The sequence below is a fragment of the Agrobacterium sp. 16-172Ci genome (assembly GCF_053522725.1).
In genome coordinates this window covers 1-57,671 of sequence record NZ_JBNWBW010000031.1, presented here as the reverse complement: position 1 = coordinate 57,671, position 57,671 = coordinate 1, and the positions used below count along the sequence as shown (strand labels likewise).

The 57,671-nt window shown below is 60.3% G+C and carries 48 protein-coding genes (1 of these 48 running past the window's edge); 29 read left to right on the top strand and 19 right to left on the bottom strand.

The window, feature by feature from the left end; genetic code table 11:
• The 7 genes from ACQZ40_RS22475 to ACQZ40_RS22445 all read left to right on the top strand — a co-directional run.
• Nucleotides 1–222 carry the final stretch of a branched-chain amino acid ABC transporter permease gene (locus tag ACQZ40_RS22475; protein ID WP_065657338.1) on the top strand. The gene continues 786 nt to the left of window position 1, outside the view, so 222 of the gene's 1,008 nt are visible here — the last part of the coding sequence; the start codon falls outside the window, past its left edge; the stop codon is at nucleotides 220–222.
• Between the two features lie 74 nt (nucleotides 223–296).
• On the top strand, nucleotides 297–1,892 hold the full coding sequence (locus tag ACQZ40_RS22470; protein WP_448748674.1) for a GMC family oxidoreductase: 1,596 nt from the start codon (nucleotides 297–299) through the stop codon (nucleotides 1,890–1,892).
• A 13-nt stretch (nucleotides 1,893–1,905) separates the two neighbouring features.
• Nucleotides 1,906–2,790: a 3-hydroxyisobutyrate dehydrogenase gene (gene mmsB / locus ACQZ40_RS22465; protein WP_448748673.1), complete on the top strand. Its 885-nt coding sequence runs from the start codon at nucleotides 1,906–1,908 to the stop codon at nucleotides 2,788–2,790.
• Complete coding sequence (locus ACQZ40_RS22460) at nucleotides 2,787–4,742, top strand: acetoacetate--CoA ligase (RefSeq protein WP_448748672.1); 1,956 nt, start codon at nucleotides 2,787–2,789, stop codon at nucleotides 4,740–4,742. Before mmsB ends, ACQZ40_RS22460 begins: the two co-directional genes overlap by 4 nt.
• Before the next feature lie 4 nt (nucleotides 4,743–4,746).
• On the top strand, nucleotides 4,747–5,532 hold the full coding sequence (locus tag ACQZ40_RS22455) for a 3-hydroxybutyrate dehydrogenase (protein ID WP_149743923.1): 786 nt from the start codon (nucleotides 4,747–4,749) through the stop codon (nucleotides 5,530–5,532).
• A 137-nt stretch (nucleotides 5,533–5,669) separates the two neighbouring features.
• On the top strand, nucleotides 5,670–6,011 hold the full coding sequence (locus ACQZ40_RS22450) for a hypothetical protein (RefSeq protein ID WP_448748671.1): 342 nt from the start codon (nucleotides 5,670–5,672) through the stop codon (nucleotides 6,009–6,011).
• Nucleotides 6,012–6,114: 103 nt separating this feature from the next.
• On the top strand, nucleotides 6,115–8,451 hold the full coding sequence (locus ACQZ40_RS22445; protein ID WP_338808527.1) for a glucose/quinate/shikimate family membrane-bound PQQ-dependent dehydrogenase: 2,337 nt from the start codon (nucleotides 6,115–6,117) through the stop codon (nucleotides 8,449–8,451).
• Nucleotides 8,452–8,522: 71 nt separating this feature from the next.
• On the opposite strand, the gene ACQZ40_RS22440 is transcribed toward ACQZ40_RS22445, so the two are convergent.
• Nucleotides 8,523–9,023 (bottom strand): YciE/YciF ferroxidase family protein, encoded by a 501-nt coding sequence (locus tag ACQZ40_RS22440; RefSeq protein ID WP_065657331.1) that lies wholly within the window; start codon nucleotides 9,021–9,023, stop codon nucleotides 8,523–8,525.
• 172 nt (nucleotides 9,024–9,195) lie between these two features.
• Here ACQZ40_RS22440 and ACQZ40_RS22435 point away from each other — a divergent pair, with 172 nt between their 5' ends.
• Complete coding sequence (locus ACQZ40_RS22435) at nucleotides 9,196–9,681, top strand: MgtC/SapB family protein (protein ID WP_065657330.1); 486 nt, start codon at nucleotides 9,196–9,198, stop codon at nucleotides 9,679–9,681.
• A gap of 6 nt (nucleotides 9,682–9,687) precedes the next feature.
• Here ACQZ40_RS22435 and ACQZ40_RS22430 read toward each other — a convergent pair whose 3' ends face one another.
• Genes ACQZ40_RS22430 through ACQZ40_RS22405 form a run of 6 tightly spaced genes read right to left on the bottom strand, consistent with a single transcriptional unit; the run spans nucleotide 9,688 to nucleotide 13,565 of the window.
• Nucleotides 9,688–10,914 (bottom strand): NAD(P)/FAD-dependent oxidoreductase, encoded by a 1,227-nt coding sequence (locus ACQZ40_RS22430; RefSeq protein ID WP_448748670.1) that lies wholly within the window; start codon nucleotides 10,912–10,914, stop codon nucleotides 9,688–9,690.
• A gap of 18 nt (nucleotides 10,915–10,932) precedes the next feature.
• Nucleotides 10,933–11,343: a TIGR02588 family protein gene (locus ACQZ40_RS22425; protein ID WP_125146711.1), complete on the bottom strand. Its 411-nt coding sequence runs from the start codon at nucleotides 11,341–11,343 to the stop codon at nucleotides 10,933–10,935.
• Nucleotides 11,344–11,350: 7 nt separating this feature from the next.
• The gene (locus tag ACQZ40_RS22420; protein ID WP_125146712.1) at nucleotides 11,351–12,211 is read right to left on the bottom strand and encodes a TIGR02587 family membrane protein; all 861 of its coding nucleotides are present in this window, start codon (nucleotides 12,209–12,211) and stop codon (nucleotides 11,351–11,353) included.
• Between the two features lie 53 nt (nucleotides 12,212–12,264).
• Complete coding sequence (locus ACQZ40_RS22415; RefSeq protein ID WP_174046064.1) at nucleotides 12,265–12,705, bottom strand: PPC domain-containing DNA-binding protein; 441 nt, start codon at nucleotides 12,703–12,705, stop codon at nucleotides 12,265–12,267.
• 59 nt (nucleotides 12,706–12,764) lie between these two features.
• Nucleotides 12,765–13,325 carry a type 1 glutamine amidotransferase domain-containing protein gene (locus ACQZ40_RS22410; protein WP_142781042.1) on the bottom strand — a complete coding sequence of 187 codons (561 nt, stop codon included), beginning with the start codon at nucleotides 13,323–13,325 and terminating at the stop codon, nucleotides 12,765–12,767.
• Nucleotides 13,326–13,343: 18 nt separating this feature from the next.
• The gene (locus ACQZ40_RS22405; protein ID WP_065657507.1) at nucleotides 13,344–13,565 is read right to left on the bottom strand and encodes a hypothetical protein; all 222 of its coding nucleotides are present in this window, start codon (nucleotides 13,563–13,565) and stop codon (nucleotides 13,344–13,346) included.
• Between the two features lie 292 nt (nucleotides 13,566–13,857).
• On the opposite strand from ACQZ40_RS22405, the gene ACQZ40_RS22400 reads away from it, so the two are divergent.
• From ACQZ40_RS22400 to ACQZ40_RS22390, 3 genes are read left to right on the top strand one after another with little or no spacing between them, the layout of a single operon-like run.
• On the top strand, nucleotides 13,858–14,688 hold the full coding sequence (locus ACQZ40_RS22400; protein WP_448748669.1) for an N-formylglutamate amidohydrolase: 831 nt from the start codon (nucleotides 13,858–13,860) through the stop codon (nucleotides 14,686–14,688).
• Nucleotides 14,685–16,562, top strand: a complete 1,878-nt coding sequence (locus tag ACQZ40_RS22395) for a flavohemoglobin expression-modulating QEGLA motif protein (RefSeq protein ID WP_448748668.1) — start codon at nucleotides 14,685–14,687, stop codon at nucleotides 16,560–16,562. Before ACQZ40_RS22400 ends, ACQZ40_RS22395 begins: the two co-directional genes overlap by 4 nt.
• A 10-nt stretch (nucleotides 16,563–16,572) precedes the next feature.
• Nucleotides 16,573–17,619, top strand: a complete 1,047-nt coding sequence (locus ACQZ40_RS22390) for a glutathione synthase (protein WP_080857707.1) — start codon at nucleotides 16,573–16,575, stop codon at nucleotides 17,617–17,619.
• A 3-nt stretch (nucleotides 17,620–17,622) separates the two neighbouring features.
• On the opposite strand, the gene ACQZ40_RS22385 is transcribed toward ACQZ40_RS22390, so the two are convergent.
• Nucleotides 17,623–18,645 carry an NAD-dependent epimerase gene (locus ACQZ40_RS22385; protein WP_338808535.1) on the bottom strand — a complete coding sequence of 341 codons (1,023 nt, stop codon included), beginning with the start codon at nucleotides 18,643–18,645 and terminating at the stop codon, nucleotides 17,623–17,625.
• A gap of 86 nt (nucleotides 18,646–18,731) precedes the next feature.
• Nucleotides 18,732–20,063, bottom strand: coding sequence for a UDP-glucose dehydrogenase family protein (locus ACQZ40_RS22380; protein ID WP_078052652.1), 1,332 nt, complete (start codon nucleotides 20,061–20,063; stop codon nucleotides 18,732–18,734).
• Between the two features lie 384 nt (nucleotides 20,064–20,447).
• On the opposite strand from ACQZ40_RS22380, the gene ACQZ40_RS22375 reads away from it, so the two are divergent.
• Nucleotides 20,448–21,335, top strand: a complete 888-nt coding sequence (locus ACQZ40_RS22375; protein ID WP_174037347.1) for a DMT family transporter — start codon at nucleotides 20,448–20,450, stop codon at nucleotides 21,333–21,335.
• A 104-nt stretch (nucleotides 21,336–21,439) separates the two neighbouring features.
• Entirely contained in the window at nucleotides 21,440–22,420 is a 981-nt protein-coding gene (locus ACQZ40_RS22370) for a glutathione S-transferase family protein (protein WP_174037349.1), read from the top strand.
• Between the two features lie 12 nt (nucleotides 22,421–22,432).
• Here ACQZ40_RS22370 and ACQZ40_RS22365 read toward each other — a convergent pair whose 3' ends face one another.
• On the bottom strand, nucleotides 22,433–23,335 hold the full coding sequence (locus ACQZ40_RS22365) for a LysR family transcriptional regulator (protein WP_080857710.1): 903 nt from the start codon (nucleotides 23,333–23,335) through the stop codon (nucleotides 22,433–22,435).
• A gap of 202 nt (nucleotides 23,336–23,537) precedes the next feature.
• On the opposite strand from ACQZ40_RS22365, the gene amaB reads away from it, so the two are divergent.
• The 4 genes from amaB (at nucleotide 23,538) to ACQZ40_RS22345 (ending at nucleotide 27,894) form a co-directional block, all read left to right on the top strand.
• A complete protein-coding gene (gene amaB, locus ACQZ40_RS22360) occupies nucleotides 23,538–25,067 on the top strand; it encodes an L-piperidine-6-carboxylate dehydrogenase (RefSeq protein ID WP_448748667.1) in 1,530 nt (509 codons plus the stop codon).
• 242 nt (nucleotides 25,068–25,309) lie between these two features.
• Nucleotides 25,310–26,263 (top strand): aliphatic sulfonate ABC transporter substrate-binding protein, encoded by a 954-nt coding sequence (locus ACQZ40_RS22355; RefSeq protein ID WP_448748666.1) that lies wholly within the window; start codon nucleotides 25,310–25,312, stop codon nucleotides 26,261–26,263.
• 21 nt (nucleotides 26,264–26,284) lie between these two features.
• Complete coding sequence (locus ACQZ40_RS22350; protein WP_137453335.1) at nucleotides 26,285–27,064, top strand: ABC transporter permease subunit; 780 nt, start codon at nucleotides 26,285–26,287, stop codon at nucleotides 27,062–27,064.
• An 8-nt stretch (nucleotides 27,065–27,072) separates the two neighbouring features.
• Nucleotides 27,073–27,894, top strand: coding sequence for an ABC transporter ATP-binding protein (locus ACQZ40_RS22345; RefSeq protein WP_104679834.1), 822 nt, complete (start codon nucleotides 27,073–27,075; stop codon nucleotides 27,892–27,894).
• Nucleotides 27,895–27,935: 41 nt separating this feature from the next.
• Here the strand turns inward: ACQZ40_RS22345 and putA are convergent, their stop codons facing one another.
• A complete protein-coding gene (gene putA / locus ACQZ40_RS22340; RefSeq protein WP_448748665.1) occupies nucleotides 27,936–31,610 on the bottom strand; it encodes a trifunctional transcriptional regulator/proline dehydrogenase/L-glutamate gamma-semialdehyde dehydrogenase in 3,675 nt (1,224 codons plus the stop codon).
• A 177-nt stretch (nucleotides 31,611–31,787) separates the two neighbouring features.
• Here putA and ACQZ40_RS22335 point away from each other — a divergent pair, with 177 nt between their 5' ends.
• Nucleotides 31,788–32,258 (top strand): Lrp/AsnC ligand binding domain-containing protein, encoded by a 471-nt coding sequence (locus tag ACQZ40_RS22335; RefSeq protein WP_003522526.1) that lies wholly within the window; start codon nucleotides 31,788–31,790, stop codon nucleotides 32,256–32,258.
• Nucleotides 32,259–32,317: 59 nt separating this feature from the next.
• Here ACQZ40_RS22335 and ACQZ40_RS22330 read toward each other — a convergent pair whose 3' ends face one another.
• A complete protein-coding gene (locus ACQZ40_RS22330) occupies nucleotides 32,318–32,884 on the bottom strand; it encodes a sigma-70 family RNA polymerase sigma factor (RefSeq protein WP_065657313.1) in 567 nt (188 codons plus the stop codon).
• A complete protein-coding gene (locus ACQZ40_RS22325) occupies nucleotides 32,884–33,090 on the bottom strand; it encodes a NepR family anti-sigma factor (protein WP_003522527.1) in 207 nt (68 codons plus the stop codon). The genes ACQZ40_RS22330 and ACQZ40_RS22325 overlap by 1 nt, the downstream gene beginning before the upstream one ends.
• 138 nt (nucleotides 33,091–33,228) lie before the next feature.
• Between ACQZ40_RS22325 and ACQZ40_RS22320 the strand changes: the two genes are divergently transcribed.
• Nucleotides 33,229–34,023, top strand: a complete 795-nt coding sequence (locus ACQZ40_RS22320) for a response regulator (protein ID WP_003522529.1) — start codon at nucleotides 33,229–33,231, stop codon at nucleotides 34,021–34,023.
• A 101-nt stretch (nucleotides 34,024–34,124) separates the two neighbouring features.
• Complete coding sequence (locus ACQZ40_RS22315; RefSeq protein ID WP_142845681.1) at nucleotides 34,125–35,108, top strand: sensor histidine kinase; 984 nt, start codon at nucleotides 34,125–34,127, stop codon at nucleotides 35,106–35,108.
• Nucleotides 35,109–35,401: 293 nt separating this feature from the next.
• Here the strand turns inward: ACQZ40_RS22315 and ACQZ40_RS22310 are convergent, their stop codons facing one another.
• The gene (locus ACQZ40_RS22310) at nucleotides 35,402–37,126 is read right to left on the bottom strand and encodes a sensor histidine kinase (protein ID WP_448748664.1); all 1,725 of its coding nucleotides are present in this window, start codon (nucleotides 37,124–37,126) and stop codon (nucleotides 35,402–35,404) included.
• A gap of 235 nt (nucleotides 37,127–37,361) precedes the next feature.
• On the opposite strand from ACQZ40_RS22310, the gene ACQZ40_RS22305 reads away from it, so the two are divergent.
• Nucleotides 37,362–37,937, top strand: coding sequence for a PRC-barrel domain-containing protein (locus ACQZ40_RS22305; protein WP_080858189.1), 576 nt, complete (start codon nucleotides 37,362–37,364; stop codon nucleotides 37,935–37,937).
• Between the two features lie 105 nt (nucleotides 37,938–38,042).
• Here the strand turns inward: ACQZ40_RS22305 and galE are convergent, their stop codons facing one another.
• From galE to ACQZ40_RS22290, 3 genes are all read right to left on the bottom strand, one after another.
• Complete coding sequence (gene galE / locus ACQZ40_RS22300; protein WP_104679835.1) at nucleotides 38,043–39,026, bottom strand: UDP-glucose 4-epimerase GalE; 984 nt, start codon at nucleotides 39,024–39,026, stop codon at nucleotides 38,043–38,045.
• A 181-nt stretch (nucleotides 39,027–39,207) separates the two neighbouring features.
• On the bottom strand, nucleotides 39,208–39,645 hold the full coding sequence (locus ACQZ40_RS22295) for a hypothetical protein (protein ID WP_174037362.1): 438 nt from the start codon (nucleotides 39,643–39,645) through the stop codon (nucleotides 39,208–39,210).
• Nucleotides 39,646–39,655: 10 nt separating this feature from the next.
• On the bottom strand, nucleotides 39,656–40,000 hold the full coding sequence (locus tag ACQZ40_RS22290; protein WP_003522534.1) for a DUF883 family protein: 345 nt from the start codon (nucleotides 39,998–40,000) through the stop codon (nucleotides 39,656–39,658).
• A 273-nt stretch (nucleotides 40,001–40,273) separates the two neighbouring features.
• Between ACQZ40_RS22290 and nspC the strand changes: the two genes are divergently transcribed.
• Entirely contained in the window at nucleotides 40,274–41,371 is a 1,098-nt protein-coding gene (nspC, locus tag ACQZ40_RS22285) for a carboxynorspermidine decarboxylase (RefSeq protein WP_065657307.1), read from the top strand.
• Between the two features lie 60 nt (nucleotides 41,372–41,431).
• Nucleotides 41,432–42,670: a saccharopine dehydrogenase family protein gene (locus tag ACQZ40_RS22280; protein ID WP_448748663.1), complete on the top strand. Its 1,239-nt coding sequence runs from the start codon at nucleotides 41,432–41,434 to the stop codon at nucleotides 42,668–42,670.
• 298 nt (nucleotides 42,671–42,968) lie between these two features.
• Here the strand turns inward: ACQZ40_RS22280 and ACQZ40_RS22275 are convergent, their stop codons facing one another.
• Nucleotides 42,969–44,816 carry a DEAD/DEAH box helicase gene (locus tag ACQZ40_RS22275; RefSeq protein WP_065657305.1) on the bottom strand — a complete coding sequence of 616 codons (1,848 nt, stop codon included), beginning with the start codon at nucleotides 44,814–44,816 and terminating at the stop codon, nucleotides 42,969–42,971.
• A gap of 390 nt (nucleotides 44,817–45,206) precedes the next feature.
• Between ACQZ40_RS22275 and ACQZ40_RS22270 the strand changes: the two genes are divergently transcribed.
• The 6 genes from ACQZ40_RS22270 to clpB all read left to right on the top strand — a co-directional run bounded on the left by ACQZ40_RS22270 (nucleotide 45,207) and on the right by clpB (nucleotide 55,149).
• Entirely contained in the window at nucleotides 45,207–46,484 is a 1,278-nt protein-coding gene (locus ACQZ40_RS22270) for an aspartate kinase (RefSeq protein ID WP_003522538.1), read from the top strand.
• Nucleotides 46,485–46,658: 174 nt separating this feature from the next.
• Nucleotides 46,659–48,926, top strand: a complete 2,268-nt coding sequence (ptsP, locus tag ACQZ40_RS22265) for a phosphoenolpyruvate--protein phosphotransferase (protein WP_065657304.1) — start codon at nucleotides 46,659–46,661, stop codon at nucleotides 48,924–48,926.
• Between the two features lie 130 nt (nucleotides 48,927–49,056).
• Nucleotides 49,057–50,136 (top strand): peptide chain release factor 1, encoded by a 1,080-nt coding sequence (gene prfA, locus ACQZ40_RS22260; protein WP_065657303.1) that lies wholly within the window; start codon nucleotides 49,057–49,059, stop codon nucleotides 50,134–50,136.
• Nucleotides 50,133–51,002 carry a peptide chain release factor N(5)-glutamine methyltransferase gene (gene prmC, locus ACQZ40_RS22255; RefSeq protein WP_220318966.1) on the top strand — a complete coding sequence of 290 codons (870 nt, stop codon included), beginning with the start codon at nucleotides 50,133–50,135 and terminating at the stop codon, nucleotides 51,000–51,002. Before prfA ends, prmC begins: the two co-directional genes overlap by 4 nt.
• Nucleotides 51,003–51,398: 396 nt before the next feature.
• The gene (locus tag ACQZ40_RS22250) at nucleotides 51,399–52,157 is read left to right on the top strand and encodes a DUF4167 domain-containing protein (protein WP_448748662.1); all 759 of its coding nucleotides are present in this window, start codon (nucleotides 51,399–51,401) and stop codon (nucleotides 52,155–52,157) included.
• A 367-nt stretch (nucleotides 52,158–52,524) separates the two neighbouring features.
• Nucleotides 52,525–55,149, top strand: coding sequence for an ATP-dependent chaperone ClpB (clpB, locus tag ACQZ40_RS22245; RefSeq protein WP_448748661.1), 2,625 nt, complete (start codon nucleotides 52,525–52,527; stop codon nucleotides 55,147–55,149).
• A 106-nt stretch (nucleotides 55,150–55,255) separates the two neighbouring features.
• Here clpB and ACQZ40_RS22240 read toward each other — a convergent pair whose 3' ends face one another.
• Nucleotides 55,256–57,202 (bottom strand): M23 family metallopeptidase, encoded by a 1,947-nt coding sequence (locus ACQZ40_RS22240; protein WP_020811299.1) that lies wholly within the window; start codon nucleotides 57,200–57,202, stop codon nucleotides 55,256–55,258.
• Nucleotides 57,203–57,671 lie beyond the last annotated feature (469 nt).

The following is a 57,671-nucleotide window of genomic DNA, read 5'->3' as shown; positions in this document are numbered from 1 at the left end:
CTGATGACGCTGCTCGGCGGTATCGGCACCATGATTGGGCCGATCTTCGGTGCGGGTCTCGTCGTCACCCTGCAGAACTATCTCGCGACGTCCGATTTCCCGGTCACCATCATCACCGGCCTCGTCTTCATGGCCTGCGTTCTGGTGTTCCGGCGCGGTTTGATCGGCGAATTTTACGCGTCGCGGCTCGGGAGAAAACTCGGCTTTCAGCACCGCAGCTAGGCGTTTTTGAGAACACAGGAAAGGCCTCCTCCGCGTCCGGGACGACGCGGCAAGGGCGGCGCGTGGAGAAGAGCATGGGCGAATATGACTATATCGTCATCGGAGCGGGGAGTGCCGGATGCGTTCTCGCCAACCGCCTTTCGAAAGATCCGAACAACCGCGTGCTGCTGCTGGAAGCGGGCGGCAACGACAATTACCACTGGATCCATATTCCAGTCGGTTATCTCTATTGCATCAACAATCCGCGCACCGACTGGTGTTTCAAGACGGCGGAAGAGCCGGGGCTGAACGGCCGCTCGCTGATCTATCCGCGCGGAAAGGTGCTTGGCGGCTGCTCCTCCATCAACGGCATGATCTATATGCGCGGCCAGGCGCGGGACTACGACGTCTGGCGTCAACTCGGCTGCGAGGGCTGGGGGTGGAACGACATCCTGCCCTATTTCCTGAAATCGGAAGACTTTTATCGGGGAAAAAGCGATCTGCACTCCGCCGGCGGCGAGTGGCGCGTGGAAAAGGCGCGCGTGCGCTGGGATGTGCTGGATGCTTTCCAGAAGGCGGCGGGCGAAGCGGGCATTCCCGCAACCGACGATTTCAACCGGGGCGACAATGAGGGGGCCGGTTATTTCGATGTGAACCAGCGCTCCGGCTGGCGCTGGAATACGGCCAAGGCATTTCTGAAGCGGGCGCTTGGTCGCAAGAACCTGACGGTTCTGACCAAGGCCCATGTCAAGCGTCTCATCATCGAAGAAGGCCATGTTACGGGGGTGGAGTTCCACCATGACGGCGTCCTGAAAAAGATGCGGGCGCGGCGTGAGACGGTGCTGTCCGCCGGTGCCATCGGCTCGCCGCATATTCTGGAGCTTTCCGGTGTCGGCCGTGGCGATGTGTTGCAGGCGGCCGGTATCGACACGGTGGCCGAGGTTCAGGGTGTGGGCGAGAACCTGCAGGATCATCTGCAATTGCGCATGGTCTACAAGGTCTCTGGCGTCCTGACGCTGAATGAAAGGGCCTCCACCCTGTTCGGCAAGGCGCGGATCGGCCTCGAATATGCGCTGACGCGCTCCGGGCCGATGTCCATGGCGCCGAGCCAGCTCGGTGTCTTCACCCGTTCCTCGCCGGAAAAGGAAACCGCCGATCTGGAATATCATGTCCAGCCGGTTTCGCTCGACAAGTTCGGCGATCCGGTTCACACTTTTCCGGCCATTACCGCAAGTGTCTGCAATCTGCGGCCGGAAAGCCGGGGCACAGTGCATGTGAAAGGACCGGATTTCGCCATGCAGCCGGAAATCCGCCCGAACTATCTTTCCACCGAAGGCGACCGCCAGGTGGCCATCGACGCCATGCGGCTCACGCGCCGCATCGTCGCCCAACCGGCCTTCGCGCGCTTCAAGCCGCAGGAATACAAGCCGGGTCCCTCCTTCGAAAACGATAATGATCTTGCCAAGGCGGCGGGCGATATCGGCACCACCATCTTCCACCCTGTCGGCACGCTGCGCATGGGGTCGGATAGGGAAAGCGTGGTCGATGCGCGGCTGAAATTCCGCCGGCTCGCCGGGCTGCGCGTCGCCGATGCGTCGGTGATGCCGCGCATCACATCCGGAAATACCAATTCCCCGACGATCATGATTGCCGAAAAGGCCGCCGACATGATCCTTGCGGACAATCGCTGAAAGGAGCGCTCCGATGAAGACCGTCGCTTTTATCGGGCTGGGACATATGGGCCTGCCCATGGCCGCCAATCTCGTCAAGGCCGGATATGCCGTCAGGGGTCACGATCTTTCCGAAGCCTGCCGCGCGGCGGCGAGAGAGGCCGGTGTTCCCGTTGCTGCGGGTTCTGCCGAGGCTATCGAAGCCGCTGACGTCATCATCACCATGCTGCCGAAGGGCGAACATGTCGTTTCGGTCTATGGCGATCTGGTTCGGAAAATCCCTGCCGGAACGCTTCTCATCGACTGCTCGACGGTGGATATGGAAAGCGCACTTAAGGCGCATGATCTGGCCGCTTCCGCCGGTTGCCCCTCGGTCGATGCGCCCGTATCGGGCGGAACGGGCGGGGCTGCCGCCGGCACCCTGACCTTCATGTGCGGCGGCGAGGCTGCGGCCTTCTCTGCGGCAAAGCCGGTGCTGGAGGCGATGGGCAAGAAGATCGTGCATTGCGGCAAGGGCGGTAACGGCCAGGCGGCCAAAATCTGCAACAACATGATCCTCGGCATTTCCATGATCGCCGTTTCGGAAGCTTTTGTTCTGGGCGAAAAACTCGGCCTCTCGCATCAGGCGCTGTTCGACGTCGCCTCCACCTCTTCCGGGCAATGCTGGTCGCTCACCACCTATTGCCCGGTGCCGGGACCGGTGCCGACATCGCCCGCCAACAAGGATTACCAGCCCGGATTTGCGGCGGCCCTGATGCTGAAGGATCTGAAGCTTTCGCAGGAGGCCGCCAATGGAGCCGGGGCTTCCACCCCGCTCGGTGCGGCGGCGGCGGCGCTTTACGAGAACTTCGTCGATGAGGGGAGCGGCGGACGTGATTTCTCCGCCATTGTCGAAATGCTGCGCGGGAGCGAAGCATGACGGACGCCGCGCCTTCCGATATTTTGTGGGTGCCGCCGAGGGAAAGGCTGGCGCGCTCGGCGCTTTTTTCCTTCGCAGAGAAAACTGCAAAACTGCACGGGGTGGCCGCCGATGATTATGCCGGCCTGTTGCGCTGGTCCATCGATGCGCCGGACGCCTTTTACGATGCTCTGTGGGATGAGCTCGGCATTATCGGCACACGTGGAGAAACGGCATTCAAAGCCGGTGCGACGATCCGAGATGTTGAGTTTTATCCCGGTGCCCGGCTCAACTATGCTGAAAACCTGCTGCGCGATGCCGACGCGCGGCTGGCCATCATCGCCCATCGCGACGATGGCACACGGCGTGGAATTAGCCGCAGAGAGCTTTACGACGAGGTGTCCCGCATGGTGCAGGCGCTTGCTGATGCCGGTGTGAGCGAAGGCGACCGCGTCGGGGCCATCGTCACCCATGATATTGAGGCGATTGTCTGCTATCTGGCCGCGAGCGCCATCGGCGCGATCTGGTCTTCCTGCTCGCCGGATTTCGGGCCGGCGGGCGCCTCCGACCGCCTGTCGCAGATAGGTCCGAAAATCCTCATCGCCGTGCCGGAATATGGTTATGCCGGCAAACGCATCGATGTCGGCCCGACCATCCGCGCCGTGGCGGAAAGTGCGACGCCTGAGAAGATCGTGCTGATCGGCGACGCCGTGCCCGAAAACCTTGCCGATCTCGGCTGCGTGACGCTTACGGATTTCGTCGCGCCTTATACGGCGGGCGAGATTGCGTTCAACCGTATGCCCGTCAAGGCGCCGCTGGCGATCCTTTATTCGTCCGGCACCACCGGCAAGCCGAAATGCATCACCCATTCCGGCGGCGGTCTGCTTCTTCAGCACATGAAGGAGCTGAAGCTGCAATGCGATATTCAGGAAGGGGAACGCTTCTTCTATTTCACCACCTGCGGCTGGATGATGTGGAACTGGCAGGTCTCCGGTCTGGCGCTCGGCGCTACTCTGGTAACCTATGACGGCAATCCCGGTTATCCCAACCCTGCGCGGCTAATCGACCTCATCGACGCCGAACGGATCGCCACTTTCGGCACGTCGGCGAAGTTTATCGACGCCTGCCTGAAGGCCGGGCTGAAGCCGCGTGAAAGCCACGATCTTTCATCGCTGCGGACAATTCTTTCCACCGGCTCGCCGCTCATCCCGCAATCCTTCGATTATATCTATCGCGACTGGAAGGCCGATGTGCACCTCGCCTCCATTTCCGGCGGCACGGATATCTGCGCCTGTTTCCTTGGCGGCAACCCTTTGCAGCCGGTGCATCGCGGTGAATTGCAGGGTGCGATGCTGGGCATGGATATCGACACGCTGGACGATGAGGGCCGTTCCGTTCGCGGCGTCGCCGGCGAACTCGTCTGCCGCAATGCGCATCTGTCCATGCCGGTGAAGTTCTGGGGCGATGAGGACGGTTCGCGCTATCAGGCCGCCTATTTCGACCGGTTCCCCGGCATCTGGGCGCATGGCGATTTCGCCGAAATGCGCCCCTCCGGCGGCTATGTCATCCATGGGCGTTCGGATACGACGCTCAATCCCGGCGGGGTGCGCATCGGGACTGCGGAAATCTACCGCCAGGTGGAAACCGTGCCCGAAGTCGAAGAGGCCATTGCCGTCGGGCAGGATATCGACGGCGACCAGCGGGTCATCCTCTTCCTGCGCATGAAGGGCGGCGCAGCGCTGACGGAAGAGCTGGAAAAGACCATCCGCAGCCGCATCCGTTCAGGCGCCACGCCGCGGCATGTGCCGGCAAGGATCATTGCCGTCAGCGCCATTCCCCGCACCCGTTCCGGCAAGATTTCCGAAATCGCGGTGCGCGACACCATTCATGGCCGGCCGGTGAAGAATGCCGATGCGCTCGCCAATCCCGAAGCGCTTGAACTTTTCCGCAACCTGCCGCAGCTGAAGGACTAGGCCGATGGAGGATCAACCGAAAACCGTGCTCGTCACGGGTTCCACCAGCGGCATCGGGCTTGCCATCGCCAAGCGATTCGCCGAGGCGGGGTATCTGGTCGGGGTGCATGGCATAGAGACGGCGGAGGAGGCGACGCAGGCGCTGGAGGCGGTCGCGAAGGTGGCGCGGCACAGGCCGGTCTATTTTGCCGCCAATCTCGCCAATTATGATGAAAGCGCGCATCTGCCGGAGACCGTCATCGCCGAATTCGGTCATATCGACGTGCTCGTCAACAATGCCGGCATCCAGAAGGTCGCGCCGATCGACGAGTTCGATTTCGCCGATTTCTCCCGCATCGTCGCCATCTCGCTCGACAGCGCGTTTCACACCATCCATGCGGCCCTGCCGGGCATGAAGGAAAGGGGCTGGGGCCGCATCGTCAACATCGCTTCCGCGCATGGCCTGCGCGCCTCGCCCTTCAAGGGGCCTTATGTCGCGACCAAACATGCGGTGGTGGGGTTGACGAAAAGCGTGGCGCTGGAAGTGGCCGAACTTGGCATCACCTGCAACGCCATCTGCCCCGGTTATGTCTGGACGCCGCTCGTCGCCGCCCAGGTGGCCGATCAGGCGCGCGTGCATGGCATGAGCGAGGAGGATGTGGTGAAGAAGGTGATGCTTGCGCCGCAGCCGACAAGGCGGTTCGTGCAACCGGAAGAAGTGGCGGAAATGGCGCTTTATCTCGCGGGCGATATGGCCCGCTCCATCACCGGCACCACCATCTCGATCGATGGCGGCTGGACCGCGAAATAATCTTCGCATATCCGACGCTGCGCTGGCGCTTCGATACGCAGGCCGCTGGAATGGGCTTGAACCTAATCCTTTTCCGCGTCTGGAACAAAACCCGGACCCCAATGATTAGATCAACAGGGTTACAGGGAGTGAAAGACATGGCCAGAGAAAATACCAGCTATCTCCACGGTCGGGACGCGCCGAAAAGCGAAACGGCAACGCGCGCGCGGCAGGGATCGCGCGGACGTCCCGTGCTTGTCATTCTGATCGTCAGCGTCCTTCTTGCATTGGTGGTTTGGGCCGTTGTCGAATATTCGGTTTTCGAACCCGACGAGAACCTGCCGCAGAACCCGCAGACCGAGACTGCGCCCGTGCCGCAGCAGCCGTCGGGATCCGGAAGCTTCGACAACAATCCGGCGAATGGCCGCCCCCAGCCGCCGTCATCGACAGAGAGAAATCCCACGCCGCAGGATTCGACCGGCGCGCCCCAAAACCCGTGACCACCATGGCGTGAAGTTTTTTCGCGATGATGATGATTTTCATGGAACCAGATCGCGCCCGATTTCATTTCACGCAAAGTGACAGGAATCGGGGGTTTCATTCATGGCAGTCACCGTCACTGCAGTTGTTCTCACACTGATCGGTCTTGCGCTGTTCGGTTTCGGCTCTCAGCTCGTCATGCTGGGCGGGAGCTTCTATTACGTGCTTTCCGGACTGGCGTTTCTGTTGACGGCCGTTCTGCTGTTCAAGCGCAATCGTGCAGCCCTTCACGTCTATGCCGTCTTCATTGTCGCGACGCTCGCCTGGGCCATATGGGAAGTCGGCTTCGACTGGTGGCAGCTTGGCCCGCGCGGCGGCGTCATCATTCTCATCGGCCTCTGGCTTCTGGTTCCCTGGGTAAGAAAGCCGCTCGGTTTTTCGAGTCCGACCGGGCTTAGCTACGGGCCGAATGCCTGGCCGCTCGCGCTGTCCGTCCTCGCCTCCATCGTCGTGGCCGGATATTCCATGGCGCAGGATCCGCACGATACGGCAGGTTCCCTGCCTCAGGAAACGGCCTCGGCCACGCCCGCCTATGGCGGCAATGTACCTGACGGTGACTGGCATCAATATGGCCGCACGCCCTATGGCCAGCGTTATTCGCCGCTCACCCAGGTCAATGTCGACAATGTCTCGCAGCTCAAGGAAGCCTGGCGTTACCAGACGGGCGATGTGAAGCTGCCCGATGATGTGGGGGAAACCACCTATCAGGTGACGCCGCTGAAGATCGGGAACACGCTTTATATCTGCACGCCGCATAATTGGGCGATCGCCATCGATGCCGCCACCGGCAAGGAAAAGTGGAAATACGACCCCAATGTCGGTCTCAATCCGGATCGCCAGCACCAGACATGCCGCGGCGTTTCCTATTATGCCGAGCCGAATGCCACGCAGGGCACGGCCTGCGCCGAGCGCGTCTACCTGCCGACCTCGGATGCGCGGCTGATCGCGCTTGACGCCGCCACCGGTCAGGTCTGCACGTCCTTTGCCGATCAAGGTGTGCTGCATCTTGAGCAGGGCATGAAATACAATCCCGCCGGTTATTATTATTCGACCTCGCCGCCCGTCATCGTGGCGGGCAAGATCATCATCGGCGGCGCGGTGAACGACAACTATTCCACGCAGGAACAGTCCGGCGTCATCCGCGCTTTCGATGTGAACAGCGGCGCGCTCGTCTGGAACTGGGATTCCGGCAACCCGGCGAAAACCGAACCGATTGCGGCGGGTGAAACCTACACCACCAATTCGCCCAACAGCTGGTCGGTCTTCAGTTACGATGAAGGCCTCGGCCTCGTTTATATCCCGCTCGGTAATCAGGTGCCGGATCAGCTCGGCATGGGCCGCAGCGAGAATGTGGAGAAATATTCCTCCTCCATCGTTGCGCTGGATGTAAACACCGGCAAGGATCGCTGGGTGCGCCAGACGGTTCATCACGATCTCTGGGACATGGACGTGCCGGCCCAGCCGGTGCTGCTTGACATCACCAAGGACGGCCAGACCGTGCCGGCTCTCGTCGGCCCCACCAAGCAGGGCGATATCTACGTTCTCGACCGGCGCACCGGCGAGCCGCTTCTGCCGATCACCGAAGAACCTGCACCGGGCGGCGCCATACCGGAGGACTTCACCTCCCCGACGCAGCCGACGACGGCCCTGTCCTTCAAGCCGGAGCCATTGCAGGAAAAGGACATGTGGGGCGTCTCCATGTTCGATCAGCTCGCCTGCCGCATCCGCTTCCATCAGCTGAACTACAAGGGTCGCTACACGCCGCCTTCGCTGACCGGATCGATCATCTATCCCGGCAATTTCGGCACCTTCAATTGGGGCAGCGTGGCGGTCGATCCCGAGCGTCAGGTAATGTTCGGCATGCCGACCTATCTCGCCTTCACCTCGCAGCTCGTACCGCGCGCCGACATTCCGCCGAAGGGTCAGGACGAAAAGGGTAGCGAACAGGGCCTCAACCGCAATGACGGCGCACCCTATGGCGTGTTCATGGGTCCGTTCCTCGGTCCGTTGCAGATTCCCTGCCAGGCCCCGCCATGGGGTTATGTCGCGGGTGCTGATCTGCGCACCGGCGATATCGCTTACAAGCACAAGAACGGCACGGTCCATGACATGACGCCGCTGCCGCTGCCCTTCAAGGTGGGTGTGCCGGGCATTGGCGGGCCGATGATCACCAAGGGCGGCGTCGCTTTCCTCGGTGCTGCCGTTGACAACTATCTTCGCGCCTATGATCTGACCACCGGCAGGCAGCTTTGGGAAGCGCGCCTGCCGGCCGGCGGTCAGGCCACGCCGATGACCTATGCGCTGGATGGCGGCAAGCAATATGTGGTGATGGTTGCGGGTGGCCACGGCTCCGTCGGAACCAAACCGGGCGACTATGTGATCGCCTATACCCTGCCGTAATCTCTGCAGGTTTCAAGATACAAAAAAACCGGAATGGGCGACCATTCCGGTTTTTGTTGCCAAGAGGGGTATCAAGCCGCTTTTTTCTCCGCGGCGGCGTTAACCGACGTTTTGGCAAGCGCGGTCAGCGCATCATCGGTTTTCGCTTCTTCCTTGAGCGTGGCATCCAGCAGTGAAACTGCTTTCGTGTGGCCCAGCTTTTCCGCCCATGCCTTCAGCGTGCCGTAACGGGCGATCTCATAGTGCTCGACCGCCTGCGCCGAGGAAACCAGGCCGGCGTCGAGGGCGGGCGTGCCCTTGAAGTCCTCCATGATTTCCTCGCCCTCGGCGATGATGCCCTGAATGGCTTCGCAGGTCTTGCCCTGCGCCCGCTTACCGATGATCTCGAACACCTCCTGCAGGCGCTCGACGTGCCCCTGGGTTTCTTCCTTATGTTTTTCAAAAGCCTGTTTCAGCTTCGGATCGGTCGCCGCCCGCGCCATTTTCGGCAGGGCTTTCAGGATCTGCCTTTCGGCGTAGTAGATATCCTTCAGCGTATCGTAAAACAGGTCGTCGAGTTTCTTCTCGGCCATTGTTCCTTCTCCCATGTGTGAAAATGCATGACGTGCGCCCATGCGCACGGGAGACAAACCCTTTGCGGCGCCCATGGTTCCGGCTCGGTTGCGCGCAACGTTTATATTGCCGCGCGGAACCAACACGCCTTTGCGAACTTAGTGTGAAGAAATTTCGGGAGGAGACGCGACAGTGCCCCAGAGCCTTGCAGAAGAATTTTCCATGAATATTTCCATCCCCTTCGAGGTGCTGCTGGTGCGTGTGTTCGGCGCAGTCATCCTGTGCGGCCTGATCGGTCTGGAACGTGAGTTTCACAAGAACACCGCCGGCCTGCGCACCAACATGCTGATCGGCCTTGCCGCCGTCACCTTCTGCGTTATCACCATTCACATGATGGAGACGATGGCGGAAGGCCATGAGGCCGCGCGGCTCGATCCTATCCGGCTGGTGGAGGCCGTGACGGCGGGCATCGCCTTTCTCGCCGCGGGTGTGGTCGTTTATACCAGAGGCGATGTCAAAGGCCTGACGACGGGCGCCAGCATGTGGCTTTCGGCGGCAATCGGCCTCTCGGCCGGCCTTGGCATGTGGCCGCTTGCTCTTCTTGCTTCGGGAATGGGCATTGTCGTCCTGTGGACGCTGCGCCGCTTACAGGTGGCGGCGGGCATCAAGGAGGAATGAACGACATCAGCCGAAGCGGAAAAGATCGGCGTCGGGGTCCTTGCCGCCATTGATGGCGGCGGCCACGATTTCAGCGGCGATCTGGCTGAAGGTGATGCCGTTGCCGCTGAAACCCATCACGGCATAGACGTTGTTCATGCCGGGCAACGCGCCAATCAGCGGCAGGCCGGTGGTGGTCGTGCCGAAGGCCGCCGCCCAGCGATATTCCGGCTTTCCCATGTCGATGCCGAGAAGCTTTTCGATCTTGCGGCAGATCGTCTCCGCCTTGGCGGCGAGCTTGCGCTCCGACTGGTATGCGGTGGGGTTTTCCTCGTCCTCGCCTCCGGCGATCATCCGCCCCTCCCGGTCGGTGCGCAGGTAGAGATAGGGATCGGAGGCCTCCCAGACGATATGGTTCTCCAGCCAGTCGGGTAGGTCGAGCCCCTTTCGGCTCGCCAGCGCCCAGGTGGAAATGATCTGGTGTTTCGGGCTCTCCAGCACTTTCAGGAATTCATAGCCGGTGCAGAAAACGACATTGCGCGCTGAAAGGATTTTGCCGTCGGCGGTGGCAAGGACAACCTCGTCGCCGAGGTTCCTGAGATCGGTGATCTCAAGCTGGGAAACAATTTCGGCGCCGGCGCCCGCCGTGTGGCGCAGCAGGCCGGCCGTCAGCTGTGCGGGATTGGCGGAGGCCGAAATATCGCTGAGGATGGCCCCGGTCCGGTGCAAGCCGTATTGCTCTCTCAGTTCCGCGGCGTTGAGGAGGCGGGCCTCGATGCCCGCTTCTTTGCGGGCTTCTGCTTCGGCCTTCAATGCGCGCGATCCCATTTCGTCTCCAGCCAGATAAAGGGCCTGTTTGCGCCTCATGCTGCAGGAAATGCCGAGCGAAGAAACGATTTCCTCCAGCCGCAGGACGGCGCGGGCGGAACGCTGCCATGCCCTGTCAGCCGCGTGCCTGCCGATCATCTTTCGAAGCTGCGTCAGCGGCGTGTCGATTTCGTGCTGGATCATCGCGGTGCTGGCGACGCTGCTGCCCATGACCGGTTCGCGCCGGTCGACGATCAACATGGATTGACCTGTCCGTTGCAGGGCGTGGGACACCAGCGCGCCACTGATACCGGCGCCGACGACGATCGTGTCGTAATGGTCCGCCTCCGGCGTGTGGCTGCTGCGGACGCCAATGCGCGGTGTATCCGCCCACACAGGCTTTGAATCCCTGAGGTCGCGTTCTTTCGTCAGTTCCGATGTCGGCATGAAATCATCCTGAAAGTGTCACGGCTCGGTATAGCCGGCGACATTGATGGTGAGCGTTGCGCTGCGGGGATCGTTGCGGAAGAAAAGCGTGCCGGTATCGCGAGACTCCGAGGCGACGTAATCGAACGTCACATCGGCGCTCTCCAGCGTTGCGCCGTTTTGCTGCAGGTCGCCGCGCACCTGCACCTGCGCCGCCGTCGTCATGGACAGGTTGCGGATGTCGAACCGCACCCGGTATTGCCCGGCCTGCGCCTCCACGCCGGTAACGGCGATTTCGAAGCGGGCATCCTCCGGCCTGTAGCGATAGATGTCATAGCCGATCCACCCCAGCATGGCGGCGACAAGGAGCGTGCAGATGGCGCCCGTCAGCCATTCCACCCAATGGGGCTCGAGGCTTTCCGTGTGTTTGCGGCCCTTGGATATCGTCATCTTGTCCTCACAGGATCAGTCGGGCAGAGGCCGCGCCGATCGAGGCGGGAACGCCGAGAATGACGGCGGCATTCATGATCTGCGACAGCGATGTGTGGTCGAGGCGCTCGAAGGTCCAGAGCGTATAGATGCTGATGGCGATGGCGATGACATATCCGGGCAGGGTGAAGCGGATGAAGGATTGCCACCACTTCTGCCCTTCGTGCAGCTGGTGCGAGCCCTTGAAGTGAAGCGCGTAGACAAAGCCATGCATGATGGCGACCGACAGCAGGCAAAGCGCCAGAATGTGATAGGGCGTCACCTTATAGGCGATCAGGATCATTTCTTCCGTCGGCGCAACATTGAGGCTGAGGAAAAGCGCGCCGACCACCATCATGAACAGTTCGTGCAGATAACCCGTCTCGCCGGAATATTCGCCCTCCTCTTCATCCTCCGCGTCGGAATGCTGACCGAGCTGGCTGCGCCCAAGCAGTGCGCCGATGCTGGCTGGAACGGATTGCAGCGCAATCTTGGCGACGATGTTGGAGGCGGTGATCTGGTCGTTCAGAATGCCGAACAGCAGCAGCACGGCGGCGCTGACAGCAATGCCCAGCCCATAGGCCGTTATCGCATCGCGCAGCGCCTGGTTCCAGGAGTGAATATTCTCGAAGCCGATGCGGCGGGCGAGAAGAAGCAGCAGCGGCAGGTTAAGAATGCAGAGCAGAAGAAGCCGCCAGGAATTGACGTAAAGACCGAGAAACCACATTTCCATGGTCATCAGCATGGGCAGGGCAAACAGCAATGCACCCGCCGTGCCGCGCGCGAGGCCGATCAGAAATTGCCCGACCTCGTCATCGTCCGCGTCTCTTCGATTGATCGCCGTCACCATGCCGCCCCCTGTCCACAGCGATAACGCAATGGCGTTTTTCCGGTTCCGTGAGTTTATTTCGCGGGATCGATGAGAGCGATGCCGAATTCCGGGCGATAGCTGCGCCGCAATTCCGCCGGTGTTTCGCGAATGACGACTTCCAGCGTAGGCCGCACCACCCCTTTTAGAAAATGGCCGCCCCTGGTGGAGCTATCGGCAAAGCCCAGAACCACATGCAGGTGCGGATTGGGCGTGTCATTCTCGTCAAGGGTGATATCGCCAAGCAGGCTTAGGACCTCGCTCTGGTCGGTGACCGGTATTTCCTTATAGTCCTGTGTCGAAAGATCGAAAAAGGCGAGTGTTGCCGTGGCGAAGGCGCCGATCGCGGTAACCGAGGCGGCGTTGATATTCTCGGCCCTGGCAAAGCGCCTGATGGCCTCGAAGGCTTCTTCCTCGGGATCGATGACGAGGATGAAGGTACGCTCCGCGCCGCTTGCCAGCAATCTGCTTTTCATGTCTTCCTCCCAAATAGAAGTGCCGCCGGAAAACCGGCGGCACGGGAATAGGGTGTGTCTTAAGCGGCGCGGCGTTCGTGGCGGCCTTCCTCGACCTCTTCCACGATCTTGGCGACGAAGGCGTCAAGATCGTCAGGGCTGCGGGAGGTAATGATCCCCTTGTCGGTCACCACCTTTTCATCCTTCCAGTTTGCGCCGGCGTTCTTGAGGTCGGTCTTGATCGACCAATAGGAGGTGGCGTCGCGGCCACGCAGGGCGTCGGCTTCTACAAGCAGCCAGGGTGCGTGGCAGATGGCGGCCACCACCTTGCCGGATTTGATGAAATCACGCACCACCCGCATCGCATCCTCGTCATGGCGCAGAACGTCCGGATTGATCTGGCCGCCGGGTAGAACCAGCGCGTCAAAATCTTCGGTTTTTACGGCCTTGGCGGATAGATCGACGGCGATGCTGTCACCCCAGTCTTTCTTGTCCCAGCTCTTGATCTCGCCCTCCTTGATGGAGGCGACCTTCACGTCTGCACCTTTGGCCTTCAGCTGGTCATAGGGCACGCGCAATTCGGAACGCTCATAGCCGTCCGTTGCGAGAATGAGGATTTTTGCAGCGTTGATGGCAGTCATGTCTGTCTCCTTTCGGGTTCAGTCTTCCTTGTCGGAATTGATGGAGGGCAGGAAAAATTCCACGTCCTTGAGCCGCTCCGCGTCGAGATTTTCGATATGCGTTTGCCAGAACCGTTCGGCTTCCGCTGGTTCGTGCTGCCATTGGCGCACGAAGGTCTTGTTGTCGTCGATCATCACCTGACGCGTGCCGCCGAGACGCAAATATTCTTCCGCAAGTCTGCGTGTTTCGGTCTTTTCCATGTCGCGGCTCCTTGTGCGTGGAAAGCGGGAACGGAGGGGTGCCGGATGGGTAAGAAGCTCGGCTGCCATTTCGTTGGCCACCGGGAGAAAACGGAAAAATCCCGATGTTCTTCAGCGCCATCGCGTCCGTTTGACACGGCGGCCCCTCCTGCTGGAACAACGTGAGCTTTCCGGTAAGGTTCCGCAGTTTTTTCGGCGGCCTCGTTGCCGGTGCCGAATGTATCGCGCGCAATTTTTTACCGGAACAAACGGGCATGTCCCGCTGTTTTATCCCCGATGCAGGGGAGGCAGCATGGCAGCCAGACAGAGCGACGGCGAACACCACGGTGACAACGACAACAAGGGTTTCTGGTCGATCGATTTCGGCAACTCACCGGTTATCGGCACGGCCATTCACGACGGTCATCGCATTAGACCGGACGTATCCGGGCTCATCGCCCTTTCCCCGGAACAGCGGCTGCGGGAGGAAGACCCTTTCACCGGTGAAATGATCGCCGGATTGACGAACCGTCTCGTCGTTCACCATTCGCGTTTCGAAATCGATCTCAACCGTGCGGCCGATCAGGCGATCTATCTGAAGCCGGAACAATCCTGGGGGCTTGAGGTCTGGAAAGAGGAGCCGGCGCAGGAGGCTATCCGGCAATCGCTCGATTTTCATGCCGACTATTATGCGATGCTGGAGACCGTGCTCTCTGCAATCGAAAGGCGGCACGGCGCCTTCGTCGTGCTGGATGTACACAGCTATAACCATCGTCGGCAGGGCGCCGCTGCGCCGCCGACGGCGCAGGCGGAGGCGCCCGATATCAATATCGGCACCTTTTCCATGGATCGCAGCCGCTGGGGCGATATCGTGAGCGCGGTCGGGCACCATTTCGCGTCAGCGACCATCGGCGGACGCCGCCTCGATGTTCGCGAGAACGTGGCGTTTCAGGGCAAAGGGGAGCAGACCCGTTTCATCCACGAAAGGTTCGCCGAAAATGGCTGCGCCATCGCGGTCGAGTTCAAGAAATTCTTCATGGACGAGTGGACGGGAAAGCCGGATGCGCGTGTGGTGGCGGATATTCGCCAAGCGATAACAGCACTTCAGCCAGTAATCGAAGAGTGCCTGAGGTCGCGGCGATGAATCTCTCTCCCGCCCGCAGCGCACCGTCGCCCATCGCCGATCTGGTCGATGATGTCGTGTCCTGCCTCGAGGCCGGCAAGGCCATCCGCCGCGATGTCGGCAAAGACGGTCGTCTGCATATCGACCGGCCGCTGCCGTTCCTCTGCCTGCATCTGACGGGCGGCACGAAAAATCTCGCCGCCCGCGATATCGCCGCCGCCCATGCCTCCTATCTGATCGCGTCGACCATTCAGGAGGCAGCGCCGCTGATCGAGGCCGTTGGCACGGTCATGCGGCAGCGCTTCGGCGCCTTCATCGTCCTCGATATCGGCGAGCTGGAGCATGACATCCTGCTGGCCGACGATTCGCCTTTCCTGCCGCATTATGAGGTTTCCGTCTCGGCGACGGCTGAACCCGAAACGCAGAATGCCCGCCGGGTCTTCATCAAGGCGGTTTGCGATGCCGAAGTGCGTTTTCGCACGCCGCGCATCACCCGGCCGGAACCGGATGCCGATCCCGTTCTGCGCTTCAAAAAAGCCGGCCTCGATTTTCCCTGTATCAGCGTGCGTTTTGCGCCGATCTACCGCCAGCCGGAATCCGGTGCGGATTATCCGGGCCTGCGGGTGACGATGATCGCCGATCTTTTCGATGCCGGCCTGCAGGCTTTTTCATCCTTCGCTTCGGGCAAGGACGCGCTCAAGGTTACCAGCCATCGGGCGCTGGGGCGCAAGGCTTTCGTCGATGCCGTCAGGCGTGCCGACCGGTCCATTGACGATATTGTTTCATCCTTCGATTTTCTGCTTTCCGTCACGCCCATCAATGCCCGCCGGGCCTTCGAGGAGTTTCGCGATGGCGGCTTTCAGTTCGCGCCGCGCCTGCTCTACCGGCCGCTCGGCGTCGATGTCGAGGAGCAGAAACGCAAGCTTTATTCCGTCGCGTTCGATCATTTGGAAGACCCGGTGCTTTATAATCTCTACCGGGAGAAACAGCAGGAGATCGATCTGCAGCTGACGATGCTCGCCAATCTGCACCATCGCACCTTCACCGATTTTTCGCGCGCCCTTTATGGCGCTGTGGAACCGACTCTCCTTCAGCTGGCGCTGCGCGTGCTTGCGGATTGCCCGCGCAGGGAGGAGACCAGTGAAATCGCCATGGTCGATTGTTACGCGGTCGCCAAGAAGTCGCGGGAGATGGTCGAGACCTATCTTGCGGAAGCCCCGGAATTCAAGGCGCGCGTTGAAATCCGCGACGACCTGCCGCCGGGCCTGATGGTGACGGGTGAGAAGCTTTTGATTTCCCGCCACACTGTCATGGAACAGCGCCGTGTCGAGGCACTGCTGTCGCATGAGATCGGCGTGCATCTTCTGACCTATTTCAACGGCTCGTTTCAGGGGCTGCGTCTCTTCCGCACCGGCCTTTCCGGTTATGAGGGCGTGCAGGAAGGGCTGGCGGTGCTGGCGGAACATCTGGCCGGCGGCATGACGCGTGAGCGCCTGCGGCTGATCGCCGGCCGCGTTATCGGCTGCGCCGCCATGCTGGATGGGGCGAGCTTCGTGGAGACCTTCCGCACCATGACCCGCGATCACGGTTTCGATGAGGCCGGGGCCTTCAACATGGTGCTGCGCATCTATCGCGGCGGCGGTCTTTCCAAGGATGCGATCTATCTGCGCGGGCTTGCTGAAGTGCTGGACCATCTGCGCAGGGGCGGGGCGCTCGATCCGTTCTGGATGGGCAAGATCGCTGCCGCCCATTTTCCGGTGATGCAGGAGCTTGCCCTGCGCGGCCTGTTGCGGCCGCCGGGCGTCAGGCCCGCATTTCTGCTGCCCGCCAAGGCCAATGAACGGCTGGAAAAAATACGGGCGGGATTATCCATTGCCGAACTGGCGACATTATAGGAGGGGCTTCATGCGTATCGCATTTTTCGTCAATTCCATCGAAACAGAGGGACCGAACTACGCGACCGGGCTGCTTGCCATGGCGGCGCTCAATCGCGGCCACGAGGTGGTCTATCTGACGCCCGGCGATTTCACATTACGCTCGGACGACAGCCTGACCATTCACGCCACCGTGCTGCCGAAGGGCAAAATCAAGAAAGGCGAGACGTTCCATTCCACGCTTCAGGACAAGGCGCTGGAGCGGCGAACCATGGATGTGGAGGAAATCGATGCGCTGATGCTGCGCAACGATCCCTCGCTCGACCAGACGACGCGGCCATGGGCGGTGCATGCCGGTATCCTGTTCGGGCGGCTTGCCGAACAGCGGGGCGTCGTCGTGCTGAACGATCCCGAAGGTCTGGCGCTCGCGCAGAACAAGCTCTATTTCCAGAGTTTTCCCGAAATCGTCCGCCCGACCACGATCATTTCGCGCAATGTCGAGGAAATTCGCGCCTTTGCCGACGCGCACCCCAAGGGCGTCATCGTCAAGCCGCTGCAGGGCTCCGGCGGCAAGAACGTCTTCAAGATCGGCTCCAGCAAAGAGACCAATCTCAACCAGATTTTCGAGGCGGTGAGCCTTGAGGGATATCTGATCGCGCAGGCCTATCTGCCGGCCGCCAAGGATGGCGACATCCGCTTCTTCATGATGAATGGCCGTCCGCTGATGCGGGACGGTAAATATGCCGCCCTTCGCCGTGTGCCCGCCAAGGGCGACCTGCGCTCCAATATCCATGCCCATGGCACGGCGGAAGCCGTGAAGGTGACGGATGAGATCGTGGCGCTTGCCGAAATGGTGCGGCCGAAGCTGGTGGAGGACGGCATGTTCCTCGTCGGGCTCGATATCGTTGGCGACAAGATACTGGAAGTGAACGTGTTTTCGCCGGGTGGCCTTTCCAATATCCGCGATCTCACGGAGATGGATTTCAGCGACACGATCATCGAGGCCGTGGAAACCAAGATCACCATGCAGAGCGCTTCCGGCGGCACCATCTCCAATCGCCTGCTGGCGACGCTGTGAGGTTTATTCCCGTAATTCGGCCGGGTGCATCGCGCGATACCAGGCGACGAGGGCCTTGATGCCCTCTTCGACCGGGGTTTGCGGCACGTAACCGGTCAATGCCCTCAGAAGATCGGGAGAGGCGAAGGTGCGGGGAACATCGCCCTGCTGCATCGGCAGCATATTGCGGATCGCGGGTTTCCCGACCGCCTTTTCGACCGTTTCAACGAAATGCATCAGCTCCACCGGCTGGCCGCCGCCGATATTGACCACGCGGAAGGGTGCGTGGTGCGACAGCGTGTCGGTGACGCCTTCCTGCGTAACACGGTTTTCCTCGGACGGGATGACCGTGCTCAGCCGGACGATGCCCTCCACCAGATCGTCGATATAGGTGAAATCGCGGCTCATATTGCCTTGCCCGTAAATATCGATCGGCCGACCGTTGGAAACGGCGTCGACGAATTTGATCGGCGCCATGTCCGGCCGCCCCCACGGGCCGTAGACCGTGAAGAAACGGAAGGCGGTGGTAGGCAGCTTGTGCAGATGGGCATAGCTGTGCGCCATCAGCTCCATCGATTTTTTGGTGGCGGCGTAGAGCGTCATCGGCTCGTCGGCCTTGTCGCTTTCCGCGAAGGGGATTTTTTCGTTGGCGCCGTAGATGGAGGAGGTCGATGCCAGCATCAGGTGCTTGACCTCAAGGCTTCTGGCGAGCTCCAGCATGTTGAACGAGCCGATGAGGTTGGAATCGATATAGGCGCGCGGATTTTCAAGGCTGTAACGAACGCCTGCCTGTGCCGCGAGGTGGATGATGATCTCAGGCTCGGCGGCCTCTGCCGCGCGCTTCAGCGCATCCGTATCTTCCAGCATGCCGATTTCGGCACGGAAGCCGTTGGAGCGGGAAAGAATGGCGTGGCGTTTTTCCTTGAGGCTGACATCGTAATATTTCGTCATGCCGTCGAAACCGGTCACGAAGTGGCCGGCGTCCAACAGCCGCTTGGCAACATAAAAGCCGATGAAGCCAGCCGTGCCGGTAACCAGATAACGCATGATGATTATATCCCGAATTCGTTGGTGCGTTTGCGGTCTGACCGAAGCGCAGAAAACCTTTTAATGAAATGGCGAAAACGAAACCTCTATGCGCCCTTGTCGGAACCGCCTTCATGCGGACGGCCGACGGCGGCATAGATGAAACCATGCGCGGCGACCTCATCCGTGCGGTAGATATTGCGCAGATCCACCAGCACCGGATGTTTCATGATCGCCTTCAGGCGCGGAAGGTCGAGCGCGCGGAACTGGTTCCATTCCGTCACGATCACCACGGCGTCGGCATCTTCCGCCGCCTCGTAGGGGCCGGCCGCGTATTCGATGTCTTCCATCAGATGGCGGGCATTCGCCATGCCTTCCGGGTCGTAACCGACCACTTTCGCACCGCCATCCTGCAGGGTCTGGATGATGGCGATTGCCGGGCTGTCGCGCATGTCGTCGGTATTCGGCTTGAAGGTAAGGCCAAGCACGGCGATCTTCTTGCCGCGCACATCGCCGCCCACCGCATTGATGACCTTGCGGCCCATGGCGCGTTTGCGGTTGTCGTTGATGGCGATGGTGGTCTCGATCAACCGCACCGGCGCATCATAATCCTGCGCGGTCTTGGCAAGCGCCAGCGTGTCCTTCGGGAAACAGGAACCGCCATAACCGGGGCCGGCATGCAGGAATTTCGGGCCGATACGGCCATCGAGACCGATGCCGCGCGAGACATCCTGCACATTGGCGCCGACCTTTTCGCAGAGATCAGCCATCTCGTTGATGAAGGTGATCTTCATCGCCAGAAAGGCGTTGGCGGCATATTTAATCAGTTCGGAAGCGCGCCTTGTGGTGAAGAGCAGCGGCGACTGATTGAGGTAAAGCGGGCGATAAACCTCGGTCATGACGGGGCGGGCGCGCTCATCCGAAAGGCCGACGACGATGCGGTCCGGCCGCTTGAAATCTTCGATGGCCGCACCTTCGCGCAGGAATTCCGGGTTGGAGACCACGGCGAAATCGGCCGAGGGGTTTTCTTCGTGGATGATACGCTCCACCTCGTCGCCGGTGCCGACTGGAACGGTGGACTTGGTGACGATGACCGTGAAACCGTCCAGCGCATGGGCGATCTCTTTCGCCGCCGCATAGACATAACCGAGATCGGCATGGCCATCGCCGCGCCGCGAGGGCGTGCCGACCGCAATGAAGACGACATCGGCATTGGCGACGGCTGCGGAAAGATCGGTCGTGAAGCTCAACCGCCCGGCCTTTGCATTGTTGGCGACAATGGTCTCCAGACCCGGTTCGAAGATCGGAATATGGCCGTTTTTCAGGGCCTCGATCTTCTCCGGCATCTTGTCGACGCAGACCACGTCATGGCCGAAATCTGCAAAACACGCGCCGGACACGAGGCCGACATAACCCGAACCGATCATCACAATCCGCATTCTTTTTCCTTTCGGTTAGCGAGGCCATGGTAACGCAGCAATATCAGCCGGGGAAATCGGCGGATGAAAATCGCATGATAATATTTAGCCGCCTTCATGCCCGCCGCCAAGCGCCACGATGAACACCGGCTAACCTCTTTCCATGACGGGGATGTGATGGCCATGGCGGGACAAATTTGCCGCACCTTGCAGCCATTTGCACCGGTCGTGTTCAATCGGGTCATTTTGCGGTTTTTCCGGCTTGCACTCATAGGTAGCCGGGTCTAGCCATAGGGCTGAGGATCAAATCTGCCAGACTGTCTGTCCCTTGAAAGGGGCGTCCGGGTCGCGTTCCACGCGGCCGGGGGATGCTTTGCATTGCGGTCGGTGTTTGGGGACGTTCAAATGCAAAAGGGTTTTCTGCTCGGTCTGTTCGCTTATGCGACCTTTTCCATGGGCGATGCCACCATCAAGTCGCTTGGATCGCAGATCAGCGTTTTCGAAATCGGCTTCTTCAGCATTCTGTTTTCCGGCATCTTCATTTTCTTCAGCAAGCCGCGCGAGGAAAGGTGGCGTGAATTCTGGCGCATGAGCCGGCCCTTCGCCGTGCACGGACGCGCCATCTCCGGCCTTTTCGCCGGTATTTTCGGCATCTATGCCTTCACCACCATTCCGCTGGCGGAAGCCTATGCGCTGATCTTCCTGTCGCCGCTCTTCGTCACCGTGCTTTCCGCCGTCGTGCTGAAGGAGAATATCGGTCCATGGCGCTGGGCGGCGGTTCTGGCGGGTATCGTCGGCGTGATCCTCGTCGTGCGGCCGGGCTTCAAGACACTCGAACTCGGGCATTTCGCCGCCATCGGCGTCGCTTTTCTGGCGGCGATGACCATCGTTTTGCTGCGCTCGCTTGCGGGCAAGGAAAAGCGCACTTCGATCATGGGCGTGCTGCTGATTTACGGCCTGACCTTCAACGGCATTGCCTCCATCCCCGAATTCGTCATGCCCACCCTGCACCAGCTATTGGCCTTCGCCTTCATCGGCCTTTGCACGGCAACGGGGCAGATCACCCTTCTGGTCGCAACCCGCATCGCGCCAGCGAGCCAGATCGCGCCATCGCATTATTCGCAAATCCTCTGGGCGGTGGCGATCGGCATGGCTTTCTTCCACGAATATCCGGATGCGGTCGCCGTGCTTGGTCTGGCCGTCATCGCCGCATCGGGACTGCTGACGATGATCCGCGAAAAGGTGAGGCTTGGCACCGTGCGCTGGAACCCGTTTTTCCGCAATCGCCTCTGAATTCACCCGTGATCGGAGACAGTGCGTCAACTGAAGCGCGGCTTGTGAAGTGGTGGCAACCCGGCCCATAAGGCTTTCATCTTTAGATGAACGGAGAGCCGCAAATGCTCGTGGATGGAAAATGGACCGCCGAATGGCATCCGGTGCAGGCAACCGACAAGAAGGGCGGCTTCGTTCGCCAGACCTCCGGCTTCCGCAACTGGGTAACGCCTGACGGTTCGGCGGGGCCGACGGGCGAGGGCGGTTTTGCGGCCGAAAGCGGCCGTTATCATCTTTACGTCGCGCTGATTTGCCCCTGGGCATCGCGCACGCTGATCGGCCGAAAGCTGAAGAAGCTGGAAGAGGTGATTTCCGTTTCCGTGGTTGAGCCGGCGCTTTCCGACGAGGGCTGGAAATTCGGCGACTATCCGGGTTCGGACCGCGATACGCTCAACGGCTTTACCTATATGCACGAGGTCTATACCAGCGCGGATCCGCATTATACCGGCCGCGCCACCGTGCCCGTTCTTTGGGACAAAAAGACGAAAACAATCGTCAACAACGAATCCGCCGATATTCTGCGCATGCTGAATTCCGGTTTCGGCGCTCTGGCCGATAATAGCGTGGACCTCTATCCAGAGGCGCTGCGCGATGAGATTGATGCTCTCAATGACCACATCTATCCGCGCCTCAACAACGGCGTTTACAGAACCGGTTTCGCCACCACGCAGGTCGCCTATGAAGAGGCGTTTGCCGATGTGTTCGCGACGCTTCAGGAGCTCGAAAACCGCCTCATATCAGGCGGACCTTTCCTGTTCGGCGATCTGCTGACCGAAACGGATGTCCGGCTTTTCGTGACGCTTGTGCGTTTTGATGCCGCCTATTATGGCCTGTTCAAATGCAATCTTCGCCGCATCGCCGATTATCCCGCGCTGCAGGCCTATATGATGCGGGTGCTGACCATTCCGGGCGTGCGCGACACGGTCAATATCGACCATATCAAGCGCGGTTATTATTCCATCAAGGCGCTCAACCCGACCCGAATCGTGCCCGTCGGCCCCGATCTTCCGGGGCTTGATGATGTTTCCCTCCGCCCTTCGAACTGAGCGGATGATGGATTACACCGGCTTGCCGACCTGATCGAGCAGCCAGGCCTGAAAGGCGCGGGCCAGCGCATTGTCCTGCCGCCCTTCCGGAAGGGCGACGTAATAGCTCTTGTCGGTCTGCAAGGGGATGTCGAAGACGATTTCGAGGCGGCCGGAGGCAAGTTCCGCCTCGATGAGATATTTTGGCAGAAGGGCAAAACCGATGCCGCTTGCGGCGGCCTCAATGATCATCGAGAACTGGTCGAAACGGCTTCCCTGATAAGCATTCTCGGCTGTCACCCCGTTCATCTCCAGCCACTCCGTCCACAGTTTCGGCCGCGTCGTCACATGCAGCAGCGGCTGCCCGGTCAGATCCTGCGGTTGGCTCACGCCGGCGCGGCGTAGCAGGGCGGGGCTTGCGACCGGCACGATCACCTCGTTGCACAAAAATGTGCAGGTGCCATGCGCCCAGACCGGTTGGCCGTAGTGAATGGCGAGATCGAACCCTTCCTCATCGAAATCGAAGGGATGCGAGCGCGAGCCGATGGTGATCGTTATTTCCGGATTGTCGTCGATGAAGCGGTGGAGGCGCGGCATCAGCCAGCGGCTGCCGAATGTCGGCAGCGTCGCGACGGAAAGCGATGCGTGTGAAGTTCCGGCCGAGACCGCGCGCACCATCAGCTGTTCGGATTGCTGCAACAGGCGGCGCACATCGGGCAGGAATTTACGCCCCGCCTCCGAAAGCACCACCCGCCTGCGGATGCGCTCGAAAAGCTGCATTCCCGTCTGCGCTTCCAGTTCGCCGATCTGCCGGCTCACCGCGCTCTGCGTGAGGTTGAGTTCTTCCGCCGCACGCGTAAAATTGCCATGCCGTGCCGCGCATTCGAACGCCTGCAGGGTAACGATGTCAGGGACCAGTCTTCTGCGCGGATCCATTCCATTCTCGCATCAACTTACCCGCTTTCCTCATTGGAAAAGGGCCATTATGCCCATATATGATTACGGGAAAGAATGGAACGGTGTAAAACGCCAGTTTCACAGAACGAATGGCAAATTCGGGGAAAGAAGAGTGACGGGAGTTGAAAGCGCCGTATCGAAACGGCCTTTCCTCCCCTTTTAAGCCAAAAGGACGATGGACATGGATGCGACCACGAAGCTCGACGTGAAACAGGAAGCCGCGGCCCTGCTCGACAGGATGGGCGTTGCCCGCGATCTTTATACCGGCGGCGATATGGCCTCCTTCAGCCCGGTGACGGGTGAACAGGTCGCAAGCCTCAAGACCGTTTCGGTCGAGGGTGTAGCAGCCGTGATCGACCGGGCCGATGCCGCCTTCAAGACATGGCGCAATGTGCCGGCGCCCCGTCGCGGTGAACTGATCCGGCTGCTCGGCGAAGAGCTGCGCGCCTTCAAGGCCGATCTCGGCCGTCTCGTGTCGCTGGAAGCGGGCAAGGTTCCCTCCGAGGGCCTCGGCGAAGTGCAGGAAATGATTGATATCTGCGATTTCGCGGTCGGCCTTTCCCGCCAGCTTTATGGTCTTACCATCGCCACCGAACGTCCCGGCCATCGCATGATGGAAACCTGGCATCCGCTCGGCGTCGTCGGCGTCATCTCCGCCTTCAACTTCCCGGTTGCGGTGTGGTCGTGGAACGCGGCGCTTGCCATCGTCTGCGGCAATTCGGTGGTCTGGAAGCCTTCGGAAAAGACACCGCTCACGGCGCTTGCCGTTCAGGGCATCTTCGAGCGCGCGGCCGCCCGTTTCGGCGATGCGCCGGAAGGTCTTTCGCAGCTGCTGATCGGCGACCGCGCGGTGGGTGAAGCTCTGGTGGATAATCCCAAGGTGCCGCTCGTTTCGGCAACCGGCTCCACCCGCATGGGTCGCGATGTCGGTCCGCGTCTGGCGAAACGCTTTGCCCGCGCCATTCTGGAACTCGGCGGCAACAATGCCGGCATCGTCTGCCCTTCCGCCGATCTCGACATGGCGCTGCGCGCCATCGCCTTCGGCGCCATGGGCACGGCCGGCCAACGCTGCACCACGCTTCGCCGTCTCTTCGTGCATGACAGCGTTTATGACCAGCTCGTGCCGCGTCTGAAAAAGGCCTATGCCTCCGTTTCCGTCGGCAACCCGCTGGAAACATCGGCCCTCGTCGGCCCGCTGGTCGACAAGGCGGCTTTCGACGGCATGCAGAAGGCCCTCGAAGCGGCGAAAGCCCATGATGGCGTGGTGAATGGCGGCGGTCGTGTGGATACGGGTGCGCCGGATGCCTATTACGTCAAGCCGGCTCTGGTCGAAATGCCGAAGCAGGCGGGGCCTGTGCTGGAAGAGACTTTCGCGCCGATCCTTTACGTGATGAAGTATAGCGATCTCGATCACGCGATAGACGACCATAACGCTGTCGCTGCTGGTCTTTCCTCGTCGATCTTCACCCGCGACATGCAGGAATCGGAACGGTTCCTGTCGTCGGAAGGCTCCGATTGCGGCATTGCCAACGTCAATATCGGCACCTCGGGTGCGGAAATCGGTGGCGCCTTTGGCGGTGAGAAGGAAACCGGCGGCGGCCGTGAATCCGGTTCGGATGCGTGGAAGGCCTATATGCGCCGCGCCACCAACACCATCAACTACTCCAAGGCGCTGCCGCTGGCGCAGGGCGTTTCCTTCGATATCGAATAATCGCTTCCTCCATAGAGAAATTGATCCATCATGCCGGCGCGGTTCCATCCGCGCCGGCATTTCTATTCGATGGGTCGGATGAGGGTGTCCGCGACGATTTGCGGAAAAGAGGCATTTGCGCGGAATTTTATTCCCGCAATATTGCTCATATTGAATTATCGTCTCTCTATCGTTTTAATAGAAAACCCTAGCATTGCTCCATATCGTGAACCGGCCAGAGGGGCTGGTGACAAGGAGATAAAATGCCAGCTATCACCCGCCGCGCGCTTTCCGCCAGCCTTTTTGTTGCCGCCGCATTCTCCGTTCTGCCGCTGCAGGCGCAGGCGGCGGAAGAGCTGAAGATCGGTTATCAGAAAACCGGCCTGCCGGTGATCGCCCGCCAGCAGGGTGTCATCGAAAAGGCGCTTGAGGCCAAGGGTGTGAAGGTTTCCTGGGTCGAATTCACCGCCGGTCCGCCGCTTGTTGAAGCCCTGAATGTCGGCTCCATCAATGTCGGCTGGACGGGGGATGCGCCGCCGATCTTCGGGCAGGCGGCCGGTTCCGCCATTGTTTATGTCGCGGCCCTTCCTTCGAACGGCAAGGGTGAGGCGATCTTCACCAAGCCTGAGAGTGGCATCAAATCGGTTGCCGATCTCAAGGGCAAGAAGGTCGGTGCCGGCAAGGGCACCAGCGCGCACAATCTGCTGGTGGCGGCGCTGGAGAAGAACGGCCTGAAATTCAGCGATATCGAGGTGGTGTATCTCAGCCCCGCCGATGCTTCCGCCGCCTTCGCCAGCGACAAGATCGACGCCTGGGCCGTCTGGGATCCGTTCTATGCGATTGCCGAAACCCGCTACAAGCCGGTCACTCTGGCCCGCACCAGCGATGTGCTTGCTGTCAGCACTTATTTCCTCGCCAATCGCGATTACGCCAAATCCAATGCGGATACGATCAACATCACCATCGGTGCTCTGGGCGAGGCGGCGAAATGGTCCGCCGCCAACCGCGACAAGGTCGCCGCAGCTTTGCATGAAGTGACGGGCGTGCCGCTGGAGGCGCAGACGCTTGCCGCTAACCGCTCAGAATTCGGCATTACCAGGATCGACGACAAGATCGTCGCCAGCCAGCAGGAAACCGCCGACCGCTTTTATCGTCTCGGCCTCATCCCGAAACAGATCAGCATCAAGGATGCCGTCTGGTCTGGCGCGACGAACTGAGCAAGAGCCGGAGGGTATGCCATGAGCACCGCAAAGCGTATCGAGATTGGCGGCATCACAGGCTGGCTGCTCCCCGCCCTCATTCTTGCGGGCTGGGAGGCGGCGGCGCGTGCCGGTCTGATTTCCGCCAATGTGCTGCCGGCCCCTTCGGCTGTCGCGGAAGCCTTCTGGCGGCTTCTGCTCTCGGGTGAGCTTGTCGCCAATATCGGCGTCAGTTCCGCCCGCGCGCTCGCCGGTTTCGCCATTGGCGGCTCCATCGGTTTCATCTTCGGGCTGGCCAATGGTCTCTCGAAATTTTCCCGCAGCTTCACCGATACGACGCTGCAGATGATCCGCAACATTCCGCATCTGGCGCTCATTCCACTGGTCATCCTCTGGTTCGGCATCGATGAGGAGGCGAAGCTGTTCCTCGTCGCGCTCGGCGTGTTTTTCCCGATCTACATCAACACGCTGCTCGGCATTCAGGGTGTCGATCCGCAACTGGTGGAAATGGGCCGCACCTATGGCATGTCGCCCTTCACGCTGTTCCGGCGGGTCATTCTGCCGGGCGCGCTGCCCGCCATTTTCACCGGCCTGCGTTATGCGCTCGGCATCATGTGGCTGACGCTCATCGTCGCCGAAACCATCTCTTCCTCGTCCGGCCTCGGCTATATGGCCATGCAGGCGCGCGAGTTCCTGCTGATCGACGTCGTGGTTCTGTCGATCCTCATCTATGCGCTTCTCGGCAAGCTGGCCGACAGTTTCGCCCGCTTCCTCGAAAGCATCTTCCTGCAATGGCATCCAGCCTTCAAGAAAGTCTGAGGTAACCCATGTCGACCGGCAATGTGACGACGCTGAGACGCCCGGATGCCCCGCCATCCCTCCCGTCGCAGGCGAAAATCGAACAACGCGAAAAGACGAGCGACGGCAAGGTCGCCTTCAGCTTCCGCAATGTGGCGAAGAGTTTTGGCGACAAGCCGGTTCTGCGCGGCATCGATCTCGATGTGCGGGAAGGCGAGTTTCTGGCCATCATCGGCAAGAGCGGCTGCGGCAAGAGCACGCTCCTGCGTATTCTGGCCGGCCTCGACACGCCGACCACCGGAACTGTCTCGAAGGATGCATCGAGCCGCACCCGCATGATGTTTCAGGAGCCGCGTCTTCTGCCGTGGGAACGTATCGCGAGCAACGTCTCCGTGGGGCTGACCGGCATCGCCAAGGGCGAGGCGGCGCAGGAACAGGCGCTTACAATTCTCGAAGAGGTCGGTCTGAAAGACCGGGCTGGCGAATGGCCGTATGTGCTTTCCGGCGGCCAGAAGCAGCGCGTGGCGCTGGCGCGTGCGCTGGTGGCCCATCCGCAAATCCTGGCGCTGGATGAGCCGCTCGGCGCGCTCGATGCGCTCACCCGCATTGAAATGCAGCTTCTGCTGGAGCGCATCTGGCGCAAGCAGAAATTCACCGCCGTACTCGTCACGCACGATGTTTCCGAGGCCGTGGCGCTTGCGGATCGCATCGTCGTCATCGATGAAGGGCGCATTGCGCTCGATCTCGATGTGAAACTGCCGCGTCCGCGCCGTCATGGCACGGCGGAATTCGCAAGGCTGGAAGAGCAGGTTCTGAACCAGCTCTTCGGCCGCGGTGACACCAACGGATAAGGCATGAACCGGCAGGGCCGAGACCCCGCCGGACGATATCATCAGCCAATGCTCATCAAGCTGGCATTGCCGCCGGCGGCCGTGGTGTTGACGCTGACGGAAACCTCTTCGACCAACCAGTCGAGGTTATAGGGCTGGCTGTCCGCGGAAAGCGCTTCCGTTGCCGCGGCCTGAACGAGAACCAGCGGGCCGGGCAGGGCGGCGATCTTTTTATTGACCGCCACGATACGCTCCGCATCGCCCTCGACCAGCGCGCCGGCGAAGGGGCCGGACTTCGCCCAGTCATCGGCCCAGACGATGCGCGAGGTCACGGTTGCCGGCAGTCCGTAAATGGATTTCTCCAGTCCCGAAGCGTTGTCGATGACAACCGCGTTTCCGGTCGCGAGCGCTGCCGCAAGCTGGCGGTAAAGCCCCTGTTCGGTTGCCGGAACCAGCAGAACCTTTCCACGCGGATGCAGCGCATAGACATTGCGCTCGCCGACAGGACCCGCCAGCTCGGTTTCGAAACCGAGGCCGGAAAGAACTGCCGTCTGTCGCGCGGCTTCGGCCGCAACGGTTTCGCCGTTTTCATCCAGCCAGCGGGCAAGATCGACTGCTGCCTGATCCTGCTGGCTCGCAACCCGGTCTATCTTTGGGGCAACCTGTGTCATGCGGCCGAGATAAAGCGGACCGCCTGCCTTGGGACCGGTGCCGGAAAGGCCGCGTCCGCCAAAGGGCTGTACGCCGACCACCGCGCCGATGATGTTGCGGTTCACATAAAGATTGCCGGCCGCGACGCGCGACAGCACATGCTGGATCGTATCGTCGAGACGGGTATGCAGGCCGAAGGTCAGGCCGTAACCGGTGGCGTTGATCTCGTCGATCAGCCGGTCGAGATTGTCGCGCTTGAAGCGGATGACGTGCAGCACCGGGCCGAAGACTTCGCGTTTCAGATCGGCGAGCGATTTCATCTCGATGATCGTCGGCGGCACGAAGGTGCCCTTGCCGGTTTCGCCGGCAAGCGTGATCTGTTCGATCCGATGGCCAAGCCCGCGCATGCCCTCGATGTGCTTTTCGATGATGCCCTTCGCCTCGGCGGTAATGACGGGACCGACATCGACGGAAAGCTTGTCGGTGCGGCCGATCCGCAATTCGTGCAGCGCGCCCTTCAGCATGGTGAGCGTGCGGTCCGCCACATCTTCTTGCAGGCAGAGAATGCGCAGCGCCGAGCAGCGCTGGCCGGCGCTGTCGAAAGCGGATGCGATGACATCGGCGACCACCTGCTCGGCAAGCGCGGAGGAGTCCACGATCATGGCGTTCTGACCGCCGGTTTCGGCAATCAGCGGAACCGGCTGGCCATTGGCCAGAACCCGGCCGGCAAGCTGACCCTGAATGAGCCGCGCCACTTCCGTCGAGCCTGTGAACATTACACCGGCTGTAAGGGGTGAACCAACAAGTGCGGCACCCGTCTTGCCGTCGCCCGGCAGAAGCTGCACGGCATCCTGCGGAACGCCGGCCTCATGCAGCAGGCGCACGCCTTGGGCCGCAATCAACGGCGTTTCTTCGGCGGGCTTTGCCAGAACCGGATTGCCGGCAACCAGCGCCGCCGTGACCTGACCGATGAAGATGGCGAGCGGGAAGTTCCACGGGCTGATGCAGACAACAGGGCCGAGCGGCGTTTCGCCAGTCTTGAAGTTCCTGCGGGCTTCCGCCGCGTAATAACGCAGGAAGTCGATGGCTTCGCGCACCTCGGCAATGGCGTTCGGCATGGATTTTCCCGCTTCGCGCATGATGAGGCCGAGCAGGGCAGGCATTTCGGCCTGCATGGCGTCGGCGGCGCGCTCCAGGCAGGCGGCGCGCTCTTCCACCGGGGTGGATGGCCAGTTAGAGGCCACCGCCCGCTGCATGGCGGCTTCGACATCGGATTCGGTGGGCTCCGTCACATGGCCGACGATATCATTGTGGTCGCCGGGATTGAGAACCGGGCGCGTTTTGCCACCCGCCTGCGGTGCCGACGCTTTCCATTCCGTCGTAGCACCTGCCTTCAGGGTTTTGTCCAGTGCGGCGAGCGTCGTTTCACTGGAAAGATCGAGGCCGGCGGAATTTTTGCGTTCCGGGCCGAACAGGCCGGCAGGGGCGGCGATGCGGTCGTGACGCGCGCCGGGAACGGCATAGGCCTTGACGACGGCAACCGGGTCTTCCAGCAGGGAATCCACCGGCACGGCTGGGTCGGCAATGCGGTTGACGAAGGAAGAGTTCGCACCGTTTTCCAAAAGGCGGCGGACGAGATAGGCGAGCAGCGTCTCATGGGTGCCGACGGGAGCATAGAAGCGGCAGGGCCGGTCGAGCTTCTTCTTGCCGACGACTTCGCTGTAAAGCGGTTCGCCCATGCCATGCAGGCACTGGAACTCATAGTCGCCGAGTTTGAAGCCGGGGCCGGCGAGATGGTAGATCGTCGCCATGGACTGCGCATTGTGGGTCGCAAATTGCGGGAAAACCAGATCGCGCGCGGCGAGCAGCTTGCGGGCGCAGGCAATGTAGGAGACGTCCGTGTGGACCTTGCGGGTGAAGACCGGGAAGTCCTCCAGCCCCTCCACCTGCGCGCGCTTGATTTCCGCATCCCAATAGGCGCCCTTGACGAGACGCACCATGATGCGCCGGCCTGCGCGGCGGGCGAGATCGATGATGTAATCCAGAACGAAGGGGCAGCGGCGGCCATAGGCCTGCACGACGAAACCGAGGCCGTTCCAGCCGGCGAGGTCCCTGTCGAGCGCCAGTTCCTCCAGAAGGTCAAGCGACAGTTCCAGCCGGTCTGCTTCTTCGGCATCGATGTTGAGGCCGATATCGTATTTCTTGCTGAGCAGCATCAGCGATTTGACGCGCGGCAGCAGTTCCGCCATCACCCGCTCCGCCTGCGCGCGGGCGTAACGCGGATGCAGCGCCGAAAGCTTGATGGAAATGCCCGGTCCGCCATAGATGCCGCGCCCGGCAGACGCCTTGCCGATGGCGTGGATGGCGTTTTCATAGTCCTTGTAATAACGCTCCGCATCCTTGGCGGTGGTCGCGGCTTCGCCCAGCATGTCGTAGGAATATTGGAAGCCCTGTTCTTCCAGCGGCTTCGAACGCTTGATCGCTTCGCCGATGGTCTCGCCGGTCACGAATTGTTCGCCCATCATGCGCATGGCCATATCGACGCCACGGCGGATGACGGGTTCGCCAGCGCGGGCGATCAGCTTGGTCAGCGCCGCCGAAAGGCCGCTGTCGTTTACCGTCGAGGTCAGCTTGCCGGTGATGACGAGGCCCCAGGTGGCGGCGTTGACGAAGAGCGAGCGCCCGCCGCCAATATGGGACTTCCAGTCGCCGCGCGCGATCTTGTCGCGGATGAGCGCGTCGCGGGTGGCTGTGTCGGGAATGCGCAGCAGCGCTTCGGCAAGGCACATCAGCGCCACGCCCTCGTGGCTGGAGAGCGAATATTCCTGCACCAGACCTTCGACGCCGGTGCCCCTGGTCTTGGCGCGCAATGCCTCGATCAGTTTGCGGGCCGTGTCGCGAATGGCTTTCGTTTCTTCCGCCGTCACCGTTGCCGCCTCGATCAGCGGCGCCAGGCATTCTTCCTCCGGGCGACGATAGGCGGCGGTGATCGCCTTGCGCAGCAGGCTTTGCTCGCGCACCGGCGGCGCAAAATTCTGGAAGATACCGTTCGCCACTACACCGGCGTTGCTTGCACCATCGGCCATTCTGAAAAATCCTGAAAACGCTGTTGAAGACAGACCTTCGGCGGCAGCGTGTCCTCCGCCCCGCCGCTTGTCATCCTGTGACAGACAATATCATCACCGCAGAAATTGCTATGGCCCTATTTTCAGGATAAAACAGGTAATATGAACTTTTATTTTTGAAATATGGCGTTAAATCACATGGCAAATAGTCAAAAAACAGACGATCTGGATCATTTCGATCTCAAGATTCTCGAGGCGCTGAGCGAAGACGGGCGCATGTCCGTGCTGCAGCTCTCGAAAAGAGTCGGTCTTTCCAAGACGCCCTGCCAGACACGGCTGAAACGGCTGGTGGATGAGGGCTATATTCTCGGCTTCCGCGCCATGCTCAATCCGCAGAAGCTCGGTGTCGATCACATCGCCTTCGCCGAGGTAAAGCTTTCCGATACGCGCGAAAAGGCGCTGGAGGAATTCAACGCGGCGGTGCGCAAGATCAAGGAAGTGGAGGAGTGCCACATGATCGCCGGCGCCTTCGATTATCTTCTGAAGGTGCGCACCAGCGATATCCGCAAGTATCGAAGGGTACTCGGCGAGAAAATCTCAAGCCTGCCATCCGTCGCCAACACCTCGACCTTCGTGGTCATGCAATCGGTCAAGGAAACCGGCATCTGAAAAGCGGACATGAAAAAACGGGCAGACGTTTGCCTGCCCGTTTCTGATGTTCACTTTCCTCAGCGCGCCGTGGCGGCGGCGGTCACCGCGGTCATCTGCGCGTCCGGGCCGAACTCGTTTTCGTTTTCGATGCCGAGCAATTCCTGCAGGCGCAGCCTTGCGCGGCTGACACGGCTCTTGATGGTGCCGACGGGGCAACCGCAAATTTCGGCGGCTTCCTCGTAGGCAAAACCCGAAGCCCCGATCAGCAGGATCGCTTCACGCTGGTCGTCCGGCAGCTTTGCGAGTGCTGCGCGGAAGTCCTGAAGGTCGACCGAACCATGCTGTTCTGGCGGTACCGACAGGCGCGAGGTATAGACCCCGTCCGTATCCTGCACCTCACGGCCGGATTTGCGGATCTGGCTGTAGAACTCGTTGCGCAGGATCGTTACCAGCCATGCCCGCATATTGGTGCCCGGCTGGTAGCTATCCTGTTTCGCCCATGCCTTCATGATCGTGTCCTGCACGAGGTCGTCGGCACGGTCCCGCGAGCGGATGAGCGAAATCGCGAAGGCGCGCAGGTTCGGCAGCGCCGCCAGCATTTCCCGTTTGAAGTTGTATTCTGTCAGCTCCGGCTCTTTCGCCATCATTCCTCCGAAGCCTTCATTTTGGCTCTGCTTTCGGCTTCATCGAGTTTTTCGAGAAGGTCGAGGAATTTGTCAGGGATGCCTTCATCCTGAACGGCATCATAAAGCTCCCTGAGCTTACGGGAAATCACCGCCCGCCCGGAGTGTGGAACCTGGGGGGCGGCCGAATTGTCCGGCTGATCTTGGTCCGATTGAAATATGCTCATAACGTCCGGTATTCCTTTTGCGTCGTGGCAAAGAATGCGCCGTGAAAAAAATAGTTCCGGCGGAACGGAACTTTTTTTGCAACGCGCACGTTGCTATCGTGGGTTTGCGTTGCAGACCGCATGAAAGGGGAGAATTCCATGTCAGTTTCTACACGCATCGCACCGCACCTGCCATATCTGCGCAGGTTCGCGCGTGCCGTTTGCGGCTCACAATCGACGGGCGATGCCTATGTTGCGGCAACACTCGAAGCTCTGATCGCCGATATCAGCATTTTTCCGCAGACAAGCAGCGATCGCGTTTCGCTCTATCAATTGTTCGTATCGATCTTTAGTTCCGTCACGATCAATATTAAGACCGACGAAAACCTGTCGGGATGGGAAAAACGCGCCTCGGCCAACCTCTCCGCCGTGCCGGCGCTTGCCCGCCAGGCGTTCCTTTTGACCACGGTCGAAGAATTCACACCTTCGGAAACCGCAGAGGTTCTGAAAGTCTCGGAGGATCAGGTCGGCAAGCTGATCGATGAGGCAGCCTCTGAAATCGCCCGCCAGGTGGCAACCGATATCATGATCATCGAGGACGAGCCTCTGATCGCCATGGATATCGAGCAGATGGTCACCGATCTCGGCCACCGCGTCACGGGCATCGCCCGCACCCACACGGAAGCGCTCGATCTCTTCCATCGCACCCAGCCGAAGATGATCCTTGCCGATATTCAACTCGCCGATGGCAGTTCCGGTCTCGATGCAATGAAGGACATCCTGCAGATGACCACGCTGCCGGTCATCTTCATCACCGCCTTCCCCGAGCGTCTTCTGACGGGCGAGCGGCCGGAGCCGACCTTCCTTGTGACGAAGCCGTTTAATCCGGACATGGTGAAAGCGCTTATCAGCCAGGCCCTGTTTTTCAACGAAAGCTCACGCGTCGCGGCGTGAATTTTGCCGAAACCGCAGACTGACCGGGAACCACTCTGGTGCCCGGGCGTTGGCGGTTACGGTCGTGGGGGTGCCCCGCGGCTTTCTGCAAGGAGACGAATTTGCATCGGCTGGCATGGCATAACGCGGAGAGGGACGAAAGCGAACTTCACGATTCGCTCGTCCTCGCCTTGCTCGATTCGGGTGAGACAGTCATGCTGCAGGACTGGAACCGCGACTATATATTCGTGGCCAATCTGCCGGATGTCTGGAAAATTCCGGCAGAATCCCGTCCCACAGATGAAAATCTGTTCGGTAACGATCTCTCCGCCCGACTGGCCGATCTCAAGAAGGACATGAACACGGCGGGCAGCCGCGGCATGCTGGAAGTCAATGCCGGCAATGATCGCGTCTTCCAGTTTCAGGTTCATTCCACTCTTAACCAGACGAACCAGGTGGTGATGAAAACCACCATTCGCGAGGTGACGGCGGAAAGGCGGCGCGAGCAGCTTCTGCGCTCGCTGCTGCGCGAGGTCAGCCACCGTTCCAAGAACCTCCTGGCGATCATCCAGAGCCTTGCCGGCCAGACGGCCCGGTTCAGCCTGACCAAGGATGATTTTCTGCGCAAGTTCCGCGGCAGACTACACGCTCTCGCCCAGAGTCAGGATCTCATTACGGATTCGGACTGGCGGGGCGCGCGCATATTCGAGTTGTTGCGCCAGCAATTCGATCTTTATGTGCCGGAATATCCGAACCTCATCCATATGGAAGGCGAAAACCTGCTGCTCAATCCGAATGGCGCGCTCTATATCGGGCTCGCCTTCCATGAGCTGGTCGTCAACACCGTCAGCCACAGCGGCAATCTCGCCTATCACCCGCCCATATCCCTGCAATGCCGTCAGGAGGGTGATTTTTATATCGTTGAATGGAATGAGCCGATGATGCCGTCGAAAGAGCCGGCGGAGACCCGGCGCGGCAGCTTCGGCAGCGTGGTGCTGGAAAAGGTGGTTCCCTCCGCATTGGGGGGAAGTGCCGAATACGAGTTGACGCCCGAACGGATCGTCTACCGGCTGAAATTTCCCTCCGGCGACGGCGCGGATGCCTGAAATCGCGATATCGCGCGCAACGCCGGGTTCATCTTTCATTTCATGAAAGCCAAAACAAATAGCACGGCTCATGAAAGAGCCGTGCTATTTTTATGACAGGTTTTCAGGGGCGAAACCTGTTTATTTTCAGCCAAGCTTCAGGCGGGGACGGGGGAATTGCTTGGCCTGCAGTAAAAACACGCATGACCGGATTCGGTTCCCAAAAAATGCGTTTTTTTAACATTGCGCAAAATACCGGCCATTTTGCCGGTTTTTTGCCGTCTGCACAGCGGATAGGTCCGCAAGTCGCGGCCTTAATGCGTGCCTGTCTGTTCCGATCGTTTGGGCGTGAAGTAACGCATCGGCGCTTCCAGCGACCACTCGAAGCCGGATTCACGATATTCCGTCAGCACCTGCCCGCCGAAGGCGCCTTCCGCATGTCTTTTGATGACCGTGGTGCCGAAGCCTTTGCGGCTCGGTTCTCTGGCGGGCGGTCCGCCCGTTTCGGTCCAGACGAGATGGATCATCTGCCGCCCGTCTTTTTCACGCGACTGCCAGCGCAGGGTAATTTTTCCCGCTGGAGCCGACAATGAGCCGTATTTGATGGAATTCGTCGTCAGCTCATGGACCACCAGACCGAAATTCTGTGCCGCTTCCGGGGAAAGCATGAAATCCTCTCCCACCAGCACGATGCGCTGCGCCACGGTTCCGAAAACATCGAGGTGGGTTTCGATCAGCTTGCGGATCGGCAGACCCTGCCATTGAACCTCCGCCAGGGCCCGGATCGACATTCCAAGGCCGCGCAGGCGGTGATCGACCTCCTTCTGGAATTCTGGAATGCTTTTATTTTCGCGTCCCAATTGCCGTATCATCGCCTGAACCAGCGTCAGAATGTTCTTGGAACGGTGAACCAGCTCGTGCAGCAGCAATTGCAGGCGCTCTTCCGACTGGCTTCTGTCGAAGGATGCGTTGGAGAGCGCGATGGCGACCTGATTGGCCTCCTTTATCTTGGTATCGACGGGCGCGACGATTTCGCCTTCGCCGATGCGCTCGGCCATCAGGGTCAGGTCACGGATGGAGCTGCGCAATTGCCGGCCGACCAGATAGGCGCCGCCAATGGCAATCAGCACCAGCATCAGGCTGCCGATCATCATCTGCCGCCAGGTGTCTATCAGCGCCGCCTGACTTGCGGCGAGCGGACCCCACATCACCGTCTTCCATTGCCAGCCCGGCAATTGAGCATAGGCATAGAGGTTACCCTTGCCGTCGAAAAAATTGCCACTGAAGGCCTGCATTTCCGAAAGGACATCGGGGGTGACAAACGGCTTGCCCACTTCCGCCTCTTCGGGCGCGCTTGAGACGACAACGCGGTTATTGCCGTCAATGATGGCGACCGCCCAGTTGCGCGGCAGGTTTTCCGTGGGGATGAGCCTGCTCAGGTCGCTGGTATTCTGCGTCAGGATCAGGGCGTCTCCGGCGGGGTCCAGGTCCGGGCCTAGCGGCATGGTGACGTTGAACACCCATTCCTTGCTGGTCGAGCCGAAAAACATGTCCGAGACGGTGATGCGGCGGGAGTCGATCGCCTTGGCCAGATTGGCTTCCGCCGACACCTTGCCGAGCGGCTGGCCATAGGGCACGCGCGTATTGAGACGCTGCTGACCATCTTTGGTGGCGAGAATGGCGTAAAGGCCCTCCCGCTTCAGACTGTCGGCGACGCGCCCCTGAAACGCGGCGAGGTTGCCGCTCTCAAGTTCCGGGAATTGCGACAGGAGATTGAGCGAGGTGGCGATTTCCTGCAGGCGGCGGTCGATGTTGCGGGAGACCACCCGTACATCCTCGATGGTTTCCCGTTGCAGGTCGTCACGTTTTTCCGCCTCGAGGCGCAGCATCAGATAGCCGCCGAAAAGAATGAGCGGCAGAGTAATGACGGTAGCCATCACCACCAGATAGGTGCCGATGGAGGCGGTCGGGAAAAAATTCGCACTGCGCCGACGCAAAGCCGAGATCATGTCTTTCAGTCTGTCGCCGGGTCGAGGCATACAAAAACTCCGGCAGTTATGGCATTGTTACGACACGGATAATACCGTGCCGTCCCCCTTTAGCAATGCCTGATTTTTACCTTCGGTTGTTGCGGTCGGTCACAATCGCACAGACTCGGTTGAAAAAATCGGAACTATTTCAACGACCAACCCGTTTGCCAGACGAACCGGCCGAGGAGCGGAGATAAAATTCATCACCGCCGGCCAGTTGAGAACGATGAAAGGAAGGTACGAAATGGCAAAGAAACTTACAATCCTCGTCACTGCCGCTCTGATGGGCACGACGGCTTTCGCGCCGCTGGCCATCGCTCAGGGCACGACCCAGCCTGCGCCGGCAAATCCGAGTGCGCAGACGGAGCCGGCAACCCCGCCTGCCACACCGATGGCGCCTGCTGCTCCTTCGACCAATGACAGCGCGGCCACAACGACAGGCGGCGCTTATCTCACCGAACAGGGCGAAACGCAGGTCAGCGCCAATGATTATATCGGCAAGGCGGTCTATACCGCGGCCGATGAAAGCATCGGTAACGTCACCAACCTGATCATGGAAGAAGACGGTGGTCTGGTTGCGGCCGTGATTGGCGTCGGAGGCTTCCTGGGTATCGGCGCAAAGGATGTTGCAGTTCCGATGGACAAGGTAACGATGACGCGCAACGCGCAGGACGGCACCATCCGCCTGACCACGACCGAAACGGCGGAAACGCTGAAGGCGGCTCCCGAATTCAAGACGCTGGAACAGAAGGCCAGCGAAAAGAATGCGGCAACGCCGGCGGCTCCTGACAGCACGACGACGTCCGCCACCAAGCCCTAATTCCCGTCCCTGGGAGGCAGGAGCGGGACCGGCTTCAATCAGCTGTCCCGCAGGAGGCACCGGCCAAGAGGCCGGTGTCTTTTTTTATGTTTGTTCGCCGGCTGTTCAATCCCCGGCATTGCGGGAGGAATGCCATGCCCAGGCGGATTTGATGATGTCCGACAGGGAATAACGCGGCTCCCAGCCGAGAACCTCCTTCGCCTTGTCGTTATTGGCGACCAGCGTCGTGGAATCGCCGTCGCGCCGCCCGGTATATTCGACGGGGAAGGGGCGGCCGGAAACCTCCGAAATCGCCGCCAGCAATTCTTTCACCGTGGTGCCGGTGCCGGTGCCGAGGTTGAGTTCGACGGTCTCTCCGCCGGCCAGCAGATAATCCACGGCCCGGACATGCGCATCGGCGAGATCGAGAATGTGGATATAGTCGCGCACGCAGGTGCCGTCGCGCGTGTCGTAATCCGTGCCGAACACCTTGAAGCCCTGACGCCGGCCGAGTGCGGCCTCGATGGCCAGCGGGATCGCGTGGGTTTCCGGCTTGTGCCATTCGCCGATGCGGCCTTCGAAATCCGCGCCGGCGGCATTGAAGTAGCGCAGCATCACGGAGCGCAGCCCCTTATAGGTGCTGTAGTCCTTCAGCGCCTGCTCCACCACCCATTTGGTGCGGCCATAGGGGTTGATCGGCGCCTGCCGGTGCGTCTCGTCGATCGGCACCTGTTCCGGCAACCCGTAAGTTGCGCAGGTGGACGAAAAAACGAATGCCGTGACGCCGGCATCGATGGCGGCGGAGAGCAGGTTGAGCGAGCCGATGACATTGTTGTCGTAGAAAGCCACGGGCTGCTTGACCGATTCACCGACTTCGATCAGCGCTGCGAAATGCAGAACGGCTTCCGGCCGGTGTTTGGCGAAGACCTCATCCAGCCGCGCCCGGTCGCGAATATCGCCCTGTTCGAATGGTCCCCAGCGGACGAATTCCTCATGCCCGTTGGACAGATTGTCGAAAACGACCGGTTCATATCCTCGCTCAGACAGGAGAAGGCAGGTGTGCGAACCGATATAGCCGGCACCGCCGACGACAAGGACTTTCTTCTTCATCAATTGCCTTTCAGAAAATTACGGACGCGTCGAGACTGCCCGAGACTGTATGTCACTTTGTTCAAATAAGGGCGGCGTGGCGGTTAACGCCATCAACCAGTCTATCCTTCGCGGGTAACATAAAAAAAACCGCGCATCCATCGTCTGGACGCGCGGTTTGCCTTGTCGTGTCGCCAAGAAATTACTTGGACTTTTTCGTATTGACCCTTGTGGCCAGGAAACCGGCCGCGACAGCCACGGCGAGCGTCGCATAGGGACGTGCCTGGATCGCCAGCGTCAGCAGCGATTGCAGGGCAAGCGGGGCTGCGGCAAGCGGCGCCGCCGTCAAAGGAGTGACAGCGGGACGTGCGGCATAGACCCTCGGACGTTTGACGATCGCCAGCGCCACCAGCATGATGACGCCGAGCAGGAACGCGGTCCCGGCGACGACGAGCGCAGCGGGGCCTGCACCCACATGCCGGGCAAGATAGATTGACCCCGCCACCACGGCGGCGATGAAGGCTATCAGAAAAAATATCCCTGTCAGGACCGACAGGATTATGGTCGCGCGCAATCGCCGTGTCACGACACGCCCCTCGCGCTGGGTCTCCCCCAGATAGACCAGCAATGCCTCAAGCATGAGCGCGGCCTTATCGACGCGTCAGAAGGGCGAGCACGAAACCGACGCCGACGGCGATGCCGAGGGACTGGAGCGGGTTCTTCTGGACGTGGTCGGTGAGGTTGTCGTTGAGCGTGGAGATTTCATTGCGAACGCTGTCGGCCATTTCTCCGGATGCGGTGAGGGCGTCATCGGCCACACGGGCGGCCTGCGCCTTCAGCTCATGCGAAGCGCCGACGCCGAGCGCCTTCACGCTCTTGGCAAGACTGGCCAGATCTTCGCGAAGCTGGGCGAGCTGCGCTGCCACATCGGCCGCATCGCCGTTTTCGAGGGATTGCTGGATCTTGTCGCTGACGCTGCTACGCACGCTTGCCATAGGGGAGGTCCTTCCTGAACATCATTGATGGGACGACAACACATCACCGCCGTCCGTGAAGCTTCGTTTCGGCGGCCGAAACACCCGCCTGTCCGTCAGTCAAACGCGCCGATGCCGGCTTGGTTCCGCAACGGGACGGGTTTTCTTGATGCCACTTCGGCTCGGGGGCGATTTTCGAGGAATTCGGTGCCCGACATTTGTTTTCCTGTCACAAGCATCCTATAAGGCCCATCATCGAGACGTACCTTGACTTCAATCAATATGTGAAACGACATGCTCCAGACGCCCTATTACCTGATCGACAAGACAAAACTTCTTCGCAACATGGAGAAGATTGCCTATGTGCGGGAAAAATCCGGCGCCAAGGCGCTCTTGGCGCTGAAGTGCTTCGCCACATGGTCGGTGTTCGATTTCATGTCGCAATATATGGACGGCACCACCTCGTCCTCGCTTTATGAAGTGCGCCTCGGCCGCGAGAAATTCGGCGGCGAGACCCATGCCTATTCCGTCGCCTATGCCGATTATGAAATCGACGAGGTGATTGCGAATGCGGACAAGATCATCTTCAATTCCATCGGTCAGCTCGAGCGTTTCGCCGACAAGGCTGCCGGCATCACACGCGGTCTGCGCCTCAACCCGCAGGTCAGCTCCTCGAGCTTCGATCTTGCCGATCCTGCGCGCCCCTTCAGCCGGCTGGGCGAATGGGATGTCGCCAAGGTCGACAAGGTCATGGACCGTATCTCCGGCTTCATGATCCATAATAATTGCGAAAACAGCGATTTTTCCCTGTTCGACCGCATGTTGACGCAGATCGAGGAGAAATTCGGATCGCTGCTGTCGCGTGCGGAGTGGGTCAGTCTCGGCGGCGGCATCCACTTTACCGGCGACAATTATCCGCTCGACCAGTTCTGCGACCGTCTGCGCGCCTTCTCGGAAAAATACGGCGTGCAGGTCTATCTGGAGCCGGGCGAAGCCTCGATCACCAAAAGCACGACGCTCGAGGTGACGGTTCTCGACACGCTGTTCAACGGCAAGAACCTCGCCATCGTCGACAGCTCCATCGAAGCGCATATGCTCGATCTGCTGATCTATCGTGAGAGTGCCAAGGTTTCACCGAACGAAGGCGAGCACCCCTACATGGTCTGCGGCAAATCCTGCCTTGCAGGCGATATCTTCGGCGATTTCCGCTTCGACAGGGAATTGAAGGTCGGCGACCGTATCTCCTTCCAGGACGCGGCCGGCTACACCATGGTCAAGAAGAACTGGTTCAACGGCGTCAAGATGCCGACCATCGCCATCAAGGAACTGGACGGCACCGTGCGCGCCGTTCGTGAATTCGACTTTGCCGATTTCGAGCAAAGCCTGTCTTAAACCCTGTTTTTAACATGAAACGAAGCTCATCCCTGCGGGGAAAAGGAGGCATCACCTGAAATGAAGAAGAACGTTCTGATCATCGGCGCCGGTGGCGTAGCACAGGTCGTGGCGCATAAATGCGCCCAGAACAGCGATGTATTGGGAGACATTCATATTGCGTCACGGACTTTGGGAAAGTGCCGCAAGATTGTCGAGTCCGTACGCGAAAAGAAGAGCCTCAAGACAGATGTAAAACTTGAGGCCCATGCGCTTGACGCGATGGATATCGAGGCGACGAAAGCCTTGATTAAACAGACCGGTGTTGAAATCGTCATCAATGTCGGTTCGGCTTTCGTCAACATGTCCGTTCTTCGTGCCTGCATGGACACGGGTGTTGCCTATATGGATACGGCGATCCACGAGGATCCGACCAAGATCTGCGAGACGCCGCCGTGGTACGGAAACTACGAGTGGAAGCGCGCTGAAGAGTGCAAGGAAAAGGGCATTACCGCCATTCTTGGCGTCGGTTTCGATCCGGGCGTGGTCAACGCCTATGCGCGTCTCGCCAAGGATGACTATTTCGACAAGGTCACCTCGGTCGATATCGTCGATATCAATGCCGGCAGCCACGGTCGCTGGTTCTCCACCAACTTCGACCCGGAGATCAACTTCCGCGAATTCACCGGTGTTGTCTATTCCTGGCAGAATGGCCAGTGGCAGACGAACCAGATGTTCGAGGTCGGTCAGGAATTCGACCTGCCGGTCGTCGGCAAGCAGAAGGCCTACATGACCGGCCATGACGAAGTGCATTCGCTGTCCAAGAACATGGACGGTGCCGATGTGCGCTTCTGGATGGGTTTCGGCGATCACTATATCAACGTCTTCACCGTGCTGAAGAACCTCGGCCTCCTGTCTGAAAAGCCGGTCAAGACCGCCGAAGGCCTGGAAGTCGTGCCGCTGAAGGTGGTCAAGGCCGTGCTGCCCGATCCGTCTTCGCTGGCGCCCGATTATGTCGGCAAGACCTGCATCGGCGATATCGTCAAGGGCATCAAGGACGGCAAGGAGCGCGAAGTCTTCATCTACAACGTGGCCGACCACAAGGAAGCCTATGAAGAAGTCGGCTCGCAGGGCATTTCCTACACCGCCGGCGTTCCGCCGGTCGCCGCCGCCATGCTCATCGCCACTGGCGAATGGGACGTGAAGCAGATGGCCAATGTGGAAGAACTGCCGCCGAAGCCGTTCCTGAACATTCTGAACAAGATCGGCCTTCCGAACCGCATCAAGGACGAAAACGGCGATCGCGCGCTGGAGTTCTGATTGCCGGTGTTGTGATTGCGTTAAATAGAAAGCCCCGCGAAAGCGGGGCTTTTTTGTTGGTGGCGACGTCTGCCGACCAGAATAGTTTGGCGAATTCGTAGCATCCTTACCGTCACCCCGGATTTAGTCCGGGGTCCAGCGCGATCAAGTCCTTGATCGCGGGAGAGTCTTCTCACGGCGCAGACGCGCCGTGGTTGGATGCCGGCTCAAGGCCGGCATGACGGCCGAAACCTTGCTGCCGGTCTCAAGTCCCAGATGAACGTGAGCCGAGATTGCTGAGGCTTGTGACGAGTGGCCCTCAGCCCTTCGTCGGCTTCGGCCCACGCTTTTCGAAGGGCTTGTCCTTCTTGCCCTCGTATTTCGGCTTGTCGCCGAAGGGCTTTTTCTTTTTCCAGGGCTTGTCGTCGCCCTTGCGGTCATCGCGGGGGCCGCTTGCATTGTCCGATTTGCTGAATTTCCGCTGCGCCTTGGCCGGGCGTGTGTCTTCGCGGAAACCGCCGGTCATTTCCGGCTTGCCTTCCAGCGCCTTCAGACGGATGCCCTTTTCGAGCGTCATGTCCTTGCCGATGGCAGAGGTGAAACGGTCGACAGCATCGGCCGCCAGTTCCACGAAGGTCTCCGTCTGCTGCATGCGGATCGCGCCGATATCCTGGCGGGTGATCTTGCCGAAACGGCAGAGCATGGGGATCAGCCAGCGCGGTTCGGCGCTCTGCTTGCGGCCGACGGACAGCGAAAACCAGGCGCTGTCGGCGAAATCGGAGCGTTCGCGGCGCGGCGCATTGTTCTCGACCGTCTCGAAGCTGTCGCGGCGCGGCTTGCGGTTGTTGTCCAGCGAGACTTCGGCGATGTCTTCGGGCGCGGAACGTCCGGCGTGGTAAAGGCGCACGAAAGCGGCGGCGACCTTTTCCGCGCCATGCTGTTCGAGCAGCCTGGTGACGAAATCGCGCTCGTCCTCGGCCACGGCCTCGGTCAGCGACGGATCGGCCAGAAGCCGGGCGCCATCGCGCTCAACGATCTCTTCAGCCGAAGGCGGGCGAACCCATGCCGGGCTGACCTTGGCGCCTTCCAGCAGGCGCTCTGCCTTGCGGCGCTGGTTGATCGGCACCACGATGGCGCTGACGCCCTTCTGACCGGCGCGGCCGGTGCGGCCGGAGCGATGCAGAAGCGTTTCGGAATTGGTCGGCAGGTCGGCGTGGATGACGAGTTCGAGACCCGGCAAGTCGATACCGCGGGCGGCAACGTCGGTCGCCACACAAACGCGGGCGCGGCCGTCGCGCATGGCCTGCAGCGCATGGGTGCGCTCGTTCTGGGTCAGTTCGCCGGAAAGGGCCACGACGGCAAAGCCGCGATTGTTGAGCCGCGCCGTCAGATGGTTCACCGCCGCACGGGTGGAGCAGAAGACGATGGCATTGCGGGCTTCATAAAAGCGCAGCGCATTGATGATGGCGTTCTCACGGTCGGCCGGCGTCACCAGCATGGCGCGGTATTCGATATCCACATGCTGCTTCTGTTCGGAAGCGGTGGCGATGCGCACGGCGTTCTTCTGGTAGCTTTCCGCAAGCTTGGCGATGCTGCGCGGAACGGTGGCCGAGAACATCAGCGTGCGGCGGGTTTCCGGCGATTCTTCCAGAATGAATTCCAGATCTTCACGGAAACCGAGATCGAGCATCTCGTCGGCCTCATCCAGCACCACGGCGCGGATGGACGACAGATCGAGCGCGCCACGCTTGATATGGTCGCAAAGACGCCCGGGCGTGCCGACGACGATGTGAGCGCCGCGTTCGAGCGCCCGGCGCTCGTTGCGCACATCCATGCCGCCGACGCAGGAGGCAATCGAGACACCTGCGAATTCATAGAGCCACTCCAGCTCGCGCTTGACCTGCATGGCCAGTTCGCGGGTCGGCGCGATGGCGAGCGCCAAGGGTGCGGAAGCCTGACCGAAGCGGCCGCTCTCCGGCAGCAGCGTCGGCGCCAGTGCGATGCCGAAGGCAACCGTCTTGCCGGAGCCGGTCTGTGCGGAAACCAGCGCATCCTTGTCGGCCAGTTCGGGTGCAAGCATGGCCTGCTGCACGGGGGTCAAATCTTTATAGCCGCGTTTTTCCAACGCCTGCGCGATCGCCGGGGCGATACCCTGGGTGTCTGTCATCTACCGTCTTTCGGATATGAAGCCGCCCGCATCCGCCCGAAACCAATAGGTCCTAAAGTCTCCGGGGCAGCCGATACAGGCCATTTCGGCCATCTGGCCGGTTGCATTGCCGCGCTCATACTGCGAATGGGCCGGTTTGTACAGTGCACTGCGGTACGCTCTTTTGCGGGTGCTTTATCCCGCCGACGTTTTCATCCCGCCATTGTTCCGGAGCGACGCTGCGAAAAAGGCGTACCGCATGGTTCATAAACGGCATTGCGTGCCCCCCGCCTTTTCGCTAAGAGACCCGCAACTTGAGGCTCTTTGTCAGGAAGAGCCGACTGGGTTTGTTCTTGTCCGTCCGCTTCCTGAAGGAGCCGGCGGGAAAATGGGATGGTACTGGTCAAGGCTATGGCTCGCATTGTCATGAAATTCGGCGGCACGTCCGTCGCGAACCTCGAACGCATTCACAATGTCGCACGGCATGTGAAACGCGAAGTGGATGCCGGCCATGAAGTGGCCGTGGTCGTTTCCGCCATGTCCGGCAAAACCAATGAGCTGGTGGACTGGGTGCAGAACGCCGCGAAGGTGGCCGGCGCCAATGCCGCCTCCTTTTTCGATGCGCGCGAATATGACGCGGTTGTTGCATCCGGCGAGCAGGTGACGTCAGGCCTTCTGGCGATCACGCTGCAATCCATGGGCATCAATGCGCGCTCCTGGCAGGGCTGGCAGATCCCGATCCGCACCGACAATGCGCATGGCGCCGCCCGCATTCTTGAAATCGACGGTTCGGATATCATCCATCGCATGGGTGAAGGCCAGGTTGCCGTTGTCGCCGGTTTCCAGGGCATCGGCCCGGACAATCGCATCGCGACGCTCGGACGCGGCGGTTCGGATACGTCCGCCGTTGCAATTGCCGCTGCCGTCAAGGCGGATCGTTGCGACATCTATACCGATGTCGACGGCGTTTATACGACCGATCCGCGCATCGAGCCCAAGGCTCGCCGCATGAAGAAGATCGCCTTCGAGGAAATGCTCGAAATGGCGTCTCTTGGCGCGAAGGTTCTGCAGGTTCGCTCGGTCGAGCTTGCCATGGTACACAAGGTGCGCACCTTCGTTCGCTCCAGTTTCGAGGATCCCGATGCGCCGGGCATGGGCGACCTCATCAACCCGCCCGGTACTTTGATTTGTGACGAGGATGAAATCGTGGAACAGGAAGTCGTAACCGGCATCGCCTATGCCAAGGATGAAGCACAGATCTCGCTGCGCCGCGTGGCCGACCGTCCGGGCGTTTCCGCCGCGATCTTCGGGCCGCTCGCCGAAGCGCATATCAACGTCGACATGATCGTGCAGAACATCTCCGAAGACGGTTCGCGCACCGACATGACCTTTACCGTTCCTTCGGGCGACGTTGCCAAGGCGATCAAGCTTCTGGAAGACAACAAGGCCCAGATCGGCTTCGATGTTGCCCAGAACGAGACCGGTCTCGCCAAGGTTTCGGTCATCGGTATCGGCATGCGCAGCCACGCCGGCGTTGCCGCCAGCGCGTTTAAGGCGCTTGCCGAGAAGAACATCAACATCAAGGCGATCACCACCTCCGAGATCAAGATTTCGATCCTGATCGACGGCGCCTATGCCGAACTTGCGGTTCGCACTTTGCATTCCGCCTACGGTCTCGATAAGAGCTAAGCCGAGACATCGGTTCCCGATGCTCCGATTCTTCGGAGTTGCGTTCTTCCGATGTGGCGTTTCATGAAAGCGTGTCCCTTGCGGGACGCGCTTCTCGCGCTATAAATTTTTAAATGACCTTTTGATTCCCGAATATTATGACATTCGGATCGGAAGTGTCGGGGAGCAAACGCGATGAGAGACCTTTCCGCAGGTCCGCGCGTCCTGCTCAAGCGGCTGCGCGAAATGATGGCGGAGCACCTTGAACCGCAGGACCGTCTGGACCAGATCGTCCGTCAGATTGCCAGCAACATGGTGGCGGAGGTTTGCTCGGTCTATGTGCTGCGCTCCGACAGCGTGCTCGAGCTTTACGCGACCGAAGGTCTGAACAAGGATGCCGTGCATCTTGCCCAGCTGAAAATGGGGCAGGGTCTTGTCGGCACCATCGCCGCTTCCGCCCAACCTCTCAATCTTTCCGATGCGCAGGCGCATCCCGCTTTCCGCTATCTCCCTGAAACCGGTGAGGAAATTTATCATTCCTTCCTCGGCGTGCCGATTTTGCGTTCCGGTCGCACTCTTGGCGTTCTTGTGGTCCAGAACAAGGCCAGCCGAACATACCGGGAGGATGAAGTGGAAGCGCTTGAGACAACCGCGATGCTCATTGCCGAAATAGTGGCGAGCGGCGAGTTGAAGAAGATCACCCGCCCCGGGGTGGAGCTGGACCTGACGCGCGCCGTTTCCATCGATGGCGACGGCTATGGCGAAGGCATCGGTCTTGGCCATGTCGTGTTGCATGATCCGCGTATCGTCGTCACCAACCTGCTCAATGAAGATGCCGATACGGAAATCCGGCGTCTTGCCGATGCCATCGGCTCGCTGCGTCTGTCCATCGACGACATGCTGCAGCGTCGCGATGTGCCGACCGAGGGTGAGCACCGCGAGGTTCTGGAAACCTACCGCATGTTCGCTCACGACCAGGGCTGGGTGCGGCGCATGGAAGAGGCGATCCGAAACGGCCTGACGGCGGAGGCGGCGGTCGAGAAGGTGCAGAGCGACACCAAGGCGCGCATGATGCGCCTGACCGATCCCTATCTGCGCGAGCGCATGCATGATTTCGACGATCTCGCCAACCGGCTGCTGCGGCAGTTGATCGGTTTTGGCGGTCGTGGGCCGGAGCAGGATTTCCCGCTCGACGCCATCGTTCTGGCGCGCGCCATGGGTGCTGCCGAACTGCTGGATTACCCGCGTGAAAAACTGCGTGGTCTGGTGCTGGAAGATGGCGCGGTGACGAGCCATGTCGTCATTGTGGCCCGTGCCATGGGCATTCCGATCATCGGACAGGCGACCGGTATCGTCGCTCTGGCGGAAAACAACGATCCCATCATTATCGATGGCGATGACGGCCAGGTGCATCTGCGCCCGATGTCGGATTTGCAGCGTGCTTATGAAGAAAAGGTGCGCCTGCGCGCCCGGCGGCAGGAGCAGTTCCGCGCGCTGCGCAATGTCGAGCCGATCACCAAGGATGGCCAGAAGGTCAATCTGAAGATGAATGCGGGCCTTCTGGTGGACCTGCCGCAGCTTGACGAATCCGGCGCCGACGGCATTGGCCTGTTCCGCACCGAGCTGCAATTCATGATCGCCTCCAACATGCCGAAGGGCGAGGAGCAGGAGGCGTTCTATCGCTCCGTCCTGCGGCAGGCGAAGGGTAAGAGCGTCACCTTCCGCACGCTCGATATCGGCGGCGACAAGGTCGTTTCTTATATGCGCGGGCAGGAAGAGGAAAATCCGGCGCTGGGCTGGCGGGCGATCCGCCTGTCGCTGGACCGGCCGGGCCTGATGCGAACGCAGATGCGCGCGCTGCTGCGCGCCGCCTCGGGTGCCGAACTGCGCATGATGCTGCCGATGGTGACGGAAGTGTCGGAAATCCGCGCCGCTCGCGACCTTTTGCAGAAGGAAGTGCAGCATCTTTCGAAATTCAGCCATGCGTTGCCGAAAAAGCTGCAATTCGGCGCCATGCTGGAAGTGCCATCGCTGATGTGGCAGCTCGATGAGCTGATGCAGGAGGTGGATTTCGTGTCCGTCGGTTCGAACGACCTGTTCCAGTTCTCGATGGCGGTAGACCGCGGCAATGCGCGTGTTTCGGATCGTTTCGACAATCTCGGCAAGCCGTTTCTGCGCATTCTGCGCGATATCGTCCGCGCTGGCGAAAGGCACCACACCTCGGTCACGCTGTGCGGCGAAATGGCGGGCAAGCCGCTTTCGGCCATGGCGTTGATCGGCCTCGGCTTCCGTTCTGTTTCCATGTCGCCGACGGCCATTGGTCCGGTCAAGGCCATGCTGCTCGGGCTCGATGCCGCGCGCCTGGCCGAAGAGCTGAACGCGGCGCTGGACGACCATAATTCGCTGGAAAGCGCGCGCGAGGTGTTGTTACGCTTTGCCGCGACGCATTCCATTCCCATCTAGAGCATTTCCAGGAAAAGTGGACCCCGGTTTTCCGTCCGGAAATGCGTTAAAGCAAAAAGTTAGAGCGTTTTCGCGTTTCGAAGAGAAGCGAAAACGCTCTAAAAGACCTGTTTCATTATTGGAGTGACTGGTGGCGAAGCTTCCCGTCGAAAAAATGCGCGAGTTGGAAAGGCGTTTCGGTGAGATCGAAGCGCGTATGTCGGCCGGGCCTGCTGCGGATGTCTATGTGAAACTGGCTTCGGAATATTCCGAACTCGAGCCGGTGGTGAAGAAAATCCGCGACTACGAGAAGGCGGTTTCCGAAGCCGCCGATCTGGAGGCGCTGCTGGCCGACAAGTCGACCGACAAGGATATGCGCGACCTGGCGGAAATGGAGCTGCCGGATGTCGAGGTCCGCATCGGCGAGCTTGAAAAGGACATGCAGGTTCTGCTGCTGCCGAAGGATGCGGCGGACGAAAAAAGCGCGATTCTCGAAATTCGGGCGGGCACCGGCGGCTCCGAGGCAGCCCTTTTCGCCGGCGATCTGTTCCGCATGTATGAGCGCTTCGCCTCGACCAAGGGCTGGAAGGTTGAAGTGCTTTCCGCAAGCGAGGGCGAAGCGGGCGGTTACAAGGAAATCATCGCGACGATCAGCGGGCGAGGGGTGTTCTCCAAGCTGAAATTCGAATCCGGCGTGCACCGGGTGCAGCGCGTGCCGGAAACGGAAGCGAGCGGCCGCATCCATACGTCTGCCGCCACCGTTGCGGTCCTGCCGGAAGCGGAAGATATCGATATCGAAATCCGCCCGGAAGACATTCGCATCGATACGATGCGTGCTTCGGGTGCAGGCGGCCAGCACGTCAACACCACCGACTCCGCCGTTCGCATCACCCATCTGCCGACGGGCCTGATCGTTACCAGCTCGGAGAAATCGCAGCATCAGAACCGCGCCAAGGCCATGCAGGTCCTGCGCTCGCGTCTCTACGACATCGAGCGCCAGAAAGTGGAGAGCGAACGTTCAGCCGACCGTAAGAGCCAGGTAGGTTCCGGCGACCGTTCCGAGCGCATCCGCACCTATAACTTCCCGCAGGGCCGCGTTACCGATCACCGCATCAACCTCACGCTCTACAAGCTGGACCGGATGATCGAAGGCGAGATCGATGAGCTGGTGGATGCGCTGATCGCCGACTATCAGGCGGGGCAGCTTGCACAGCTCGGCGAACAGCTTTGAGCACGGCCGCTGAAGCGAGTGTTGCGAGTGCGCTTGCCGCAGCCCGCAAAAGATTGCAGGCGGCGGGGATCGCCGATCCGCTTCTCGATGCGCGGCTTTTGATTGCGGAGGTTGTCGGTTTTTCATTGACCGATTTCGTGATGAAACCTGATCGTGCCGTTATGCCGGAAGAAAGCGCCCGTATCGCGGCCATGATCGAAAGGCGGGCGAATGGCGAGCCCGTTCACCGTATTCTCGGCCACCGGGAATTTCATGGCCTCGACCTTCTTTTGTCTAAGGAGACGCTCGAGCCCCGGCCGGATACGGAAGTTCTTGTCGATACCCTGTTGCCGGCGCTGAAAAAAGCCGTTTCCGCCAAGGGCAGCGCCCGCATTCTGGATATGGGCACCGGGACCGGCGCGATCTGTCTGGCGCTGTTGAAGGAGTGCCCCGAAGCAACCGGTATCGGCAGCGATATTTCCGCCGATGCGCTCGAAACGGCGGTCCGGAATGCGGCCCGAAACGATCTCGGCGGGCGCTTCGAGGCCATCCGCAGCGACTGGTTTGAAAAAATCTCTGGCCGCTTTGACATAATTGTGTCGAATCCGCCTTATATAAGGAGTGATATCGTCGCAACGCTTGACCAGGAGGTTCGTATCCACGACCCGATGGCGGCGCTGGATGGAGGTCAGGACGGCCTTGCACCGTACCGCCTCATTGCTGCCGATGCAGGCCGCTTTCTTGTGGAAAACGGGATTGTCGGTGTGGAGATCGGTTTCGATCAAAGGCTTGATGTTTCCGCTATATTTGCTTCCCACGGCTTCTCTCTTCTGGACGCCGTGAAGGATTATGGCGGTAACGACAGAGTTTTGACCTTCCGGAGATAGTTGTTCGCGATATGTCTGCGGATTTTTTGCAAGGATATTTTGCACAGCAAAAGAAAAGGCTTGGATTTCCGCAGGAAGCGGGATAGTTTGCGGCCACATGCCGGGTGGCTGAGGACGAACACAGATTCGTCAGGGTATGGGTCAGTCCCGAAGCGGGTTCTTTAAAGAGCCCTGAAAGGCTGGGCGTTTCCGGCATGTGAATCAGTAAACTTTGTTCGCAGGCGGCTCGGTGCAGCATTTGCGCAGCCGGTCGTCATACGCGAGGTCTTGCCCTGGGGTTATCTTCGGCAAGGCGCGTGATGGAGCAATTTCAGGAAAAATTTCCAGCGGTTTTCCGCCCGGAATTGCATGAAAACAACCAGATTGTCAGCAAAACAGAATTCAGGTGAGCAATTGATGAGGCCAGGACAGCAAAACAAGCGCGGCCGGGGGCGTGGAAACAACAACAATAACAATGGTGGCGGTAACAACAACTTCAACCGCAAGGGCGGCAACCCGCTCACCAGGACTTATGACAGTTCCGGCCCCGATGTTAAAATCCGTGGCACAGCCCAGCACATAGCGGAAAAATACGCGGCTCTGGCGCGCGACGCGCAGAGTTCCGGCGACCGCGTGATCGCTGAGAACTATCTGCAGCACGCTGAACACTATAACCGCATCATCGCTTCGGCTCAGGCCCAGATGCAGGAACGCTTCCAGCGCGACGACCGCGGCGAGTACAATGCTGCCGACGGCGACGATATGGATGTGAACGACGGCGATGAAGGCGTCATTGCACCGCAGCAGCAGGCCGAACAGGCCGAGCGCGCGCAGCAGCCGGAACGTCAGGAGCGTCGTGAGCGCCCGGACCGCCGCGAGCGGCAGGAGCGTCAGCCGCGCCAGCCGCAGGTAGCCGCCGAACAGCAGCCGCCGGTATACGACGCCAGCCAGGCGCCGCAGCCCGTCATCGAAGGCACACCCATGGAAGTCGCCGTCGAAGAAGAGCAGCAGCAGGCGGAAGCTCCGGCGGGCGAACGCGCACCGAAGGCACGCCGTGCAACCGGACCGCGCCAGCGCCGCCCGCGCCGCACCGCCGCTGCGGAAGGCGCCGAAGGCGAAGATGCGCCGGCCGGTGAAGAGGCGGCACCCGCCACGCTTGAGAACGCTGCCGAATAAGCAGCTTCTGCAAATTACTCTGCGATCGAAAAACTCCGGCTTGCCGGAGTTTTTTGTTTTTTGGCGGTTGGTGATGAACATTCCGCCAGCAATCGGCGTGCTTTCATGTGGCGAATTGATAACTGTCAAATCATGTGAAAATTTCCCGGACGGTGGATTTTCTCCCCTTTAAACCGATGAAAATGCCTCCCATATTCGTGCAGGACGGACGGAAGCCGCATTCGCCGGCAACCGACCATCAAGAGGCGGCGATCGTGAAATCCTATAAACACGGCTGTCGTAGCGGGGCTTGCCTTTTGAGGGAGCCTCAACCCTAACACCCGGAGCCGTGCCGAAAGCGGGCGGGCCGGTCTATGGAGGTTCGACTATGAATATTGAAAAATACTCCGAGCGCGTTCGCGGTTTTCTGCAATCGGCACAGACCTTTGCGCTGGCCGAAAACCATCAGCAGTTTTCGCCCGAACACGTTCTGAAAGTTCTGCTCGATGACGAGCAGGGCATGGCGGCATCGCTGATCGAGCGCGCCGGCGGCAACGCCAAGGAGGCGCGTCTTGCCAATGATGCGGCGCTTGCCAAGTTGCCCAAGGTTTCGGGCGGCAATGGCGGCCTTTCGCTCACCGCGCCGCTCGCCAAAGTGTTCTCGACCGCGGAAGATCTCGCCAAGAAGGCCGGCGACAGTTTTGTCACTGTCGAGCGTCTGCTTCAGGCGCTTGCGATTGAAAGCTCCGCCACCACCTCGGCTTCTCTGAAGAAGGCTGGCGCAACGGCGCAGGCGCTCAATCAGGTCATCAACGATATCCGCAAGGGCCGCACCGCCGATAGCGCCAATGCCGAACAGGGCTTCGATGCGCTGAAGAAATTCGCGCGCGACCTGACGGAAGAGGCTCGTGAAGGCAAGCTCGACCCGGTGATCGGCCGCGACGACGAAATCCGCCGCACCATCCAGGTGCTGTCACGCCGCACCAAGAACAATCCCGTGCTGATCGGTGAACCCGGCGTCGGTAAAACGGCGATTGCCGAAGGCCTTGCGTTGCGCATCGTCAATGGCGACGTGCCGGAAAGTCTGAAGGACAAGAAGCTGATGGCGCTCGATATGGGCGCGCTGATCGCCGGTGCGAAATATCGCGGTGAGTTCGAAGAACGTCTGAAGGCTGTGCTCAATGAAGTGCAGGCCGAAAATGGCGGCATCATCCTGTTCATCGATGAGATGCACACGCTGGTCGGCGCTGGCAAGGCCGATGGTGCGATGGATGCTTCCAACCTCCTGAAGCCCGCGCTTGCCCGTGGGGAGTTGCACTGCGTCGGCGCCACCACGCTCGATGAGTACCGCAAGCATGTGGAAAAGGACCCGGCCCTTGCCCGCCGTTTCCAGCCCGTTCTTGTGGATGAGCCGACCGTGGAAGACACGATCTCGATCCTGCGCGGCTTGAAGGAAAAATACGAACAGCATCACAAGGTCCGTATCTCGGATTCGGCCCTGGTTGCGGCTGCGACGCTTTCCAACCGTTATATCACTGACCGCTTCCTGCCCGACAAGGCAATCGACCTGATGGACGAAGCCGCTTCGCGTCTTCGCATGCAGGTGGATTCCAAGCCGGAGGAACTGGACGAACTGGATCGCCGCATCATTCAGCTCAAGATCGAGCGCGAAGCCCTGAAGCAGGAAACGGACCAGTCGTCCGCCGACCGCCTCAAGAAGCTCGAGGACGAGTTGGCCGATACGGAAGAAAAGGCGGATGCGCTGACGGCCCGCTGGCAGGCGGAAAAGCAGAAGCTCGGCCATGCCGCTAACCTCAAGAAGCGGCTGGACGAAGCCCGCAACGAATTGGCGATTGCCCAGCGCAATGGTCAGTTCCAGCGCGCCGGCGAGCTGACCTATGGCATCATTCCGGGTCTCGAAAAGGAACTGGCTGCGGCGGAAGCCCGCGATAGCAGCGGTGCCGGCTCGATGGTTCAGGAAGTGGTGACGGCGGACAATATCGCCCATGTCGTTTCCCGCTGGACAGGCATTCCGGTCGACAAGATGCTGGAAGGCCAGCGCGAAAAGCTGCTGCGCATGGAAGACGAGCTTGCCAAGTCCGTTGTCGGGCAAGGCGAGGCCGTTCAGGCGGTTTCCAAGGCGGTTCGCCGTTCGCGCGCCGGCCTTCAGGATCCCAACCGGCCGATCGGTTCGTTCATCTTCCTCGGCCCGACGGGCGTGGGCAAGACCGAGCTGACCAAGTCGCTCGCCCGCTTCCTGTTCGACGACGAAACCGCGATGGTTCGCCTCGACATGTCGGAATATATGGAGAAACACTCCGTTGCCCGGCTGATCGGTGCGCCTCCCGGCTATGTCGGTTACGAAGAAGGCGGGGCGCTCACGGAAGCGGTTCGCCGCCGGCCCTATCAGGTCGTGCTGTTCGACGAGATCGAGAAAGCGCATCCGGACGTGTTCAACGTCCTCTTGCAGGTGCTGGATGATGGCCGCCTCACGGATGGCCAGGGCCGCACCGTCGATTTCAAGAACACCATCATCATCATGACCTCGAACCTCGGTTCGGAATTCATGACGCAGATGGGCGACAATGACGATGTGGATTCCGTTCGTGATCTGGTTATGGAGCGGGTCCGGTCGCATTTCCGGCCGGAATTCCTCAACCGTATCGACGATATCATCCTCTTCCACCGCCTGCGGCGCGACGAAATGGGTGCAATTGTCGAAATCCAGCTGAAGCGCCTCATCTCGCTGCTCGGCGATCGCAAGATTTCGCTCGAACTGGATGAGGATGCCCGCAACTGGCTTGCCAATAAGGGTTACGATCCGGCTTATGGCGCGCGTCCGCTGAAGCGGGTGATCCAGAAGGCAGTTCAGGACAGGCTTGCCGAAATGATCCTCGGCGGCGAAGTGCCGGATGGATCGCGGGTCAAGGTGACCTCGGGCACGGACCGGCTGCTGTTCAAGGTCAAGCCCGCCAAGGGTGAGGCCGAAGCTGAAACGGCCGATGCCGCATAAAATGAAAGGGCTCCGGAAACGGAGCCCTTTTCACGTGACCGGGCCTTTTTCACATGACCGGGCCCTTTTCATATGACCGGGATTATCGTTCGGGTCTCCCCGCAGATCAGCGGCTCGCCACCTGATTGGGCTTTTCGTCAATATTCAGCAGATTGTCGATGCGCTTTCTCTCATCGGAGAAACGCGCCAGCGCCTCGCCGGAAAGCGACTTGCCGCCCGGCAGGCGCACCTTCATCGCATCCACCTTGGTGCCGTTGACGATCAGCTCGTAATGCAGATGCGCGCCGGTCGAAAGGCCGGTCGATCCCACGTAACCGATGACCTGGCCCTGCCGGACCTTTGCGCCTTCGGTGACACCCTTGGCGATGGCGCTCTGGTGGTTATAGGAAGAGACATAGCCATTGGCATGGCGGATCAGCGTCTGGTTGCCGTAACCGGAGGCCCATCCGGCCTTTTCGACAGTGCCGTTGCCCGTCGCGATAATGGGCGTGCCGCGGGCGGCGGCCCAGTCGGTGCCGGTATGCATGCGGCTGAATTTCAAAACCGGGTGACGGCGCATGCCGAAACCGGATGTCATGCGGCCGTTCGGAACCGGGTTGCGCAACAGGAACTGCCGGATGCTTTTGCCGTTCTCGTCGAAGTAATCGATGCTGTTGTCGTCCGGGTTCTGGAACCGGTAAAAACGTGTCTCGTTGTCGCCGAATTTGGCGTTGACGTAGAGCAGTTCCGACTTGTCCGTTGCCTTGCCATCCGCGTCTTCCACGGAGAAGAAGGCTTCGAGCGTATCTGCCGGCTTGAGCTGCGCCTGAAAATCGACGCTGCTGGCCAGAAGCTTGATGAGCTGCGAAACCATGCCCTGGTTCATGCCGTAAGCCAGAGCCGCACGGTAGACCCCGTCATAAACGCTCGGCAGATCGCGCCCGGCGGCAGGCGCCGGGGTGCTGTCGAAGGCGGTCGCCACGGCATCGAGTTTCGGCGGTTCGCTGGCCTTGATGAAGCGTTTGCTGTCATCGATGGCCATGGTGACCATGTGGCGGCCCTTGCGATAAAGGCTCACGCGTACGATGTCGCTTTTCTCGTCTTCCTGAATAATGCCAACGCGCAGCACATCGCCGCTTTCGACATTGTTCGACTGGATTTGCGGCGATAGCAGCCCGGCGATTTCCGAGGACTGCGCCTTGGAATAGCCGGCGCCGAAAAGGGCGGCCTCGATGGTTTCGGTCTGGCGGGCAGGGATCACGTCGTCGGCATATTCCTTGACAGGCACCGAGGCGGACTGCGGGGTCGAGACCGACATGTTCTGTTCGACGACACGGGCGGCAAGGCCAGCGGTAATGTCGACATCGCCGTCATCATTATCGAAACGGCGTGGGTCAATGTAATAGAGCGCGGCCAATTGCTCGTTGCCGTCCGTCAGGATCGAACCATTCGAGCGCACCGCCTCCTCGACCTCGTCGAAGCTCAATGAGCCGGCGAAGGCATATTTGGAGTGCTGGACGGGAAAAGCGACAGTCTTCAGGCTGACTTCGGATTCAACTTCGGAACCATAGATCGTTCCCGTCCGGCTAGGCGCGGGTGCCGATGCGTCCTTGTCCTCGTTGCTGGCAAAAATATTCAGGGGATCGAAGGCGGGATAGTCATCCTGCTTGGCGTAATTTGACGCCAGCGGAATCTTGACATGGGAGAAGGGGACCTTGCGGACCACTTCCTTGTCGCCTTCATTGATGACGGTGGAAACTTCCATGATCGACCGGTCGGACGGCCGGGCCGCGATATTCGGTGCGACGAGGCGCGTTCCGCGACGGGCGGCTTCCGTGGCATTGTTACCCATATCCGCCTTGGCGAAGGCTTCGGCGGGAATGGCAAGCTGCTGGCGACCGTCAAGAGCGGCAAACAGCGCCACGCCCATCAATATGGAGGAGGTAATGCCGGTGAGGAACGTGCCGGACAGCCATCGAAGGGAAATTTCGCGACGATCGGGTGCACGGCGTCCTTCCGCCAGAATTGGCGGTTCCGTGCCTAGCGACCGGATCACATTGCGATCCGCAGTCATACCAGCTGTGCCCCGTCGGTCATGCGCTCTCCAGAAACTTCAGGCGAAGGTGTGCAACTTTCAAAGCTGGGAGTCAAATCTGTCGACGCACCAGCGGGACATGTCGCAGCAGCCCATATAAGGACACGCGCAGGCATGTCTCGTATTAACGCTTCGTTGACGAAGCAATTAGCGAGGAAGGGGGCTAAAAGAAGGCGTGAGCCCTGCCTTGATGCCCGGCGGCCTGTTCTCCTGTGCAAAACCATGAGTGTGGTTGCGTCTTTTTATGCCGATAAGCTCATGAAAACGAAATTCCCTTTTACAATCAGGCACATATCACATTTCTTATTTTTTTTGATATTGCTATGTTGACTTGTTTGAGGGTGATCTCTTATAAGTCCGCTCACTGAACGAGGGCGGCGGCGCTGCTGGCGACGGCGACTTTCGTTCTGAAGAAATCAAGTTGATGAGCTGAATGCTTGTTGGTTTC

Coding starts and splice junctions, on each gene's coding strand:
- ACQZ40_RS22470 (WP_448748674.1), top strand. CDS start 297: ATGGGCGAATATGACTATATCGTCATCGGAGCGGGGAGTGCCGGATGC.
- mmsB (WP_448748673.1), top strand. CDS start 1,906: ATGAAGACCGTCGCTTTTATCGGGCTGGGACATATGGGCCTGCCCATG.
- ACQZ40_RS22460 (WP_448748672.1), top strand. CDS start 2,787: ATGACGGACGCCGCGCCTTCCGATATTTTGTGGGTGCCGCCGAGGGAA.
- ACQZ40_RS22455 (WP_149743923.1), top strand. CDS start 4,747: ATGGAGGATCAACCGAAAACCGTGCTCGTCACGGGTTCCACCAGCGGC.
- ACQZ40_RS22450 (WP_448748671.1), top strand. CDS start 5,670: ATGGCCAGAGAAAATACCAGCTATCTCCACGGTCGGGACGCGCCGAAA.
- ACQZ40_RS22445 (WP_338808527.1), top strand. CDS start 6,115: ATGGCAGTCACCGTCACTGCAGTTGTTCTCACACTGATCGGTCTTGCG.
- ACQZ40_RS22440 (WP_065657331.1), bottom strand. CDS start 9,023: ATGGCCGAGAAGAAACTCGACGACCTGTTTTACGATACGCTGAAGGAT.
- ACQZ40_RS22430 (WP_448748670.1), bottom strand. CDS start 10,914: ATGCCGACATCGGAACTGACGAAAGAACGCGACCTCAGGGATTCAAAG.
- ACQZ40_RS22425 (WP_125146711.1), bottom strand. CDS start 11,343: ATGACGATATCCAAGGGCCGCAAACACACGGAAAGCCTCGAGCCCCAT.
- ACQZ40_RS22420 (WP_125146712.1), bottom strand. CDS start 12,211: ATGGTGACGGCGATCAATCGAAGAGACGCGGACGATGACGAGGTCGGG.
- ACQZ40_RS22415 (WP_174046064.1), bottom strand. CDS start 12,705: ATGAAAAGCAGATTGCTGGCAAGCGGCGCGGAGCGTACCTTCATCCTC.
- ACQZ40_RS22410 (WP_142781042.1), bottom strand. CDS start 13,325: ATGACTGCCATCAACGCTGCAAAAATCCTCATTCTCGCAACGGACGGC.
- ACQZ40_RS22405 (WP_065657507.1), bottom strand. CDS start 13,565: ATGGAAAAGACCGAAACACGCAGACTTGCGGAAGAATATTTGCGTCTC.
- ACQZ40_RS22400 (WP_448748669.1), top strand. CDS start 13,858: ATGGCAGCCAGACAGAGCGACGGCGAACACCACGGTGACAACGACAAC.
- ACQZ40_RS22395 (WP_448748668.1), top strand. CDS start 14,685: ATGAATCTCTCTCCCGCCCGCAGCGCACCGTCGCCCATCGCCGATCTG.
- ACQZ40_RS22390 (WP_080857707.1), top strand. CDS start 16,573: ATGCGTATCGCATTTTTCGTCAATTCCATCGAAACAGAGGGACCGAAC.
- ACQZ40_RS22385 (WP_338808535.1), bottom strand. CDS start 18,645: ATGCGTTATCTGGTTACCGGCACGGCTGGCTTCATCGGCTTTTATGTT.
- ACQZ40_RS22380 (WP_078052652.1), bottom strand. CDS start 20,063: ATGCGGATTGTGATGATCGGTTCGGGTTATGTCGGCCTCGTGTCCGGC.
- ACQZ40_RS22375 (WP_174037347.1), top strand. CDS start 20,448: ATGCAAAAGGGTTTTCTGCTCGGTCTGTTCGCTTATGCGACCTTTTCC.
- ACQZ40_RS22370 (WP_174037349.1), top strand. CDS start 21,440: ATGCTCGTGGATGGAAAATGGACCGCCGAATGGCATCCGGTGCAGGCA.
- ACQZ40_RS22365 (WP_080857710.1), bottom strand. CDS start 23,335: ATGGATCCGCGCAGAAGACTGGTCCCTGACATCGTTACCCTGCAGGCG.
- amaB (WP_448748667.1), top strand. CDS start 23,538: ATGGATGCGACCACGAAGCTCGACGTGAAACAGGAAGCCGCGGCCCTG.
- ACQZ40_RS22355 (WP_448748666.1), top strand. CDS start 25,310: ATGCCAGCTATCACCCGCCGCGCGCTTTCCGCCAGCCTTTTTGTTGCC.
- ACQZ40_RS22350 (WP_137453335.1), top strand. CDS start 26,285: ATGAGCACCGCAAAGCGTATCGAGATTGGCGGCATCACAGGCTGGCTG.
- ACQZ40_RS22345 (WP_104679834.1), top strand. CDS start 27,073: ATGTCGACCGGCAATGTGACGACGCTGAGACGCCCGGATGCCCCGCCA.
- putA (WP_448748665.1), bottom strand. CDS start 31,610: ATGGCCGATGGTGCAAGCAACGCCGGTGTAGTGGCGAACGGTATCTTC.
- ACQZ40_RS22335 (WP_003522526.1), top strand. CDS start 31,788: ATGGCAAATAGTCAAAAAACAGACGATCTGGATCATTTCGATCTCAAG.
- ACQZ40_RS22330 (WP_065657313.1), bottom strand. CDS start 32,884: ATGGCGAAAGAGCCGGAGCTGACAGAATACAACTTCAAACGGGAAATG.
- ACQZ40_RS22325 (WP_003522527.1), bottom strand. CDS start 33,090: ATGAGCATATTTCAATCGGACCAAGATCAGCCGGACAATTCGGCCGCC.
- ACQZ40_RS22320 (WP_003522529.1), top strand. CDS start 33,229: ATGTCAGTTTCTACACGCATCGCACCGCACCTGCCATATCTGCGCAGG.
- ACQZ40_RS22310 (WP_448748664.1), bottom strand. CDS start 37,126: ATGCCTCGACCCGGCGACAGACTGAAAGACATGATCTCGGCTTTGCGT.
- ACQZ40_RS22305 (WP_080858189.1), top strand. CDS start 37,362: ATGGCAAAGAAACTTACAATCCTCGTCACTGCCGCTCTGATGGGCACG.
- galE (WP_104679835.1), bottom strand. CDS start 39,026: ATGAAGAAGAAAGTCCTTGTCGTCGGCGGTGCCGGCTATATCGGTTCG.
- ACQZ40_RS22295 (WP_174037362.1), bottom strand. CDS start 39,645: ATGCTTGAGGCATTGCTGGTCTATCTGGGGGAGACCCAGCGCGAGGGG.
- ACQZ40_RS22290 (WP_003522534.1), bottom strand. CDS start 40,000: ATGGCAAGCGTGCGTAGCAGCGTCAGCGACAAGATCCAGCAATCCCTC.
- nspC (WP_065657307.1), top strand. CDS start 40,274: ATGCTCCAGACGCCCTATTACCTGATCGACAAGACAAAACTTCTTCGC.
- ACQZ40_RS22280 (WP_448748663.1), top strand. CDS start 41,432: ATGAAGAAGAACGTTCTGATCATCGGCGCCGGTGGCGTAGCACAGGTC.
- ACQZ40_RS22275 (WP_065657305.1), bottom strand. CDS start 44,816: ATGACAGACACCCAGGGTATCGCCCCGGCGATCGCGCAGGCGTTGGAA.
- ACQZ40_RS22270 (WP_003522538.1), top strand. CDS start 45,207: ATGGCTCGCATTGTCATGAAATTCGGCGGCACGTCCGTCGCGAACCTC.
- ptsP (WP_065657304.1), top strand. CDS start 46,659: ATGAGAGACCTTTCCGCAGGTCCGCGCGTCCTGCTCAAGCGGCTGCGC.
- ACQZ40_RS22250 (WP_448748662.1), top strand. CDS start 51,399: ATGAGGCCAGGACAGCAAAACAAGCGCGGCCGGGGGCGTGGAAACAAC.
- clpB (WP_448748661.1), top strand. CDS start 52,525: ATGAATATTGAAAAATACTCCGAGCGCGTTCGCGGTTTTCTGCAATCG.
- ACQZ40_RS22240 (WP_020811299.1), bottom strand. CDS start 57,202: ATGACTGCGGATCGCAATGTGATCCGGTCGCTAGGCACGGAACCGCCA.